General features: G+C 76.0%; 22 protein-coding genes (2 of these 22 cut by a window edge). 18 read left to right on the forward strand and 4 right to left on the reverse strand.

The genetic code is table 11. The features are described 5' to 3' along the window. The 12 genes from ACIQUT_RS23685 to ACIQUT_RS23740 form a co-directional block, all read left to right on the forward strand. On the forward strand, window positions 1–3,129 hold the end of the coding sequence (locus tag ACIQUT_RS23685) for a beta-ketoacyl synthase N-terminal-like domain-containing protein (protein ID WP_403565403.1). It extends 4,299 nt beyond the left edge of the window; only the last 3,129 of its 7,428 coding nucleotides appear in the window; its start codon lies beyond the left edge, outside the window; it ends in the stop codon at window positions 3,127–3,129. Between the two features lie 87 nt (window positions 3,130–3,216). Further along, window positions 3,217–3,456, forward strand: coding sequence for a phosphopantetheine-binding protein (locus tag ACIQUT_RS23690; RefSeq protein ID WP_360634182.1), 240 nt, complete (start codon window positions 3,217–3,219; stop codon window positions 3,454–3,456). Beyond that, window positions 3,453–4,823, forward strand: coding sequence for a beta-ketoacyl synthase N-terminal-like domain-containing protein (locus ACIQUT_RS23695; RefSeq protein ID WP_403565405.1), 1,371 nt, complete (start codon window positions 3,453–3,455; stop codon window positions 4,821–4,823). The genes ACIQUT_RS23690 and ACIQUT_RS23695 overlap by 4 nt, the downstream gene beginning before the upstream one ends. Window positions 4,824–4,840: 17 nt before the next feature. After that, the gene (locus tag ACIQUT_RS23700; protein ID WP_403565407.1) at window positions 4,841–6,094 is read left to right on the forward strand and encodes a hydroxymethylglutaryl-CoA synthase family protein; all 1,254 of its coding nucleotides are present in this window, start codon (window positions 4,841–4,843) and stop codon (window positions 6,092–6,094) included. Further along, on the forward strand, window positions 6,091–6,849 hold the full coding sequence (locus ACIQUT_RS23705) for an enoyl-CoA hydratase/isomerase family protein (RefSeq protein ID WP_403565409.1): 759 nt from the start codon (window positions 6,091–6,093) through the stop codon (window positions 6,847–6,849). Before ACIQUT_RS23700 ends, ACIQUT_RS23705 begins: the two co-directional genes overlap by 4 nt. Further along, window positions 6,846–7,637 carry a polyketide synthase gene (locus ACIQUT_RS23710; RefSeq protein WP_403565411.1) on the forward strand — a complete coding sequence of 264 codons (792 nt, stop codon included), beginning with the start codon at window positions 6,846–6,848 and terminating at the stop codon, window positions 7,635–7,637. Before ACIQUT_RS23705 ends, ACIQUT_RS23710 begins: the two co-directional genes overlap by 4 nt. A gap of 81 nt (window positions 7,638–7,718) precedes the next feature. Continuing rightward, the gene (locus ACIQUT_RS23715) at window positions 7,719–13,853 is read left to right on the forward strand and encodes an SDR family NAD(P)-dependent oxidoreductase (protein ID WP_403565413.1); all 6,135 of its coding nucleotides are present in this window, start codon (window positions 7,719–7,721) and stop codon (window positions 13,851–13,853) included. A 22-nt stretch (window positions 13,854–13,875) separates the two neighbouring features. Continuing rightward, window positions 13,876–21,843, forward strand: coding sequence for an amino acid adenylation domain-containing protein (locus ACIQUT_RS23720; RefSeq protein ID WP_403565415.1), 7,968 nt, complete (start codon window positions 13,876–13,878; stop codon window positions 21,841–21,843). Between the two features lie 31 nt (window positions 21,844–21,874). Next, window positions 21,875–22,762, forward strand: coding sequence for an ACP S-malonyltransferase (gene fabD, locus ACIQUT_RS23725; RefSeq protein ID WP_403565416.1), 888 nt, complete (start codon window positions 21,875–21,877; stop codon window positions 22,760–22,762). Between the two features lie 33 nt (window positions 22,763–22,795). Then, window positions 22,796–23,605, forward strand: coding sequence for a thioesterase II family protein (locus ACIQUT_RS23730; protein WP_403565417.1), 810 nt, complete (start codon window positions 22,796–22,798; stop codon window positions 23,603–23,605). Further along, a complete protein-coding gene (locus ACIQUT_RS23735; RefSeq protein WP_403565419.1) occupies window positions 23,602–24,516 on the forward strand; it encodes a 4'-phosphopantetheinyl transferase family protein in 915 nt (304 codons plus the stop codon). Before ACIQUT_RS23730 ends, ACIQUT_RS23735 begins: the two co-directional genes overlap by 4 nt. Next, on the forward strand, window positions 24,513–26,198 hold the full coding sequence (locus tag ACIQUT_RS23740; RefSeq protein ID WP_403565421.1) for an ABC-F family ATP-binding cassette domain-containing protein: 1,686 nt from the start codon (window positions 24,513–24,515) through the stop codon (window positions 26,196–26,198). The genes ACIQUT_RS23735 and ACIQUT_RS23740 overlap by 4 nt, the downstream gene beginning before the upstream one ends. A gap of 139 nt (window positions 26,199–26,337) precedes the next feature. Here ACIQUT_RS23740 and ACIQUT_RS23745 read toward each other — a convergent pair whose 3' ends face one another. From ACIQUT_RS23745 to ACIQUT_RS23760, 4 genes are all read right to left on the reverse strand, one after another. After that, window positions 26,338–27,324 (reverse strand): BTAD domain-containing putative transcriptional regulator, encoded by a 987-nt coding sequence (locus ACIQUT_RS23745; RefSeq protein WP_403565423.1) that lies wholly within the window; start codon window positions 27,322–27,324, stop codon window positions 26,338–26,340. Window positions 27,325–27,374: 50 nt separating this feature from the next. After that, the gene (gene solA / locus ACIQUT_RS23750; protein WP_403565425.1) at window positions 27,375–28,532 is read right to left on the reverse strand and encodes an N-methyl-L-tryptophan oxidase; all 1,158 of its coding nucleotides are present in this window, start codon (window positions 28,530–28,532) and stop codon (window positions 27,375–27,377) included. 101 nt (window positions 28,533–28,633) lie between these two features. Beyond that, window positions 28,634–29,743, reverse strand: coding sequence for an LLM class flavin-dependent oxidoreductase (locus tag ACIQUT_RS23755; RefSeq protein ID WP_403565427.1), 1,110 nt, complete (start codon window positions 29,741–29,743; stop codon window positions 28,634–28,636). Window positions 29,744–29,977: 234 nt separating this feature from the next. Further along, window positions 29,978–30,262 carry a phosphopantetheine-binding protein gene (locus tag ACIQUT_RS23760; protein ID WP_403565428.1) on the reverse strand — a complete coding sequence of 95 codons (285 nt, stop codon included), beginning with the start codon at window positions 30,260–30,262 and terminating at the stop codon, window positions 29,978–29,980. A gap of 211 nt (window positions 30,263–30,473) precedes the next feature. On the opposite strand from ACIQUT_RS23760, the gene ACIQUT_RS23765 reads away from it, so the two are divergent. From ACIQUT_RS23765 to ACIQUT_RS23790, 6 genes are all read left to right on the forward strand, one after another. Next, entirely contained in the window at window positions 30,474–31,307 is an 834-nt protein-coding gene (locus ACIQUT_RS23765; protein WP_403565429.1) for a response regulator transcription factor, read from the forward strand. Window positions 31,308–31,462: 155 nt separating this feature from the next. Continuing rightward, a complete protein-coding gene (locus ACIQUT_RS23770) occupies window positions 31,463–39,457 on the forward strand; it encodes an amino acid adenylation domain-containing protein (RefSeq protein ID WP_403565431.1) in 7,995 nt (2,664 codons plus the stop codon). Beyond that, entirely contained in the window at window positions 39,454–54,279 is a 14,826-nt protein-coding gene (locus tag ACIQUT_RS23775; protein ID WP_403565433.1) for an amino acid adenylation domain-containing protein, read from the forward strand. The genes ACIQUT_RS23770 and ACIQUT_RS23775 overlap by 4 nt, the downstream gene beginning before the upstream one ends. Window positions 54,280–54,311: 32 nt before the next feature. Then, window positions 54,312–55,709 carry an enoyl-CoA hydratase/isomerase family protein gene (locus tag ACIQUT_RS23780; protein WP_403565434.1) on the forward strand — a complete coding sequence of 466 codons (1,398 nt, stop codon included), beginning with the start codon at window positions 54,312–54,314 and terminating at the stop codon, window positions 55,707–55,709. Further along, a complete protein-coding gene (pdhA, locus tag ACIQUT_RS23785) occupies window positions 55,706–56,785 on the forward strand; it encodes a pyruvate dehydrogenase (acetyl-transferring) E1 component subunit alpha (RefSeq protein ID WP_403565436.1) in 1,080 nt (359 codons plus the stop codon). Before ACIQUT_RS23780 ends, pdhA begins: the two co-directional genes overlap by 4 nt. Then, a protein-coding gene (locus ACIQUT_RS23790; protein WP_403565438.1) for an alpha-ketoacid dehydrogenase subunit beta crosses the window boundary here: on the forward strand, window positions 56,785–57,671 show its 5' portion. It continues 100 nt past the right edge of the window; only the first 887 of its 987 coding nucleotides appear in the window; it begins with the start codon at window positions 56,785–56,787; its stop codon lies off the right edge, out of view. The genes pdhA and ACIQUT_RS23790 overlap by 1 nt, the downstream gene beginning before the upstream one ends.

Raw genomic sequence — 57,671 nt, forward strand, 5'->3', positions numbered from 1 at the left:
CTCGCGGGCGGACCGAAGGAGACCGCCCCGGCGGCGCCCGCCGCCCCGGCCGAGGCAGCCGCCCCGGCAGAGCCCGCCGTACCCGCCGCGCCGACCGTGTCCGCTGCCGTGCCGACCGTGTCCGCCGCGCCGTCGGGTCCGTCCGCCGACGACCTCGCCGACCCCCGGGCGGTCGCCGTCATCGGCGTCGCCGGACGCTTCCCCGAGGCCGACGGCCTCGACGGGCTGTGGCGGAACCTGACGGAGGGCCGGGACAGCATCACCGAGGTCCCGGCCGACCGCTGGGACGCCGAGGCCCTCTACGACGCCGACAAGACCCGCGTCGACCGCACCCACACCAAGTGGGGCGGGTTCATCGACGGGGTGGAGAACTTCGACGCCGCCCTCTTCAACATCTCGCCCCGGGAGGCGGGGATCGTCGACCCGCAGGCCAGGCTGTTCCTGGAGAGCTGCTGGGCGGCCCTCGACGACGCCGGCTACACCCCGGACCGCCTGGTGTCCGCCGCGGAGGACCCGGTGCACCGGCGCGACGTCGGCGTGTTCGTCGGGGCGATGTACGGCGAGTACCAGCTCCACGAGGCGGAGGAGCGGCTCAGGGGCAATCCCGTGCTGGCCAACAGCGCCTACTGGTCCATCGCCAACCGGGTGTCCTACTTCTTCGACTTCCAGGGCCCGAGCGTCGCCGTCGACACGGCCTGCTCCTCCGCGCTCACCGCCGTCCACCTGGCGGTCGAGTCGCTGCGGGCCGGCACGTCGCGGGTGGCGATCGCGGGCGGCGTCAACGTCCTCATCCACCCCAACAAGTACTTCATGCTCGGCCAGGGCAGGTTCGCCTCCAGCGACGGGCGCTGCCGCAGCTTCGGCGCCGGCGGCGACGGCTACGTCCCCGGCGAGGGCGTCGGAGCCGTGCTCCTCAAGCCGCTGCGGGACGCGCTGCGCGACGGCGACCACATCCACGCCGTGATCCGCGGCACCGCCGCCAACCACGGCGGCCGCACCAACGGCTACACCGTGCCCAACCCCCGCGCCCAGGCCGACCTGGTGACGAAGGCGCTGCGGGACGCCGGCCTGACCGCCCGCGACCTCGACTACGTCGAGGCGCACGGCACCGGCACCGCGCTCGGCGACCCGATCGAGATCCGCGGACTCGCCTCGGCGTTCGCCCGGGACGGCATCAAGGGCCCGGGCAGCCTCCCGATCGGCTCGGTCAAGTCCAACGTCGGCCACCTGGAGTCGGCCGCCGGGTCCGTGGCGCTCGCCAAGGTGCTGCTCCAGCTGCGCCACCGCACCCTGGTGCCGTCGCTGCACGCCACCCCGCCCAACCCGGAGATCGACTTCGACGGGGTCCCGTTCACCGTGCAGCAGCAGCTCGCGCCGTGGCGCACCCACGACGGCGCCGCGCGCCCGCTGCGGGCCGGGATCAGCTCGTTCGGCGCCGGCGGCGGCAACGCCCACCTGATCGTCGAGGAGGCGCCCGCGCCCGCCCCGCGTCCGGCGGCCGGCCGCCGCGAGCCGCAGGTACTGTTCCTGTCGGCCCGGACGGACACCGCGCTCGCCGCGTACGCCCGGGACCTGAGGGACCATCTGCTCCGGGCCCGCTCCGCCGGCGAGGAGCCCTCGGCGGCCGACGTCGCCTTCACCTTCGCGGTCGGGCGCGTCGACCTGGCCCGCCGCGCCGCCCTCCCGGCCGACTCGCTCGACCTGCTGCTCGCCGGTCTGGACGACCTGGCCGAAGGCCGGCCGCAGCCCGCCCCGCCGGCCGGCGAGGCGGTCGCCGCCTGGCTCTCCGGCCGGCGCATCGACCGCGAGGCCGCCTGCGGTTCCGCGTCCGCCGGCCGCCGCATCCCGCTGCCGCACTACCCGTTCGAACGCGTCCGCTGCTGGTACGACCTGCAGATCGCCCACCTGCACCGGCAGGGCCTCGGCAGTGCCGGACAGGAACCCGCGTTCGCCCGGAGCCACCTGCGCGACTTCGGCCGGGCGCCGTCCGACCGGCCGCAGGCCGTGCCGGCTGCCGCACCCGTGTCGGCTGCCGCACCCGTGTCGGCTGCCGCGCCCGTGTCGGCCACCGCGCCCGTGCCGGCCACCGCCGCGCCCACAGCCGTACCCGCCCGGGCAGACGTTCCCGCCGCCGTACCCGCGCCGGCTGCCGCGCCCGCAGCCGTACCCGCCCTGACCCTGCGCGGTGCGGCCGCGCCGGCCCGCCGGCCGGCCACCGCACCCGACCCGATGGAGAAGCCACAGATGACCAGCGACCGCAAGATCTCGCTCCGGCCGCTCGCTCCGGCCCCGGCCGTGACGAGGCCCGCCGCCCCGGCGGCCCCGGCCGCCCCGTCGGCTCCTGCCGCCGTGCCTGCCGCGGCCGCCGCCCCGGCCCCCGCCGCCGTTCCGGCCGGCCGTCAGGAGGAGGTCACCGAGGAGATCGCCCGACTGCTCGCCGGTGTGCTGTACCTCGAACCGGACCGGCTCGACGCGGAGGAGACCTTCCTGACCCTGGGCGTCGACTCGATCCTCGGCGTCGAGTTCGTCGCCGCGGTCAACGCCGCCTACCCGGTCGGCGTCAAGGCGACCGCCCTGTACGATCACCCGACGCCGGCCGCGTTCGCCCGGCACGTCGCCGAGTTGCTCGGCGCCTCCGCCCCGGCCGCGGCTCCGGCCCCGGCTCCGGCCTCCGCCCCGGCCGCGGCGCCTTCCGCCCCCGCCGCTGCTGCCGCCCCCGTTGTGGCCGTCGACCCCGCCCCCGTCACCCAGGCGCTGCGCGAGGAGCTGGCGCGGACGCTGTACTGCGAGCCCGGCGACATCGACGACGAGGCGAGCTTCAACACCCTCGGCCTGGACTCGATCCTCGGCGTGGAGTTCGTGGCGTTCGTCAACCGGACCTACGGGCTGGACGAGAAGGCCGGCATCCTCTACGACCACCCCAGCCTGGCCGCGCTGAGCCGCCACGTCGCCGGACGCGCCGCCCCGGCCCAGGCCCCGGCCGCCGCCGCGGAGCCCGCCGCCCTCCCGCTGCCGGTACCCGGCGCCGGGGAGCCCTCCCAGGCGGACCTGGACGCGCTGCTCAGCGCCGTCCGCGACAACCGGCTGTCCATCGAGCAGGCGGTCACCCTGCTCACCCCGCGGCGCTGACCCCGCCCTCCCGCACCCCCTCTCCCGCACCCCCTCCCGCACCACCCCTGCCGCCCGGCCCGTACGAGAACCGAGGAACCAGAACCCATGACCCCCGACGAGATCTTCGCCGTCGTCCGCCGCAACCTGATCGACGTGCTCCCGGAGCTGACCGAGTCGCAGATCACGCTGGACCACAGCATGCGAGAGCTGGGCGCCAACTCCATCGACCGGATGGACGTGGTCATCGCCACCCAGGACGACCTCGGCGTCCGGGTGCCGGCCGAGCAGCTGACCCGCGCCAACGACCTGCGGTCCCTGGTCGCGGTGCTGAGCGAGCACGTGTGAGCGGCGACGCGCCCGAGGCAGCCGCGGTGCAGCCGGTGGCGGTCACCGCGGCGGCCGTCCTCAGCCCGCTCGGCGACCGGCTGGACGGCTTCACCGCCGCCCTGCTGGCGGGGCGCAGCGCGGTGCGGATGCCGTCCGGCGACGCGAACGGCGACGCGAACGGCGACGCGAACGGCGACGCCGCCGGCGGGCCGCTGCCCGTCGCGGCCCTCGACGACTTCGTCCTCGGGAGCTGGGCCGAGCGCCACCTCGCCGATGACCCCGACACCGCCGCCCTGCTGCGGCGGGTCGCCGGCCGGGCCGCGCTGCCGGCGCGGACCGCGGCCTGCGTGGCGCTGCGGGCCGTGCTGGACGCCGGACTCGAACCCGGCGGCGCGTGGGGCGAGGAGACCGCACTGCTGGTCGCCGGCAGCAACCTCGCCCTCGCCCACCAGGCCGCCACCGTCCTCGGACACCACAGCTCGCCGGGACGGCTGCGGGCCTCGTACGCGCTGACCCACCTCGACGTGGACGCGGTCGGCGCCGTCAGCGAGGTCACCGGCGTCCGCGGCGAGGGCTGGACGGTGGGCGGCGCGTCCGCCAGCGGCACGATAGCGCTGCTCCAAGGCGCCCGGATGGTCGCCTCGGGATGGGCGCGCCGGGTCCTGGTGGTGGCGCCGGCCGCCGAGCTGTCCCCGGTCGAGGCGGAGGCGTTCCGCCGGACCGGGGCCATGGCCCACGCGGCGCTGCGCGGTACGCCGGAGCGGATGTGCCGGCCGTTCGACCGCGACCGGCAGGGGTTCGTCCGCGGTGAGGCCGCCGCGGCGGTCGTCCTGGAGTCCGCGGCCGGCGCCCGGTCCCGCGGCGCCGAGGTGCTCGCCGAGATCGCCGGCCACGGGCAGCGGCTGGACGCCCGCCGGGGCACCGAGCCGGACGCCCGGGGCCAGGTCGCGGCGATGCGGGCGGCGCTCCGCTCGGCCGGCCTGACCGCGGAGGACGTCGACTACGTCAACGCGCACGGCACCGGTTCGGTCCTCGGCGACGAGGTGGAGGCCGCGTCGCTGCGCGCGGTGTTCGGCGAGCGCCGGTCGCTGCGGATCAACTCCACCAAGCCCCTGACCGGGCACTGCCTGAGCGCCGCCGGGCTGGTCGAGGCCGTCGCGGTCATCGGCCAGCTGCGGGCCGGCCGCGCCCACCCCAACCCCAACCTCGACCACCCGCTGGACCCCGGACTGCCGCTGGTCGGCACCCGCGCCGAACGCCATTCGATGCGCACCGCCCTCAGTAACAGCTTCGCGTTCGGCGGCGTCAACGCCTCCGTCGTCCTGCGCCTGCCGGGCACCGCGCGCACGGCCGCGTCGGCCCACCCGAACCCTGACCACACCTGACCTAGGGAGACCACCCCATGAAGCCGGTCGGCATCGAAGCCATCAACGTCTACTGCGGAGAGACCTACGTCGACGTCCCGACCCTGTTCGCGGCCCGGCAGCTCGACGACAGCCGGATCGACAACCTGATGATGGCCCGCAAGAGCGTCGCCCTGCACTGCGAGGACGCCGTCTCCTTCGCGGTCAACGCCGCCAAGCCCATCGTGGACGCGCTGTCCGAGGAGGAGCGCAATCGCATCGAGCTCCTGATCGTCGGCACGGAGTCCGGCGTCGACTTCGGCAAGTCGCTCGCCACCTACGTCCACGACCACCTCGGACTGCCCCGCTCCTGCCGCCTGTTCGAGACCAAGCAGGCCTGCTACAGCGGCACGGCGGCGACGCAGATGGCCGCGGCCGTGGTCGCCGCCAGCCCGTTCGACGGCGCCAAGGCCCTGGTGATCAGCAGCGACGTCGCCCGCCCCGTGCCGCACACCTACGTCGAGCCGAGCCAGGGCGCCGGCGCGGTCGCCATGCTGATCAGCGACCAGCCGGTCGTCGCCACCTTCGACCGGGGCGCCAACGGCTTCCACAGCTACGAGGTGATGGACACCTGCCGCCCCGACCCGGAGGCGGAGGCCGGCGACGTCGACCTGTCGCTGCTCACCTACATCGACTGCCTCAAGGGCTCCTTCACCGACTACGCGCGCAAGGTCGAGGGCGCGGACCTGGTGGACAGCTTCGACCTGCTGGCGATGCACACGCCGTTCCCCGGCATGGTCAAGGGCGCGCACCGGGCCGTCCTGCGCAAGCTCAAGCGGATGTCCCCGCAGGCCATCGAGGACGACTTCACCGCCCGCCTGTCCGCGGCCGTCGAGTACCCGCGCCAGGTCGGCAACATCTACGCCGGCACCGTCTACCTGGCGCTGGCCAGCACCATCGACAACGCCGTCATCGACCGCGAGCGCCGCGTCGGGATCTACTCCTACGGCTCCGGGTGCAGCTCCGAGTTCTACAGCGCCGTCGTCACCCCCGACTCGCAGCGCGCGGTTCGCGCCATGGGCATCCGCCAGGCCCTGGACGACCGCTACGAGCTGTCCGTGCCGGAGTACGACGAACTGCTCACCGCCACCGCCGAGCTGAAGTTCGGCACCCGCGACTTCACCTTCGACCTGGACCGCTTCCCGCAGATCACCAAGGCCCGCTTCGACGGCGGCACGGCCCGCCCCCGCCTGGTCCTGGAGGCCGTGCGCAACTACCACCGCGAGTACGTCTGGCTGGGGGCCGGCCGATGAACCACCCGGACGCCGTGCGCGTCGTCCGCGGCCGCGGGATGCTGCGGGCCGTGCTCGACCGCCCCGAGCGGCGCAACCCGATCGACGCCGACCTGCTCACCTCGCTCGCCCGGGCCCTCGACCAGGCCGAGAGCGACCCGGACTGCCGGGTGTTCGTCCTGTCGTCCACGGGCGGGGACTTCTGCGCGGGCACCGACCTGTCCGGCGGCGACCCCGCCCCCGAGCCGCTGCCGGACGGCGCCGAACTGCCCTACTGGACCCTGCTGGAGCGGCTGACCCGCAGCCCGCTCGCCACCGTCGCGGTCGTCGACGGCCGGGCCACCGCGGGCGGGGCCGGCCTGGCCGCGGCGTGCGACCTCGTCCTGGCGGGGGAGGGGGCCCGCTTCCGGCTCACCGAGGTACTGGCCGGGCTCGTCCCGGCGATGGCGCTGCCGTTCGTCGCCCGCCGCATCGGCGAGCAGCGGGCGTTCGCCGCGACCCTGCGGGCCGAGGAGTTCGACGCCGGCGCCGCCCACCGGGCCGGCCTCGCCGACCTGGCCGGCCCGCGCGCCGAGGACCTGCTGCCCCCGGTGCTGGCCGGACTCGGCCGGACCGACCGGAGCACCACCGCGGCGCTCAAGGACTACCGGGCCCGGCTGTTCCCCAGGGACGCCCGCCTGGGCCACGACGCCTCGCGCCTGCTGATCGAGCGGTTCGCCGCCCCGGGAACCGGGCAGCTGCTGGCGCGGCTGCGCGAGGCCGGAGCGGCGGCGTGAGCGCGGTCACGGCGCACACCGGCGCCGCCGACGACGTGGTCAGCCTGTCCTGGCAGGGACCGGTGGCCGTGGTCCGGATGGCCGACCACGAGGGCCGCAACACCTTCGGCCCGGCCCTCAGCCGCGGCCTGGTCGACGCCGTCGACCGGGCGGTCGCCGAGGAACGCACCCGGGTCCTGGTCGTCGAGGGCATGCCCGAGCTGTTCTGCGCCGGCGGGAACCAGCGGGAGCTGGTCCACTTCGCCCGGGGCGACGGCAGTTTCGACACCGACGACTTCTTCCGGGTCTTCGCCCGCTGCCCGCTGCCGGTGGTGGCCGCGGTCCAGGGGCACGCGATCGGCGGCGGCCTGGTGCTGGCGCTCTACGCGGACCTCGCCGTGTTCAGCGAGCGGTCGGTGTACGCGGCCAACTTCATGCGCTACGGCTTCACCCCCGGCATGGGCGCGACCCACCTCCTGCCCGCCCGCTTCGGCCACCAGCTCGGCACCGAGATGCTCTACACCGCGCGCAACCACCGCGGCGCCGAGCTCCGCGAACGCGGGGCACCGGTCCGGGTCGTGGCGCACGACGAGGTGCCGTCCACCGCCCACGCGCTGGCCGCCGGCATCGCGAACGCGCCGCGCGCCTCGCTGGAACTGCTCAAGCAGGACCTGGCCGCACCGCTGCTCGCCGCCACCGACGCGGCGATCGCACGGGAGGCGGCCATGCACCGCACCTCCTTCCGGCTGCCCGAGGTGATGGACCGCATCGTCGGCGGCTACGGCGCCGCCGACCGCCCACACCCCTGACCCCTGCCCCTCCCCGCCGGCCCAGGGCCGGACCGCCGCCCGACCAGACCGACACCGCCGACGCGAGGACCGCGAGAACTGATGGACGCGAAAGAGATCCTGACCCGATTCAAGGACGGGGGCCTGGACCGGGCCGCCGCCCAGGCGCTGCTCGCCGGCCGGACCCCGGCGGCCGCACCGCGCCCGTCCGAGCCCGCCACCGCGCCCGCCACCGAGCCCGCCGCCGGGGCCGCGGCAGGCCGGCCCGAGCCCGTCGCGGTGATCGGCTACAGCGCGCGCTTCCCCGGCGCCGCCGACGCGGACACGTTCTGGCAGCGGATCCTCGACGGCGACGACCTGGTCACCGAAGTGCCGCCGGAGCGCTGGCGCACCGAGGAGTTCTACGACCCGGACCCGGCCGCCGAGGGCCGCTCGGTCTCCCGCTGGGGCGCCTACGTCGCGGACGCCGACCGCTTCGACGCGGACTTCTTCCGGATGACGCCCCGCGAGGCCGAGCTGACCGACCCCCAGGCGCGCCTCTTCCTCCAGGAGGCGTGGCGCGCGCTGGAGCACGCCGGCCGGGACGCCCGCTCGCTCGCCGGCACCCGCTGCGGCGTCTACGCGGGGGTCATGCTCAACGACTACCAGGACCTGGTCGAGCGGGAGAGCCCGTACAAGCGGCTCCCCCAGGTGATGCAGGGCAACTCCAACTCGATCCTCGCCGCCCGGATCGCCTACCACCTGGACCTCAAGGGCCCCGCCGTCACGGTGGACACCGCCTGCTCGTCCTCGCTGACCGCACTGCACCTGGCCTGCCAGTCGCTGTGGCTCGGCGAGACCGACCTGACGGTGGTCGGCGGCGTCACGCTGTACCTGACCGAGCTGCCGCACGTGTTCATGAGCGCGGCCGGGATGCTGTCCCCCAACGGGCGCTGCCGCCCGTTCGACGCCGCCGCCGACGGCATCGTGCCGGGGGAGGGCTGCGCCGTCGTGGTGCTCAAGCCGCTGTCGAAGGCGCTCGCCGACGGCGACCCCGTGCACGCGGTGATCCGCGCGTCGGGGCTCAACCAGGACGGGCGCACCAACGGCATCACCGCGCCCAGCGCCCGCTCGCAGGCCGCACTGGTCCGCGACACGCTGCAGCGCTTCGCGGTGGACCCCGCCGGCATCGACTACGTCGAGTGCCACGGCACCGGCACCCCGCTCGGCGACCCGATCGAGGTCACCGCCCTCAACGAGGCGTTCGCCGGCGCCGGGCTGGCGCCCGCCAGCGTGCCGATCGGATCGGTCAAGGGCAACATCGGCCACACCTCGGCCGCGGCCGGCCTGGCCGGGCTGCTGAAGGCGGTCGGCGTGGTGCGCACCGGGCAGGTCCCGCCGTCGCTGCACTACACCCGGGCCAACCCGCAGATCCCGTTCGACCAGGGGCCGTTCACGGTCGCGGCGGAGCGCCGCGAGCTGACCCGCCCCGACGGCGGCCGGCCCCGCCGGGCCACCGTCAGCTCCTTCGGCTTCAGCGGCACCAACGCGTACGTCGTCGTCGAGCAGGCCCCCGAACCGGCCGCCCGGCCCACCGCCGGCGACGGCGCCCCGCCCGTCCTGGTCCCGCTGTCCGGCCGGCGCGCCGACGCGCCCGCCGCCCACGCCGCCGACCTCGCCCGCTGGCTGCGCGGCCCGGGCTCCGACGCGGCCCCCGCCGACGTCGCCCACACCCTGGCCGTCGCCCGCACCCACCACCCGTACCGCTCCGCGCTGCTGGTCTCCGGCCGGGACGAACTGCTGGAGTCGCTGGACCTGCTCGCCGCCGGTTCGGCCGACCCGCGGCGCACCGACACCGCGCCCGACGCCGCCGCGCCCGACCCGGCCGTCCGCCGCGCCCAGGCCGCGCTGCTGGCCCGGCTGGTGGAGCAGGCGGGCGAGAACCCCGGCCCGGCCGAGCTGGCGGCCCTGGCCAAGCTGTACGCGCAGGGCCACACGGTGGACTGGGCCGCGGTCAGCCCGCCCGCCCGGCACCGGCGGCTCTCCCTGCCGGCCTACCCCTTCGCCCCGGACCGCCACTACGTCGAACGCCCCGCCCCCGCCCCCGCCACACCCCCGACGTCTGCCGCGTCTTCGGCCTCTGCCGCGACCTCGGCGCCTGCCGCGACTCCGGCACTCACCGAGGCCCCGCACGGGGCGCCGGCCGAGCCGGCCGACGGGACGCTCACCGACCCGGTCCTGCACCGGCAGGAGTGGATCCCCGCCCCGCTGCCGGCCGCCGCACCCGCCCCCACGGCCCCGGTGCTCGTGCACGACCCGGCCGGCGACCTGGCGGCCGCCCTCGCCGCCACCGGGCTCGACGTCCACCCGCTGGGCACGGACCGGACCGCCGCCGAGGCGCTGCGGGCCACCGGCGCGCAGGCCGTCACCGTCGTGCTGCGGCTCACCGCTCCCGCCGACGGCGCCCCCGCGACCGCCGCGGACCTGGCGGCGTTCGAAGCCGCCCGCTCGGCGCTGGCCGTCCTGCGCACCCAGCAGCTCACCCTGCTGGCCGTCACCGCGGACCCCACCCGCGCCGACGCGGCCGGAGCGCTCGTCCAGACCCTCCGCCAGGAGAACCCCCGGCTCTCCGGCCGCGCGGTGCTGACCGCCGGCGGCACGCCGGACGCGAGGCGGCTGCTCGCCGAGATCGCCGCGCCGGGCGCCGAGCACGGCCACCTGGCCGACCTCCGCTCCGCCGGGCGGCTGCGCCGCGTGCTGGTACCGGTCCCGCTGCCCGGCACCCGCCCCACCGTGCGCCAGGACGGCGTGTACCTGGTCAGCGGCGGCGCGGGCGGCATCGGCCTCGCACTGGCCCGGCACCTGACGGACCGTCCGGGCACCCGCGTGGTGCTCTGCGGGCGGACCGCGTGGGACGACCTCGCCGACGCGACCCGCAGCGCCGTGGCCGGCAGCGACCGCCTGCGCTACGCCCGGGCCGACGTCACCGACCCCGCGGCCGCCGCCGCGCTCGTGGCGGAGATCGTCCGGACCGAGGGCGCCCTGCACGGCGTCTTCCACGCCGCCGGCGTCGTGCGCGACGGCTACCTGGTGCGCAAGGACCCCCGGGACGTGGCCGACGTGCTGGCGCCCAAGATCCTCGGTGCGCGGGCGCTGGACGAGGCGACCGCGGCCCTCCCGCTGGACGCGTTCGCGCTCTTCTCCTCGGTGGCCGCGGTCACCGGCAACCTCGGCCAGAGCGACTACGCGTACGCCAACGGCTTCCTCGACGGCTTCGCCACCCGCCGCGCCGGGCAGGTGGCGCGCGGCGAGCGGCACGGCAGGACGCTGTCGGTGCAGTGGCCGCTCTGGGACGTCCCCGGCATGAGCATCCCCGAACCGGTCCTGGAGGTGGTGGCCCAGCACACCGGCATGGCGCCGCTGCCCGCCGCCGCCGGGCTCGCGGCCCTGGACCGCCTGCTGGCCGCGGACGGCCCCGAGGTCGTCTCGCTCTTCCACGGCGACGGGGTCACGTGGCGGGCCCACCTGGCCGCCCTCCACCTGGAGCACCGTCCCGAGGCCCGGCCGGTCGCGGCCGCCCAGGCGACGGCCGCCGCCCCCGCCGCCCCCGCTGCCGTCGTCGCGCCGGCCGAGTCCGCCGCGGCGGATGCCGGCCGGCGGGCCGAACTGGCCGACCGGGTCAGCCGGACGGTGGCCGACACCATCGGCCGCCCCGCGGGCAGCATCGGCGGCCACACCTCGCTGGAGTCGATGGGGCTGGACTCCGTCATGATCCGCACCCTCGCCTCCCGGCTCAGCGCCGAGGTGGCACCGGTCGGGCCGGAGATGCTCTTCGGCCTGCGCGACCTGGACGAACTGGTCGACCACCTGGCCGCCGCCCGGGCAGTCCCCGCGACGGCCCCGGCCGCACCGGCAGCCCCGGCCGCACCGGCAGCCCCGGCGGCCCCGGCCGCACCGGCAGCCCCGGCGGCCCCGGCCGTACCGGCAGCCCCGGCCGTACCGGCAGCCCCGGCCGCCCTCGCCCCCGCCCCCGCCACCGCGCCGGCGCCGTCCGCCGACGACCGCTTCGCGATCATCGGCATCAGCGGCCGCTACCCGCAGGCGCCCGACCTGGACGCCTTCTGGCAGAACCTGCTGAACGGCAAGGACACCGCCTCCGACCTGCCCACCGACCGCTGGCCGGACGCGGGCGGCGTCAAGGCCCGGGGCCACTTCCTCGACGGCGTCGACGCGTTCGACCCGACGTTCTTCGGACTGTCCGCCCACGACGGCACCCTGCTCGACCCGCAGGAGCGACTGTTCCTGGAGGTCGCCTGGGAGGCGCTGGAGGACGCCGGATACACCGGCGCGCGCCTGCACGACCTCGTCGCGCCGGACGGCGAGCGCCGCAGCGTCGGCGTGTTCGCCGGGATCACCTCCAGCGACTACAAGCTGCTGGGCGCCGAGCGCTGGGCCGCCGGACACCGGGAGATGCCCTCCGGGCACTACTGGAGCCTGCCCAACCGGCTGTCCTACCTGCTGGACCTGCGCGGTCCGAGCCAGCCGGTCGACACCGCCTGCTCGTCCTCCCTGGTCGCGCTGCACCTCGCGCTCGACGCGCTCCGCCGCGGCGAGTGCGCGGCCGCCCTGGTCGGCGGGGTCAACCTGTACGTCCACCCCTCCCGGTTCCGGATGCTGCGCCAGTCCGGCTTCCTGGCCGAGGACGGCCTGTGCCGCAGCTTCGGCGCCGGCGGGGCCGGCTTCGGCCCGGGCGAGGGCGGCGGAGCCGTCCTGGTGAAGCCGCTCGCCGCCGCCCTGGCCGACGGCGACACCGTGCACGCGGTGGTCCGCGGCAGCGCGGTCGCACACGGCGGGCGGACCAACGGCTTCACCGCGCCGAGCCCGTGGGCGCAGGCCCGGGTGCTCCGTGCCGCGCTGCGCGACTCCGGCACCGACCCGGCGACCGTCAACGTGATCGAGGCGCACGGCACCGGGACGGAACTCGGCGACCCGGTCGAGCTGGCCGGCCTCCAGGACGCGTACGGCTCCGGCGGCGTGCCCTGCTCGCTGGGGTCGGTCAAGTCCTCGGTGGGGCACGGCGAGTCGGCGGCGGGCATCGCCGCGCTGACCAAGGTGGTGCTCCAGCTGCGCCACGGCGAGCTGGCCCCCACTCTGCACGCCGACCCGGTCAACCCGGGCCTGCGCCTGGAGGACACCCGCTTCGTCCTCCAGCACACCCCGGGCCGCTGGGAGCGGCTGACCGGCGCGGACGGCAGCCCGCTGCCGCGGCGGGCGGGCATCAGCTCCTTCGGCGCCGGCGGGGTCAACGCCCACGTCATCGTCGAGGAGTACCTGCCCGAGCAGCACGGCAGCCGGGCGGCCGGAGCCGCCGCCGAGCCGGGCCGCCCGGAACTGGTCCTGCTCTCCGCCCCGACGCGGGAGCACCTGTCGGCCACCGCCGACCGCCTCGCGCGCCGGCTGGAGGGCCCGGAGGCGCCCGCCGACCTGCGGGCGGTGGCGTACAGCCTGCGCACCGGCCGGGCCGCCATGGACTGCCGCCTCGCCGTCGTGGCGGCCGACACCGCCGGCCTGGCGGCCGCGCTCGGCGCCTTCGCCCGCTCGGCCGGCACCGGCGAGGGCGCGGGGGAGACCGCCGTACGGTACGCCGACCTGCGGGACGGCCGCGGCGCCCACCGGGACCTGGACACGGTGCCGGAGACCACGGCCTTCCTCACCGACCTGTGGCGCAACCGGCGCCTGCACCAGCTCGGCGAGCTCTGGCTGTCGGGCCTCGACATCGAGCGTGCCGCGCCCCGCGAGCCGGGCACCGGTCCGGTGCCGCTCCCCACGTCGGCGTTCCTGCGGCGCCGGCTCTGGATCACCGACCCGGTCACGGCGGACACCGCGCCCGTACCGAACCCCCTGCCCACCCCGGTGTCCGCTCCGGCACCGGCCCCCGCTCCCGCCCTCGCTCCCGCGCCGTCCGTCGCCCCGGCCCCGGCAGCCGCCCCCGCGGCGGCGGCGCCGGCCGGCACCGGGGAACCGGTGACCGAGCAGCTGTCGCGCCTCGTCGCGGGCTTCGTCCCCGACGCGGCGGGGCCGATCGACCCCGACCGCACCCTGCTCGAACACGGCATCGACTCGATCAACCTGATGAACCTCCGCTTCGAGATCACCGAGCGCTTCGGGCGGACCCTGCCGCTCCAGCTGCTCAGCGAGTCGACCGTCCCCGCGCTCGCCGCCCACCTGTCCGCCGACCCCGCCCACGACCGGGCCTGAACGAGAGAGTTGGCGCCACGCCATGACCATCCAGAGCAACCCCGCCGACCGGTACCAGCCCTTCTCCCTCACCGAGGTCCAGGAGTCCTTCTACGTCGGCCGTACGGCGGGCGGAAACACCGGCGGCACCCAGATCCACCTGGAGTTCGAGGCGGACCGCCTCGACCCGGCGCGGCTGCGGGACAGCTGGAACCGCCTCGTCGCCGACACCGACATGCTCCGCGCCCACCTGCTGCCCGACGCCCGCCAGACCGTCCTGGAACAGGCGCCCGAGTACCGGTTCGAGGTCCGCGACCTCACGGCGGCCGGCCCCGACGAGCAGCGCGCCGCCCTGGAGGAGATGCGCCGGCAGTCCGCCGCCGCCATCGACCCGCACCGCTGGCCGCTGTTCGCCCTCGCCGCCGCCGAACTCCCCGGCGGGCGCACCAAGGTGATGCTCACCGTCGACGAGCTGATCGCCGACGGCCCGAGCGTCTCGCTGCTGCTCCAGGACTGGTACGCGCGCTACGCGTTCGGCGAGGAGCCCGGCGTCCCGGAGATCTCCTTCCGGGACTACGCGCTCGCCACCGGCGGCCGCCGCCCGTCCGAGGAGTCCCTCGCGTACTGGCGGGACAAGCTCGGGGCCGTGGACTTCGGCCGGCCGCTGCCGCTCGCCCGCCGGGACGCCGATCCGGCGGCCGCCGCCGACGGCGGGCACCGGCGCATCACGCTCCACCTGGACCGCGAGCAGTGGGAGCGCGCCAAGGAGGCCGCCCGCGCGGCCCGGGCCACCCCGTCGGCGATGCTGCTCGCGCTGAACGCCGCTGTCGTGCGCGCCGCCGGCAGCGGACCGCTGCCCCTGGTCCTCACCACCTACAACCGCCTCCCGATCCACGCCGACGTGGCCCGCCTGGTCGGCCCGTTCCTGTCCACCTCGGTCTTCGTCGCCCCCGAGGCGGCCGGAACCCTGGGCGAGCTGGTCTCCGAGGTCAGCGGCCAGCTCTGGCGCGACCTGGAGCACGGCGACGTCAGCGGGGTGCGCGCGCTGCGCGAGCGCGCCCGCACCGAGCCCGGCCGCCGGGCGGTCCCGGTGCCGGTCGTCTTCACCAGCCTGCTCGGCAGCATCGCCGACCAGCGCGCCGACGACCCCGGCAACTGGGCCGCGCTGGTCGACGTCGACGCATCCGCCACCCGCACCCCCGGCGTCCAGCTGGAGATGTGCGTACAGGAGCGCGCCGGGCAGCTCCACGTGTCCTGGGACTACCTGCCCGGGGCGCTGGACGGCGCCGAGGTGCGGGCCGCCTTCGAGGGGCTCGGCGCCCTGCTGCGCCGGGTCGCGGAGCTCGGCCCGGCCGCGTGGGACACCGACCTGCCGACCACGGACCTGCCGACCACTGCCGCGTCGGACGCCGGTACGGAGACCACCGGCGCGGAGACCGCCGGCCAGGCGTCCGGCACCGCCGGGCGACTGCCGCTGACCGAGGTGCAGTCGGCCTACCTGGTCGGACGGCTCGGCACCCTCGGCGGCGCCGCGGAGACCCGCGTCTACCAGGAGTTCCTCCTGGAGAACCACGACGTGGACGCCCTGGAGGCGGCCTGGAACCGGCTGGTCGCCCACCACCCGATGCTGCGCGCCGCCGTCCACCAGGACGGCACCCTGGAGGTCGCGCCGGCCGTCCCCCACTACCGCATCGCCCGGCACGACCTGACGGGCCTGCGGCCCGCCGAAGGGTCGGCCGACGACGGAGGGTCCCCGGTCGAGCGGGCGCTCGCCGACACCGCCGCCCGGCTGCGCGGCGGCACCTTCCCCCTGGGCAGCCGCCCGATGTACGCCCTGGAGGCCAGCACCCTGCCGGACGGCACCACCGTCCTGCACGTCGTCCTGGACGCGCTGCTCGCCGACGCCCGCTCCTTCGCACTGCTCTTCGGCCAGCTGTTCGCGCTGCACGACGGCGACCCGGCGGTGCTGGACGAGCCCGCCGACCCGGGCCCGTACCTGCTCGGCCTGGCCGCGCCCGGCCAGGACGGTCCGGCGGAGGCCGCCCGGCTCGCCTGGCGGGAGAAGTTCGCCGCCCTGCCCGGCGGCCCCGCGCTCCCCGACCCGGCCCCGCAGGCCGCCCGGCTGCACCGCCGCACGGACCTCGGGTCCTGGCGGCGCCTCACCGAGCGGGCCGCCGCCATCGGCGTCCCGGCCGACATGGTGCTGCTGACCGCGTACACCGACGAGCTGCGCCGCACCTTCGGCCCGGAGCCGTTCACCGTGACCGTGGTCTCCTGGGACCGGCCCGCCGGCCTGGCCCGCGCGGACCGCATGGTCGCCGACTTCACCCAGCTGGCCTGGGTGGTGGTCGACGACACGCTGCCGGCCGACTTCGCGCAGCGCGCCCGCGAGCTGTGGGGCCGCGTCCGCGCCGACCTGGAGCGCGGCGAGGTCCGGCCCGGCCTGGCCGAGCTGCGCGGCCGGGTCTTCCGCTCCGGCGGCAGGCTGCGGCTGCCGGTGGTCTTCACCCGGGTGCCCGAGATCGATCCCGCCCTGCACCCGCGCGGCGTACGGCTGCGCGAGAGCCAGTCGCAGACCGCCCAGGTCGCGCTGGACCACGTCCCGCTGCTCGTCGGCGACGACCTGGTCGGCCAGTGGGACGCCGCCGAGGGCTGCCTCTCCGCCGACCGGCTGGACACCATGTTCGAGGGCTACGCGCGCCGGATCCGCTCCTTCGTCGACTCCGTCGACTCCGCCGGGTCCGCCGGGTCCGCCGAGTTCGCCGGCGAGCCGTCGCCGACCATGACCGGCCTGCTGGCCGAGGCGCTGACCCGCCACCCCGACCGCCCGGCCGTCCACTGGGACGGGCGCGTCGTCGACTACCGCGAGCTCGACCACCGTACGGCCCGGCTGGCCCACCAGCTGATCGCCTCCGGGGTCCGCCCGGGCGACCACGTCGCCGTGCACATGAACCGCTCCGACGACCTGGTGGTCGCGCTGGTCGGCATCGTGCGCGCCGGAGCCGTGTACGTCCCCGTCGACCCGGCCAACCCGCCGGAGCGGGTGCGCTACCTGCTGGAGGACAGCGGCGCGCGTGTGGTGGTCGCCGACGCGGCGCTCGCCGCCGTACCGGCCGCCGCCGGCGCGGTCGTCCTCTGCCAGGACCGCGACGAGGACCGGGCCCTGCTGGCGTCCCGCCCGGTGACGCCCCCCCAGGTGGAGATAGACCCGGACGACCCCGTCTACACGATCTACACCTCGGGCACCACCGGCAAGCCGAAGGGCTGCCGCAACACCCACCGGGGCTTCGTCAACCGGGTCCGCTGGATGCAGGACCGCTTCCCGCTGGGCGCCGAGGACCGGGTCGCCCAGAAGACCCCGTACGGCTTCGACGTCTCGGCCTGGGAGTTCTTCTGGCCGCTGCTGGCCGGGGCGTCCATCGTGGTCGCCCGGCCCGGCGGCCACGTCGACCCCGGCTACCTCGCCCGGCTGCTGCGCGACGAGCGGGTGACGGTCGCCCACTTCGTGCCCTCCGTGCTCGGCCTGTTCCTGCGCGACCGGGCGGCATCCGGCTGCGCGTCGCTGCGGTACGTCTTCGCCAGCGGCGAGGCGCTCCCGGTCGCGACCATGAAGCAGTTCTTCCAGGTCCTGCCGGGCGGCGCCGAGCTGCACAACCTGTACGGCCCGACCGAGGCCGCCATCGACGTGACCCACTGGGCGTGCCGCCCCGACTGGGACGAACCCACCGTGCCGATCGGCCGGCCGATCGCCCGCACCCGCATCCACCTGGTGGACGAGCGGATGGCACGGGTGCCGGACGGCACGCCGGGCGAGATCGTCATCGGCGGCGCGGGCGTCGCGCTCGGCTACCACGGCCGGCCCGAGCTGACCGCCGAGCGCTTCGTGTCCTCCCCGTTCGCCGACGACCCGTCACCGCGCCTGTACCGCACCGGCGACCTGGGACAGCTCGGCCCGGACGGCGAGATCAGGTACCTCGGCCGGATCGACAGCCAGTTCAAGCTCCGCGGCCTGAGGATCGAACCGGAGGAGGTCGAGGCCGCGCTCACCGACCTGCCCGGGGTGTCCGAGGCCCGGGTGCTCCCGGTCACCGACCCGGCCACCGGCGAGCAGGTCCTGGCGGCGGTGTGCGTCGAGGCCGACGGCACCCTGGCCCCGTCCGTCGGGCAGCTGCGCCGCGACCTGGCCCGCTCCCTGCCGCCGTACCTGGTGCCGAGCAGCTTCCGGTTCGTGGACCGGCTGCCGCTGACGGCCAACGGCAAGCTCGACCGCCCGGCCGCCACAGCCCTCTTCACCAACACCACCCCGACCACTCCGGCCGCTCCGGCTTCCGCGCCGACCACTCCGGCCGCTCCGGCTTCCGCGCCGGCCGCGCCGACCGCTCCGGCTTCCGCCGCTGCTGCTCCGGCTCCTGCCGCTGCCGCTTCGGCCGCTCCGGTCTCGGTCGCTGCCGCCCCCCAGACCCCCGTTCCCACCGACCACCCGGCTCCCGCCATCGAGGAGGACCCCGTGTACGACCCCCGGCCCGGACGACCCGAGGAGGGGACCGCCGCGCTCGTCGAGGCGGCCGTCGCCGAATGCCTCCGGCTGGAGGCGGTCGACCCCGACGCCGACCTGTTCGACCTGGGCGCGACCTCGTTCACGATGATCCGGCTGGCCCAGGAGATCGAGCGGCTGACCGGTGTCTCCCTGTCCGTGGACGCCCTGATCAGCGGGCCGACCGTCACCGCGCTGCTGGCCGCCGTCCGCGCCGGCCAGGCCGCCGCCGGCCGGACCGAGCCGGAGACGGCCGGAACGGCCGCCCCGGCCGGTCCGGAGGCCGACGCGGCGGCTGTGGCTGAGCTGGCTGCCGGCCTGCTCGGCCTGGCGGAGGTCGACCCGGACACCGACCTGTTCGACCTGGGCGCGACCTCGTTCACGATGATCCGGCTGGCCCAGGAGCTCGCCGAGCGGTTCGGGGCGGACGTCCCGGTGGACGCCCTGATCCAGACCCCCACCGCCCGCGGCATCGCCGCAAGCCTGGCCCCCGCCCCCGCCCCCGCCCCGCAGGCCGCTCCCGCGCCGCAGGCAACCCGCACCGACATCCGGATCGCCCTCGACCCGCAGGCCAAGGCCGCGTTCAAGGAGGCCCGGGTCGCCGAGCGCCGGCTGCCCGGGTCGCTGGCCCGGCTGCCGTTCCCGGCGGCCGGACCGGAGGACCGGCGGGCGCAGTACGACGCCTCCGCGTTCCGCGAGTTCGCCGACGGGCCGCTGCCCGGCGACCGGCTCACCGAGCTGCTGAGCACCCTGGCCCGCGGCGAGCTCGACGGCCGGGCCAAGCACCGCTACCCGTCCGCGGGCGGCTTCTACCCGGTGCAGGTCTACCTGTACGTCCGGCCGGGCGCCGTGGAGGGCGTCGAAGGCGGCCTCTACTACCTGCACCCGGGCGAGCGCGCCCTGGTGGCGATCGACCCGCAGGCCCGCTTCGGCACCGACGTCCACGTCTTCCACAACCGCGCCCTGGTGGACGCCTCCGCGTTCGGCGTCTTCCTGGTGTCCACCCCGGCGGCCATCGCGCCGGCGTACGGCGAGCGCAACGCCGCCCGGTTCTCGATGATCGAGGCGGGGCACGTCGCCCAGCTCCTGCTGACCGCCGCCCCCGAGCGCGGCCTCGGCATGTGCGCCGTGGGGGAGATGGACTTCGGCGCGGTGCGCGGGCACTTCGGCCTCCAGGACGACCAGGAGCTGCTGGTCTCGCTGTGGGGCGGTGCCCTGTCCGGGCCGGCGCTGAGCCGCCGCGCCGAGCTGGTCGCCGCCGAGCGGCCGCAGGAGAGCGCGCCGGTGCCGGCCGGGCCGCGCCCGGTGGCCGTGGTCGGCTTCGCGGCCCGGCTGCCCGGGGCCGACGACCTGCGCGGGCTGGACGCGATGCTGGCGGCCGGCGACTCCGGTCTCGGCCCCGCCCCCGAGGAGCGCTGGGCCCCGCTGCGCAGCAACGCCCGGCGCGCCGGCGCCCGCGTCGGCGGCTACCTGGCCGACGTGACCGCCGTGGAGGCCGAGGAGTTCGGGCTCGCGGACGCCGAGGCGGCGGCCGTCGACCCGCAGGAGCGGCTGCTGCTGACGGTCACCCGGCACTGCCTGGAGGACGCCGCGCTCACCCCCGAGCGGCTGTCGGAGACCGGCCAGGTCGGCGTGTTCGTCGGGTCGATGTGGCAGGACCACGCGCTGTACGGGGTGGCGGCCCGGGCCGAGGGCCGGACCGGCACCCACGCCACCCGCGGCGGGCTCGCGCACCGCATCTCGCACGCGTTCGGCCTGACCGGCCCGAGCCTGGTGATCGACACCGGCTGCGTCTCCGGGCTGGCGGCCGTCGAGGCGGCCTTCCGGGCCGTCGCCGACGGCCGGTGCGAGGCCGCCGTCGCGGCCGGCAGCAACCTGGTCCTGCACCCGGACCACCTGGACGTGCTGTCCGAGCTGGGCCTGGTCGCCGAGCAGGAGGACTCCTGCGCCTTCACCGACCGGGCCAGCGGCTGGCTGGTCGGGGAGGGCGTCGGCGCGGTCCTGCTCAAGCCGCTCGACCGGGCCCTGGCGGACGGCGACCCCGTCCACGCCGTGCTGCGCGGCGGCGCGCTGCTGCACGCGGGGACGACCCGCCAGTTCGGGATCCCGGACCCGCGCCGCCAGGAGCAGGTGATGCGGGCCGCGCTCGCCGACGCCCGGCTGACGGCCGGGGACATCGGCTACGTCGAGGCGGCGGCGGCCGGCGCGGCACTGGCCGACGCGCTCGAGTTCACCGCGCTGGGACGGCTGTTCGGCGCCACCGGCGCCGGCAACGGCGGTGCGACCGGAACCGGGAACGGCGCCGACGCGGGCCTCGGGCCCGTGCCGGTCGGCTCCGTCAAGCCGAACACCGGCCACCTGGAGGCGGCCTCCGTCTTCGCCCAGCTCGGCAAGCTCATCGCCCAGTTCCGCCGGGACCGGCTCTACCCGACCCGGCTCACCTCGGCCGCCAACCCGGCACTCGCCGCGTACGGCGGATCCGCGGCCCTGGCCGGCCCGTCCGCCGACCGGTGGCGCACCGCGCCCGGCGGCATCCGCCGGGCCCTGGTCAACGGCTTCGCCGGCGGCGGATCGTACGGCAGCCTCGTGGTCGAGGAGCCGCCCGCCGCCGCGACCGCGACCGCGGCACCGGCCGGCGCCGACGCGGGCGCCGGCGAGGGGACCGAGGTCCTGGTGCTCTCCGCGGACAGCCCGGAGAACCTGGCCCGCTGGGCCCGCTCCCTCGCCGAGGAGCTGGACGCCGACCCCGGTCTCGGCCTCGCCGCCGTCGCCCGTACGCTGCGGGAAGGCCGCCGGGCGCGCCCCGTCCGCGGGGCGGTGGCCGCCGACCGCGGCCGGGCCGCCGACGCGCTGCGCACCCTCGCCGAGCGCGTGCTGCGCGACGGCAGCGGCGCCACCGTCGAGGCCGCCGCGACGACGCCGGACCAGCGCGCGCTGACGGCGGCCTGGTCGGCCGGCGGCGAGCTCCCGCCGCCCGCCGCGCCCGCCGCGCCCGCCGCGCCCGCCGCGCCCGCCGCGCCCGCCGCGCCCGCCGCGCCCGCCGCGCCCGCCGCGCCCGCCGCGCCCGCCGCGTCCGCCGCGCCGCGCCGCCGGGCGCTGCCGCCGGTGCCGCTGGCCGTCCGCCGGGTGCCGCTCCCGGTGCCCGCCGCCCCCGCCGCCGCGCCCGCCTCCCCGGCGCCCGCCGCCGCGGCCCCGCGGCCGGAGAACGGGCAGCAGCCGGACGGCCCGACCGGGACCGGACCGACGCCGTTCGAGCGGATGGCCGGCATCGTCGCCCAGGAGACCGGGGCGGCGCCGGACCGGCTCGCCCCCGCCGACGACCTGTTCGCGATGGGCGTCACCAGCCGCCAGCTGCTGCGGATCGCCGCCCGGGTGGCCGCCGACGGAGGCAGCGAGCTCCCCCTGGAGTCGCTCTTCACCGCCCCGGACCTCGCGGCCCTGGCCGAGCTCGCCTTCCCCGTCGCCGTACCCGCCTGAACGACCTCCCCCGAGAAGGAAGCCAACGACGATGACCCGGATCTTCATGTTCCCCGGCCAGGGAGCGCAGCGCGTCGGCATGGGCCGTACGCTCTTCGACCGCTTCCCCGACCTCGAACGCGAGGCCAGCGACACGCTCGGCTACAGCCTGCGCCGGCTGTGCCTGGAGGACCCCGAGGGCAGGCTCGGCAACACCCGCTACACCCAGCCCGCGATGTTCGCGGTGAACGCCCTCGCCCACCGCGCGGCCGTCGAGGACGGCGCCCGCCCCGACATCGCGATCGGCCACAGCCTGGGCGAGTACAACGCCCTGGAGGCCGCCGGGGTCTTCGGCTTCGCCGACGGCCTGCGGCTGGTCGCCGCCCGCGCCGCGGCCATGGCCGAGGTGGGCGGCGGAGGGATGAGCGCGGTCGTCGGGCTCACCGAGACGAAGCTGCGCTTCCTGCTGCTGCGCGCCGGATTCGGAACGCTGGACCTCGCCAACCTCAACACCGCGGTCCAGACCGTGCTGGCCGGGCCGGTGGAGGACCTGGAGGAGGCCGGCCAGGTACTGGAGGACGCCGGCGCGCGCATGGTCCGCCGACTGGACGTCAGCGGCCCCTTCCACTCCCGGTACATGGCCCCTGCCGCCGCCGCGCTCGCCCCGGTGGTACGGGCCGCCCGGCTCCGGCCGCCGGCCTTCCCCGTGATCGCCAACCGCACCGCGGAGCCGTATCGCGCCGAACTGGCCGCGGACCTGCTGCTCCAGCAGATCGACCACCCCGTGCGCTGGCACGAGACCGTCCGCGCCCTGCTCGACGAGCCCGACGCGCAGTTCACCGAGATCGGCGAGAGCACCGTGCTGACCAGCATGGTCCGGCAGATCAAGCGGGACGCCGAGCCCGCCCGCGCGGCCCGCCCGCGCCAGGCCGTCGCCTGAGGCGACGCCCACGCACCACACGAAGGAGACGCGATGACGAGCAACACCCCGAGGTTCCGCCCGCAGGCCGGAGCGGGCTACTGCCCCCGCCCGGTCCCGGGAGCGGCCCTGCGCCTGTTTCTGTTCCACCACGCCGGCGGCTCCCATCTGCTGTACCGCGACTGGATCGCGCACTTCCCCGCCGACTGGGAGATCCACCTGCTGGACGCCCCCGGCCGGGGCCGGCTGACCGACCTGCCGGCCTGCGCCGACGCCGAACGGCTGGTGGACTTCTTCCACGACGAGATCGTGCTCGCGATGGACCGCCCCTTCGCCTTCTTCGGCCACAGCATGGGCGGCCTGGCCGCCTACGAGCTCACCAACCGGCTGGCCGCCGAAGGGCTGCCGCTGCCCGTCTGGCTCGGCCTGTCGGCCCGCGGCGCGCCGCGGCAGCCGGGCCCGGCCGACAACCGCCACCGCATGCCCGACGCGGAACTCCGCCACCACCTGGCCCGGATGGGCGGCACCCCGCCCGAGGTCCTGGAGGACCCGGACATCTGGCAGCTGTTCGGACCGATGATCCGCAACGACCTGCGGCTGGTGGAGACCTGGAGCCCGCGGCCGCACACGCCGCCGCTGTCCGTCCCGCTGTCGGTCTTCGGCGGCGCCGACGACGTGGTGGTCTCGCCCGAGCGGCTGGCCGCCTGGCAGCAGCACGCCGAACGATTCCTCGGCCTCCACCTCTTCGACGGCGACCACTTCTACTTCCGCGGCCGCCCCGCCGAGATGGTCCGGCTGATCACCGAACAGGTCCGGACCGCGACCGCGACCGCGGGCCGCCCGGTGGCGGGAGCGGTGCGATGAGCGCGCAGGCAGCCGCGGGCGCACGGCCGCCCGCCGACGGCGAGGTCCGGCTCTGGGTCTGCGCCAACGACGACCTCGGGCCGGGCACCGCCACCGCCCTGGCCGGCCACTGGCTGGACGAGCACGAACGGGCGACCGCGGAACGGTTCATCTTCGAGCGGGACCGCCGCCAGTACCTCGTGGCACACGTCCTCGTGCGGCGCCTGCTCTCGCTGGAGACCGGCATCCCCGAGGCGCTGGTCGAGCTGCGCAGGTCCGACCGGGGCCGGCCGTCCGTACGGCCGCCCGACGGCGGCTGGCCCGCCGGCGAGGGCCCGCTGGACTTCAACCTCTCGCACGCCCACGGATACAATGCGATCGCCGTCGGCCGGGGCCGCCGGGTCGGGGTCGACGTCGAACGGCTCGACCGGGTGAACAGCCGCGCACTGGCCGGAATCGCCGAGAGCTTCACGCCCGGTGAGCGCAGCCGACTGGCCCGGATACCCGCGGGCGCGGCGTACGACCGCACGGTGCTGCGCCTGTGGACGCTCAAGGAGGCCTATGCCAAGGCGCGCGGACTCGGCCTCGGCCTGCCCTTCGACTCGTTCGGCTTCGTGCTGTCCGAGAACGGCGGCGTGGCCGCGTTCGAACCGCCGCCCGACGACCCGTCGGGAACCTGGTGGCTGCTCGAACTCGAACCCGAGCCCGGGGTGCTGGTCTCCCTCGCGGTCGAGGAGGGGGCCACCCCGATGACCGCGCTCCGGCTGCACGCCGGCTTCCCGTGGCGGCCCTCCGCCCTGCGCGCGAGCCTCCACCCCGGGAACCCCGTCCCGCTGCTCGCCCCCGGGACCCTGTCCGCCGCCCCGCTCCCCATCGCCGGGGCCGCGCCCCACCGAACGCACCACACCGAACTCCAGAGGAGCGTCGCATGATCGGAACCGCACGGGCGGCGGGCACGACCGCCCATCTCGCGGCCGACTCCGTGACCCGGATCCGCGGCGACCGCACCGTCCTCAACGGGATCTCGCTGACCGTCTCGGCCGGCGAACGCCTCGGCCTCATCGGGGACAACGGCGTCGGCAAGTCCACCCTGCTCCGGGTGCTGGCCGGCCTCGACGCCCCGGACGGCGGCCGGGTCCGGGCCGGCCTCGGCGGCGGCACCCCCGGCTACCTGTCCCAGGAACCCGACCTGCCCGCCGACTGGGACCTCGCCCGCTGCCTGGCCGAGGCCCGCCGCGAGATCGACCGGATCGCCGCGCGGATGCACGAGGTCGAACAGCTGATGGCCGCGGCCGAGGATGACGGGCTGGCCGCGCTCCTCGACGAGTACGCCGCGCTCCAGGAGGACTTCGAGGCCCGCGACGGCTGGCGCTTCGAGGCCAGGGCGTTCGAGGTCTTCCAGGCGCTCGGCCTGCACCGGCTGCCGTCCGACCGCCTGGCCGGGCAGCTCTCCGGCGGTGAGCGGGCCCGGCTCGGGCTCGCCCTGCTCGTCCTCCAGGGGCCGCCCGCCCTGCTGCTGGACGAGCCCACCAACCACCTCGACGACGAGGCCGTCGAGTGGCTCGCCGGCTGGCTCCGCGAGTTCAGGGGACCCTGCCTGATCGCCTCCCACGACCGCGACCTGCTGGACGGCGCCGTCACCGGACTGCTGGACCTGGACGGACCGCGCGGGTCGGTCGTCCGCTACGGCGGAACCTACCGCGACTACGCCGCCGCGCAGGCGGCCGCCCGGCGGCGCTGGGAGGCGGACTACGAGAACTGGACGGAGTCGCTCGCCGCGGCCCGGCTCCGGCTCAACCGCTCCGACCGGGCCGCCGGGCACTACCGGCCGCCGCGCGACAACGCCAAGATGAACTACGACCTGCGCGGCGCCGGAGCCCAGGCGGCGGTGGCACGCACCGCCCGCGCCGCCAAGGAGGAGATCAGGCGGCTCGAACTCCAGGCGGTGCCGCGACCGCCCGCCCCGCTGAGCTTCACCGCGGTCGGCCTCGCCGACCGGGCGGGCCGGGGAGCCGCGGAGGCCGGGCAGGAGGCCGGCCCGCTGATCGAGCTCAGGGACGTCCGCACGGCCCAGGGCATCCGGCTGCCGGAACTCGCCCTGACCGGCACCGACCGGCTGGTGGTCGCGGGCCCCAACGGGGCGGGCAAGTCGACGCTGCTGCGGGTCCTCGCGGGGGAGCTGGAGCCCGCCTCCGGCACCGTCGCCACCCGTCAGGGTGTACGGATCGGCCACCTGCCCCAGGAGAGCGCATACCCGGCCGGCCGGGTCCCGCTGCTGCGCACGTACGCGCAGGTGGTCGCCGCGACCGAGGACGAGGCGGCGGAACAGCTGCTGGAGCTGGGCCTGTTCCGCCCGGCCGATCTCCAGGTGCCCGTCGGCGCGCTGAGCGCCGGTCAGCGCCGGCGGCTCGACCTGGCCAGGCTGGTGGCGATGCGTCCGCACGTCCTGCTGCTGGACGAGCCCACCAACCATCTGAGCCTGCCGCTGATCGAGGACCTGCAGACGGCGCTGGACGAGTTCCCCGGGCCGGTGGTCACCGTCACCCACGACCGCCGGATGCGCAGGTCGGCGGGCCGGACGCTCCTCCTGGAGCGGGGACTGAGCGGGGACTGAGCGGGGACTGAGCGGGGACCGGGCGGGGACCGGGCGGGGACTGAGCGGGGACTGAGCGGGGACCGGGCGGGACCGGGCGGGAGCCGGTGCCGGCCGGGTGCGTGCGCGGGCACGGCGCCGCGCCGGGCGCCGACCGGGGTCAGCGGGCGGCCGCGGTGCGGGCGGTGAGCTGGTCGAACCGGCGGGCGAGGTCCTCCTGCTCGCGGGTCAGGTTCTCCAACCGCCTGCGCAGCCGCGCCAGTTCGTCGCCGAGGTCGAGGACGACGGCCCCGCCCTGGGGGGCCGGCGCCGAGGCCCGCGGCCCGGCGGTGCCGGGCCGCGGCGGGAGGGAGCGGACCACCTGCGCCGCCGGGCGCACCGCGGCAGGGGCCGGCTCGCGGCCGGGGCTGAGGATCGACCGGACCCGTCGGCGCAGCGCCGCACCGGGTTCCACCCCCAGCTCCTCGGCCAGCCGCGTCCGGGCCCGCTCGTACGTGCCGAGCGCCTCCGCCTGCCGGCCGCAGCGGTGGAGGGCGACCATCAGCAGCTCGTAGAACCGCTCCCGGACCTGGTTGTCACCGATGAGCTCCTCGAGCTCGCCGGTGATCTCGTGGTGCAGGCCGGCCCGCAGGCTGGCCTCGTAGAGCGTCTCCAGGGCGACCAGCCGGTTCTCCTCCAGCTGGGCGGCCTCCGCCAGGCAGATGTCCCCGCCGAGGCTGCCCTGCAGCGCGGGGCCCCGCCACAGGGCGAGCGCCTGGCGCAGCAGGTGGACGGCCTGCTCGGGGTCGGTGGCGATCACGGCCCGGCCCTGGGCGCACAGCCGGTGGAACCTGCCGGCGTCGGTCGCGTCCGGCCCGGTGTGCAGCTGGTAGCCCAGCGCGTGGGTGTCGATCCGCTCCTGACCGGTCGATCCGGCGTCCTCCAGCAGCTTCCTGAGCCGGGCGATGTGGGCCTGGAGGGCGTTGGCCGGGTTCGCCGGCGGGTGCTCGCCCCACAGCTCGTCGATCAGGCGGTGGTACGACAGCAGATGGCCGGCCTTCACGACCAGGGCGCCCAGCAGGACGCGCTGCTTGGAGCCCGTGGGTACGATCCGCAGGCCGCTCCGCTCGTCGTGGATCTCTACAGGGCCGAGAATGCGGAACTGCATCTTTCCTCACCTATGCGTCCGGATGGGGTCGTGGGACGGGTGCCGGGGCGTCAGCGCAGGGAGTTCGGGTCGGCGAAACCGAGCGGGACGGCCGGGGTCCTGCCGCGGACCATGTCGGCGACGGCCTCGCCGATCCCGGTCGCGTGCTTGAAGCCGTGGCTGTTGCACCCGCCCGCGACGATGATCCGCGGGTCGTGCCGCAGCGGGCCGAGGACGAACTGGCCGTCCGGGGTGCGCGCGTACAGGTTGGCCGTGGCCCGCGAGGGGGTGTCGCCGAGGCCGGGCACGGCCGCCGGGAGGATGCGGGAGAGCACCGACCAGTCGGCAGGGGAGACCGAGCGGTCCATGTTCTCGGGGTCGACGACGCGGAAGTGGCGTCCCCCGTCCTCCAGGCCGAGCTTGACCTCGGTGCCGCCGGGCAGGGTGCCGTGGCCCCAGATCACGTTCCCGTCGGCCAGCTCGCGCATGAACACCGGCAGCCGCTCCAGGGTGAACCGCGGATCGGGCTCGGCCGGGGTGAACCAGGTCGTCGGCATCCGCAGCACGTCGAGGGGGAGCCCCGGCACCAGCTGGGACAGCCACGGTCCCGCGGCCACCACCACCCGGGCCACGCGGAGCGTCCGCAGCGCGGTGCGCACCACGATGCCGTCGCCGCCGGGTTCGATCGCGGTGACCCGGGTGTCGGTGACCACCCGGGCCCCGGCCGCCCGGGCCGCGTCGACCGCCGCGGCGATGGTGTGCTCGGGGTAGGTCAGCCCGCCGGCCGGCTCCAGCACGCCCACGTGGTCGTCCGGCAGCCCGGCATGCGCGGGGACCCGCTCGCGCATGGCGGCCGGGTCGAGCAGCTCGACGTCCAGCCGGTGCTCGCGGGCCGCCCGCAGCGCACCGCCGACGATCCGCCCGCCGGGCGGGCCGATCAGCATGGCCCCGGTCCGCTCCATCAGCACCCGGCCGGTCTGCTCCTCCAGCTCGGCCCACAGCTCCCGCGAGCGCTGCGCGAGCGGGACCAGGCCCGGGTGCTCCAGGCAGGCGGTGCGGAACATCCGGCTCTCGCCGTACGAGGAACCGTGCACGTTGCCGATGCCGTAGCGGTCGATGCCGATGACGTCGACCCCGTGCCGGGCCAGCTGCCACAGGGCGCAGGCGCCCCAGGCGCCCAGCCCCACGACGGCGGCCTCGGCGTCCAGGCCGGTGGCTGTACGGGCCATGTCCCCTTCTCCTCTTCTCCTCGTGTCCGTCTCGTGTCGCGATGTGCTCCGGTGCGGCCCCGCCGGCGCGTGCTGCCGCCGGCGGGGCCGGTGGGTCCGGCTCAGCCAGCCGCCGGCACCGCGGCGGCCTCCGCCCCGGCGGCCGCACCGGCCCCGCCGGTGAAGGAGGGGGCGACCTGCAGGGCGAACAGCTCCATGGCCCGCGCCGCCCGCTCGAACGGCAGGTGGCCGGGGCTGAACTGGAGGCTCAGGCACAGGTCCGACCCGTACTCGGCGGCGATCTCCCGGACCTGCTCGGTGACGTCCTGCGGGGTGCCGGCGAGGACCTTGCCGTCGGCCAGCGCCCGGTCGAAGTCGTAGCCGCGGGCCTTCTCCACGAACCGCTCGTAGCCGGGGTACTGGCTGCTGCGGGTGTGGGCCCAGGACGAGACCGCCTCGGCCATCCGGGACACGTAGTTCTGCTCCTGCTCGCGGGCGTCCGCCAGCGCCAGGCCGCGGTCCTCGGACACGTAGCAGGTGTACTTCACCTGGATCCGCCCGCCGCCCGGGTGCCCGGCGGCGGCGCGCGCCTGCCGGTAGCCCTCGATCATCTCCTTCAGGCCCTGACGGGTGGTCACCGACGGCACGACCTGGAGGTGGTGGCCGGCCCGGCCGGCCGCCGCGCAGGAGTCCGGGCTGCTGGCGGAGGCGACGAACACCGGCGGGTGGGGCTGCTGGTAGGGGCGGGGGAAGCCGGTGAAGGGGCCGAACCGGTGGACGGCGCCCTCGAAGACCGTGTTCTCCTCGGTCCACAGCGCGATGCAGGCCGCGATGCCGTCGTCGAACCGGGCGCGGCTCTCCTCGATCGGCACGCCGAAGGCCTCGAACTCGTCGGGCAGGAACGCCCGTCCGAAGCCGACGTCGAGGCGGCCGTGCGAGAGGTTGTCGAGCATCGCCAGGGTGGCGGCGAGCTTGACGGGGTGGGTGAAGGCGGCGATCACGGCGCCGGTCGCGAGCCGGATGCGGCTGGTCCGCGCGGCGGCGGCGGCCAGGAACGCCACCGGATCGGGACTGTAGCCGCCGTACGGGGAGCCGTAGTGCTCGACGATCTGTACGTGCTCGTAGCCGAGCGACTCGGCCAGTTCGACCAGCCGAAGACTCTCGGCGTAATACTCGGCAGCACTCTTCCGTTCCGGGTCCACGACCGGGAAGAAATTGACTCCGAATTCCATGACGACTCCGTCCGAAGGTTCGGTGCGGGGGCACTGGGGAAATAGGGCGAGATAATCGGTGAATGCGCCCGGAGAGCAGAACGATAACCGGGCGGGCGGCCGCGGCCGGATTTTCGCGACCGCCCTCCCAGCGGGGTTCCAACGGCTCTCAAGCGAGCGTGGGGCGCGGTCCTCCGCGCCGGGGGCGGCGGGGGTGGCAGGGGTGGCAGGGGTGGCAGGGGTGGTGGGGGCCGCTCAGCGGGCTGCCGCGCGGTCGGCCGCGGACAGCGCCCGCCACCAGGCGTCCACCGTCGGCGTGGCGATGAGCTCGGGGAACGTGACCTCGACGCCGCGCTGCTGGCAGAGGCTCACGACCTGCATAACCGCGATCGAGTGCAGGCCGTAATCGACGAGGTCCTCGTCGTCGCCCGGCATCTCGTGGGCTGCCAGCCCCATGCTGTCGGCGATCAGGGAGCGCAGTACTTCCTTGGTCATGGGCACTTCTTCGGACATGGGCGGGGTCTCGGATGCGGTGTTCATGGCCAGGAAACGTAGCATCGGAAATGCTCCGGCGAAATCCCCTCCGCGGCTCCTGAATTTCCCGCTGGGACGGTATTGGCGAAGCGCTTGAAACGCGCTTGAGAAACCGGCGCCGGCGGCCCGTCCGCGGCTACCTTCTGCTCTCGGGAGGACGCCCCGCACCGTGCGGCGGCCCCCCGGGACACGGACACCGCAGACGTTGGGAGTGAGGATGGAACGGCGAGCACAGGGCTGGCCCGCATCCAGTGGGACCGCCGCGCTGCGGGTCCTGCCCGGCGGAGCCGAGCCGGCCCGGCCCCGCGGCCGGCACACCCTCCTGCCCCCGCTCGCGGACCGGGCCGCGCCGCCCGCCGCGTACCGGTGGGCGCCGTCCCACCACGACGTCGTCCGCCCCGAGGAGCCCGCGCCCGACGGCGCGGACACCGTCCGGGTCTTCCTGCTGGCGCCCGACGCCCTCGCCCGGGCCGGCCTGCGCGCCCTGCTGGAGAGCCAGCCGGGGGTCGTGGTCGCGGCCGAGGGCGAACCCGGCCCCCGGGCCCTGGCGGACCTGAGGATCAGCTGCCCCGACGTCATGGTGCTCCACGGGGTGCCGGACCCGCAGCTGATCGGGCTGCCCGGAAGCCAGGACCTCGGCGGGACACCGCTGCTGGCCGTCGGCGGCCCGGAGCCGGCCGAGCCCGGCCCCCACCTGAACGGCTCCCTCCCCGCCACGGTGGCGCCCGCGGACCTCGCCGCCGCGGTGCGGATGGCTGCCGCCGGCTACCACCTCAGCCGCCGGCCGTCCCGGCGGACACCCGACGACGACGGAGGCTTCCGCCGCGCCGAGGTCTCCGACGTCGACCCCGCCGAACTGACGGCGCGGGAGACCGAGGTACTGGACCTGATCGCCCGCGGCCTGTCCAACGCGGAGATCGCCGACGAGCTGATGCTCTCGGAGCACACCGTCAAGTCCCACGTGCAGAACCTGCTGGGCAAGCTCCGGCTGCGCAGCCGCGTCCAGGCCGTGGTCTACGCGTACGAGACCGGGCTGCGGCGGACCCGCTGACCGCCCGCCGGCCACACCCGGGCACGTCAGGCGCGTCAGCCGTCCGTCAAGCGCCCGGGCCAGCATGCATTTCGATCTCGTCGACCCCAGGTGGTCGGCTGCGCCTGCCCCCGGCCCGTCGGGCCGCGGCGGCCGGCTCGACAGGAGGGGAAGAGATGAGTGGTGCCAAGGTCGCGTCCATGGCCCTCACCGACGCACAGCTCGGTGTCTGGTTCGCCCAGGCCAGGGACCCGCACAGCACGGCGTTCAACACCGGCGAGTACGTCGATCTGACGGGCCCGCTGGACGCCGGGCGGTTCACCGCGGCCGTGCGCGCCGCGGTCGAGGCCACCGAGGCCCTGCGGCTGCGCTTCCACACCCGCGCCGACGGCGAGGTCCGCCAGCGGGTCGTCCCCGCGGACGAGCTGGCCTGGGAGCTGCGCCACGTCGACGTCAGCGCCGAACCCGACCCGGAGGCCGCCGCCGACGGCCTGATCCGCCGGCAGCTGGCCGCCCCGACGGCGGTCGACGGCGAAGGACCGCTCTTCGACCAGGTCCTGTTCACCCTCGGCCCCGGCCGCCACCGCTGGTTCCAGCAGGTCCACCACCTGCTGCTCGACGGCTACGGGCTGCGCCTGGTGGCCCGGCGCGTCGCCGACGCGTACAACGGCGCGGGCACGCCGGCCGAGGCGGACGACCTTGCCGCCCTGGTCGAGGCCGAGAGCGCCTACCGCGCGTCGCGCGGCCACGCCCGCGACCGCGCGTACTGGCTCACCTCCTGGGCGGACCGCCCGGAGGCACCCACCCTGAGCACCGGCACCGGCACCGGCACCGGACTCGGCACCGGCCCCGGCGTCCGCGACGACGCCCCGGCGGCCGCCGAAGGCGGTGCCGCGCCGCTGCGCCGCACGGTGTTCCTGCCGGCGGCCGTCCGGGAGGGCCTGGACGCGCTCGCCCGCACCGCGCAGACCGGCTGGCAGGTGGCCGCGCTGGCCGCCGTCGCCCTCTACGCCCGGCGCCTGACCGGCGCCGGGGAGGCCGTGCTGGGGCTCCCGGTCACCAACCGGCGCTCCGGCACGGCCCGCCGCACCCCCGCCATGCTCGCCAACGTGCCGCCGCTGCGGGTGCCCGCCCGGCCCGGCACCGACCTCACCGGCCTGGTCGCCGAGGTCCGCGACCGGGTCGCCGAGGTGCTGCGCCACCAGGGCTACCCGTACGCCGAACTCCGCCGCGAACTGGGGCTGCTGGCGCAGGACCGCCCCCTGCACTCGATCGTCGCCAACATCATGCCGTTCGACCACGGCCTGGACTTCGAAGGCACCGAGGCGCAGGTCCACCCGGTGTCGACCGGCCCCGTCGAGGACCTCAAGTTCTCGGTGTACGAGCGCCCCGGCGGCGCCGGACTGCGGATCGACGTCGAAGCCGACGCCCTGCGCCACCGCGAGGAGGAGGTCGCCGCCCACCTGGCCCGCCTCACCGCCCTGCTGGAGTCCTTCGCCACCGCCGACCCGGCGCTGCCCAGCGGCCGACTGGACGTCCTCGCCCCGGGCGAGCACCCGCAGGCCGCCCCGCAGGCCGCCCCGCAGGCCGCCGCGCAGGCCGCCCCCGCGCAGGCCGCCTCCGAGCTGTCCGCCTCCGAGCTGTCCGCCGCCGAGCCGGCCGTCCCGGACCGTCCCGCCGTGCTGCCCGCCCTGTTCGAGGCGCAGGCCGCCCGCACCCCGGAGGCCGTCGCCGTCGTCGACGGCGACCGGCAGCTCACCTACCGCGAACTCGACGCCAGGGCCAACCGCCTCGCCCACCTGCTCACGGCCCGAGGCGCCGGCCCCGAGCGGACCGTCGCCCTCGCCCTGCCGCGCTCCGCCGACCTGGTCGTCGCCCTGCTCGCGGTGGTCAAGACCGGCGCCGCCTACCTGCCGCTGGACCCGGACTACCCGGCCGAGCGGCTGGCGTACATGCTGGCCGACGCCGGCCCGTCCGTGATCGTCGCGACGGCCGCCGCCCCGGTCACCGCCCCCGACGGCACGGCCCTGGTCCTCCTCGACGACGAGCCGCAGGCCGGCCTGCCGGACACCGCCCCGCGCACGGAGCACGACCCCCGCCACCCCGCGTACGTCATCTACACCTCCGGCTCCACCGGCCGGCCCAAGGGCGTGGTCGTCACCCACCACAACGTGGTGCGGCTGTTCACCGCCGCGCAGCGGCACTTCGGCTTCGGCCCGGCGGACGTGTGGACGCTGTTCCACTCCTACGCCTTCGACTTCTCCGTGTGGGAGATCTGGGGCCCGCTGCTGCACGGCGGCCGCCTGGTCGTCGTCCCGTACTCCGTCAGCCGTTCCCCCGGGGCCTTCCTCGACCTGCTGGCCGAGCAGCGGGTCACCGTGCTCAACCAGACGCCGTCCGCCTTCCACCAGCTGATCGAGGCCGACCGGGAGCGGCCGCGGCCCACCGCCCTGCCCGCCCTGCGGCACGTCGTCTTCGGCGGCGAGGCCCTGGACGCGTCCCGGCTCGGCGGCTGGTACGAGCGCCACGGCCACACCGCGGTGCTGTCCAACATGTACGGGATCACCGAGACCACCGTGCACGTCACCCACACCGCCCTCGACGGACCGGACGGCGCCCCCGGCGCCGTCGGCGCACCCCTCGCGGACCTCCGCGCCCACGTGCTGGACGGCGCGCTGCGCCCCGTACCGCCGGGCGTCACCGGCGAGCTGTACGTCGCGGGTCCCGGCCTCGCCCGCGGCTACCTCGGCCGCCCCGCCCTCACCGCCGAGCGGTTCGTCGCCGACCCCTTCGCGCCCGCCGACGACACCGGCGCACGCATGTACCGCACCGGCGACCTGGTCCGCCGCCGCGCCGACGGCACCCTGGAGTACGTCGGCCGCGGCGACCACCAGGTGAAGATCCGCGGGTTCCGCATCGAACTCGGCGAGATCGAGGCGGCGCTCGCCGCACTGCCCTCGGTGGCCCACGCCGCGGTGACCGTCCGCGAGGACACCCCGGGCGACCGGCGGCTCGCGGCGTACGCCGTCCCGGCCGACGGCGTACCGGCCGACCCGGCCGCCTGGCGCCGCGAGCTCGCCGCCGTACTGCCCGCCCACCAGCTGCCGGCCTCGTTCACCCCGCTCGACGCGATTCCGCTCACCGTCAACGGCAAGCTCGACCGCGCCGCCCTGCCCGCCCCGGCCGCCGCCGCGGCGGAAGGCGTGCAGGGAGCTGCCGCCGGGCCGCTGGAGGAACTGCTGTGCGGCCTGTTCGCACGCGTCCTGGGCGTGCCCGAGGTCGGACCGGGCAACGACTTCTTCGCCCTCGGCGGGCACTCGCTGATCGCCAACCGGCTGCTCTCCGCCGCCCGCAGCGAACTCGGCGTCGAGCTGACCATCCAGGACCTCTTCGACCGGCCCACCCCCGCCGGACTCGCCCGGCTCGCCCGGGGCGCCGCCACCGCCCGCCCGCGGCTGCGGCCCGTCGGCGACCCGGACGGACCGGCCGTCCTCTCGCCCGCCCAGCAGCGCATGTGGGTGATCCGCGAGGTCGAGGGCCGCGCCCCGACGTACAACATGCCGCTGGCGCTGCGGCTCACCGGCACCCTGGACCGCGCCGCGCTGCACGCCGCCCTCGGCGACCTGATCGGCCGCCACGACACCCTGCGCACCGTCTGCCCGGCCGGACCGGACGGCCCGCTGCCCCGGGTGCTGCCGCTCGACGAGGTCCCGCCGTGGCTGTCCGAGACCGAGGTGGCCGAGCCGGAGCTGGCGCAGGCCCTCACCGCGGCCGCCCGCGAACCGTTCGACCTCGACACGCAGATCCCGCTGCGCGCCCACCTGTTCACCCTGGCCCCCCACGAGCACGTCCTGCTGCTGGTGCTGCACCACATCGCCGGGGACGGCTGGTCGCTGCGCCCGCTCTTCGGCGACCTCGCCGCCGCCTACGACGCCCGCTCCACGGGCACCGCACCCCGCCGGGAGCCGCTGCCCGTCACCTACCGGGACTTCGCGCTCTGGCAGCGCGAACTGCTCGGCGACGAGAGCGACCCGGCCTCCCTCGGCGCCCGCCAGCTCGACCACTGGAACAGCGCGCTCGCCGGGCTGCCCGACCAGCTCCAGCTCCCCTACGACCGCCCCCGCCCGCCGGTCGCCCGGCACCGCGGCGGCTCGGTGCCGCTGATCGTCGACCCGGGCCTGCACGCGCAGCTCGACCGGCTCGCCCGCACCGGCGGCGCCACCGTCCACATGGTCCTCCAGGCCGCCCTGGCCGCACTGCTCACCCGGCTCGGCGCCGGCACCGACGTCCCGATCGGCTGCCCGACCGCCGGCCGGGACGAGGAGGCCCTCGACGGGCTCGTCGGCTTCTTCGTCAACCCCGTCGTGGTCCGCGCCGACACCTCCGGAGACCCCGCCTTCGCCGAACTCCTCACCCGCGTACGCACCACCGCGCTGGCCGCCTACACCCACCAGGACGTGCCCTTCGACCGCGTGGTGGAACGCCTCCAGCCCGCCCGCTCCGCCGCCCGGCACCCGCTGTTCCAGGTGGTGCTCTCGTACCAGGAGTCCGAGGCCCGGCCGCGGCTGGCCGGACTCGCCGTGCACCGCGAACCGGTCGACTTCGGCGTGGCCAAGTTCGACCTCACCTTCAACCTGGTCGAGCACCGCGACGACGCGGGCGCCCCCGACGGCATCCACGGCGACCTCGAATTCGACCTCGACCTGTTCGACCCCGCGACCGCGCAGGCCGTCGCCCGCCGGCTGCTGGCCCTGCTGCAGGCCGCGGCCGCCGGCCCCGAACTGCCGATCAGCCGGTTCGACCTGGTCGACGACGCCGAGCGGGACCAGCTGCGCCGCTGGAACGACACCGCCGCCCCCGTCCCGGACACCGGCCTCGCCGAGCTGTTCACCGCCCAGGCGCGCCGCACCCCCGACGCGACGGCCGTCGTGGCCGGCGGCACCGAGCTGACCTACGCCCAGCTGGACGCCCGGGCCGGCGCCCTCGCCGCCCGGCTGACCGCCCTCGGCATCGGCCCGGAGAGCCCCGTCGCCGTACTCCAGGAACGCTCCGCGGACCTGGTCGTGTCCCTGCTGGCCGTACTGCGGGCCGGCGGCTTCTACGTCCCGCTCAACCACCGCAACCCGGCCTCCCGGATGAGCCAGATCATGACCATGGCCGGGGCCCGCGTCCTGCTGACCGACCGGGCCGCGCACACGGGGCACCGCTGCCACGAGTGGGCCGGACAGGCCGAGGTGGTCGTCGTGGACGACCCCGCGACCGCGACCGCGGCGGCGCCCGCACCCGCGCCGGCGCCCGCCCCTGCGGCGGCCGTCCCGAGCCACCCCGACCGGCTGGCGTACGTGATGTACACCTCCGGCTCCACCGGCACGCCCAAGGGCGTCGCCATCACCCACCGCGACGTCGCCGTGCTCGCCGCCGACCGCTGCTGGCGCACCGGCAACCAGCAGCGGGTGCTGCTGCACTCCCCGTACTCGTTCGACACCTCCCAGTACGAGCTGTGGGTGCCGCTGCTGTCCGGCGGGACCGTCGTGGTCGCCCCGCCCGGGGACCTCGACAGCGCCGCCCTCCGCGAGGCCGTCACCCGCGGCCGGGTCACCGGCATGTGGCTCACCTCCGGGCTGTTCAACCTGCTCGCCGAGGAGAGCTCCGAATGCTTCCGCGGCGTGCGCGAGGTGTGGACCGGCGGCGACGTGGTGTCGCCCGCGGCCGTCACCCGGGTCCTGGCCGCCTCCCCGGACACGCTGGTCGTCGACGGCTACGGCCCGACCGAGACCACGACCTTCGCCACCCACCACTTCATGCGCGCCCCGTGGACCGAGGAGACCACCGTCCCGATCGGCAGCCCGCTCGACAACACCACCTGCCACGTCCTCGACGAGCGGCTGCGCCCGGTGCCGCCGGGAGTCACCGGCGAGCTCTACATCGGCGGCGCCCGCCTCGCCCGCGGCTACCTCGGCCGCCCCGACGCCACCGCCGAACGGTTCGTCGCCGACCCGTCCGGCACGCCCGGCGCCCGCATGTACCGCACCGGCGACCTGGTGCGCCGCCGCGCCGACGGCATCCTCGAATTCCTCGGCCGCGCCGACCACCAGGTCAAGGTCCGCGGCTTCCGCATCGAACTCGGCGAGATCGAGTCCGTCCTCGGCCGCCACCCCGCCGTCGCGCAGAGCGCCGTACTGGTGCGCGAGGACCGCCCCGGCGACAAGCGGGTCACCGCCTACGTGGTGCCGGCCGCCGCAGCCGCGGCCGACGCCGGCGAACTGCGCCGGCACGTCGCCGCGTCCCTGCCCGACTACATGGTCCCGGCCGCAGTCGTCCTGCTCGACCGGCTGCCGCTGACCCCCAACGGCAAACTCGACCGCCGACAGCTGCCCGTCCCCGAGTTCGCCCCCGCAGGCGACCACCGGGCCCCGGCCAACCCCCGCGAGGAACTGCTCGCCGGCCTGTTCGCCGACGTGCTCGGCCTGGAGCAGGTCGGCACCCACGACAGCTTCTTCGACCTCGGTGGCGACAGCATCATGGCGATCCAGCTGGTCGGCCGGGCCCGCCGGTCCGGCCTGCTGCTCTCGCCCGCCCAGGTCTTCGAACACAAGACCGTCGCCGCCCTGGCCGCCGTCGCGACCGCGACGGCCGACGCCGAGCCGGCCCCCGGCACCGCACCGGCGGACGACCAGGCCTGGGGCGACGTACCGCTCACCCCGGTCATGCACTGGCTGCGCGAACGCGGCGGCCCCGTCGAGGCGTTCAGCCAGTCCCTGCTCGTCCGGGTGCCGGCCGGGCTCGGCGAGCAGCACCTCGCCACCGCCCTGCGCACCCTCGCCGACCAGCACGACATGCTGCGCGCCGTCCTGTCCGCCGACCCGGACAGCGGCTGGCGGATGCGCATCGACCCGCCCGGCGGCGGCACCGCCGGCGCCTGGGCCCGCAGGGTCGACACCGCCGGCCACACCGACGAGGCCCTGCGCGCCCTGATCACCGCCGAGGCGGCCGCCGCCCGCAGCCGGCTCGACCCCTGGTCGGGCGTGATGGGACAGGCCGTCTGGTTCGACGCCGGCCCGGACCGGCCCGGACGCCTGCTGCTCACCCTCCACCACCTGGTGGTCGACGGCGTGTCCTGGCGCATCCTGCTGCCCGACCTGCAGGCCGCCTGGCAGGCCGCGACCGGGGACACCGCCCCGCGCCCGGCCCCCGCCGGGACCTCCTTCCGCAGCTGGGCCCGGCACCTGGCCGCCGAGGCCGCCCGCCCCGCCCGCACCGCCGAACTCGACCTGTGGACCAGCCGTCTGGCGGCGCCCGCCCTGCCGGTCACCGACCGGCCGCTCGACCCCGCCCGCGACACCGCCGCCACCGCACGCAGCCTCACCCTGACCCTCCCGGCGGCCGCCACCGAACCCCTGCTCACCACCGTGCCCGCCACGTTCCACGCCAAGGTCGACGACGTCCTGCTCACCGCCTTCGCGCTGGCCGTCGCCGACTGGCGGGCCCGCCGCGGCCTCGGCGACGCCCCGGCCGTCCTGCTCGACCTGGAGGGCCACGGCCGCGAACCGGGTGACAGCGGCGCCGACCTGTCCCGCACCGTCGGCTGGTTCACCAGCCTCTACCCCGTACGCCTCGACGTCGGCCCGCTCGACCGCCGCGACGCGCTGTCCGGCGGCCCCGCGGCCGGACAGGCCGTCAAGCGCGTCAAGGAACAGCTGCGGGCACTCCCCGACGGCGGCCTCGGCCACGGCCTCCTGCGCCACCTGAACGCCGGCACCGCGCCGCTCCTGGCCGCACTGCCGACGCCCGACCTCGGCTTCAACTACCTGGGCCGCTTCCAGGAGCCGGGCGGGCCGGCCGCCGAATGGACCGTCACCCCCGACGCCGAATCCCTCGGCGAGGGCACCGACCCCGGGCTGCCGATGGCCCACGGCGTCGAGGTGAACGCCCTCACCCTGGACGGCCCCGGCGGCCCCCGCCTGACCGCCACCTGGAGCTGGCCGAGCCACCTCCTGGACGAGGACTCCGTACGCGACCTCGGACAGGGCTGGTTCCGCGCCCTGGAAGCCCTGACCGCCCACGCCGAGCGCCCCGACGCCGGCGGGCACACCCCGTCCGACCTCTCCCTGGTCTCCCTGAACCAGGCCCAGATCGACCGACTCGAAGCCATGTGGAAGGTTGCCCGATGATGCACAACGGCCTCGCCGACGTCCTGCCGCTGTCGCCGCTTCAGGAGGGGCTCCTGTTCCAGGTCCAGTACGACCGGGACGGGGTGGACGTCTACAACGTCCAGATGGTCCTCGAACTGCGCGGCCCGCTCGACACGGACGGCCTGCGGGCCGCCGTCCAGGGCCTGCTGCGCCGCCACCCCAACCTGCGGGCCGGCTTCTGGCAGCAGGACATGGACCAGCCCGTCCAGTTCGTGCCGCACCACGTCGAACCGGAATGGCAGGAGCTCGACCTCACCGCCCTCGACCCGGCCGCCCGCGAGGACGCGCTCGCCCGGTTCGTCGCCGAGGACCGCGCCCGCCGCTTCGACCCCGCCAGGCCGCCGCTGCTGCGCCTGGGCCTGGCCGCGCTCGGCCCCGACCACCACACCCTCGTGCTGACCACCCACCACCTCCTGATGGACGGCTGGTCGATGCCGCTGATGGTGCGCGAGCTGTTCCAGCTGTACGAACGCGGCGGCGACGACCGCGGCATGCCCGCCGCACCGCCGTACCGCACCTACCTGGCCTGGCTGGCCGGACGCGACCAGGACGCCGCCCGCGAGGCGTGGCGCGGCTACCTGGCGGGCCTGGAAGCCCCGACCCTGGTCGGCAGGTCCGGCCGGTCCGGCCGGGACGGCAGGGACGGCAGGTCCGGCCGGGACACAGCCGCCTCGGGAGAGCTGCCCGGCCAGCTCTGGTACGAGCTGGACGCCCCCGCGTCGGCCGCGCTGGCCGCCGCCGCCCGCTCCCGCGGCCTGACCCTGAACACCGTCGTGCAGGGCGCCTGGGCGGTGCTGGTCGGCCACCTGCTGGGCCGCGACGACGTGGTCCTCGGCGCGACCATGGCCAACCGCCCGCCGGAGATCCCCGGCATCGAGTCCACCATCGGCATGTTCATCAACACCCTGCCGGTCCGCGTGGCACTGCGCCCCGCCGAGCCGTTCGCCGGCCTGCTCGCCCGGGTCCAGCGCGAGCAGGCCGCACTCATCGACCACCGGCACATGTCGCTCGCCGAGATCCAGCGGACCGCCGGCCACGGCGAACTCTTCGACTCCGCAGTCGTGTTCGAGAACTACCCGCTCGACCCGGCCGTCCTGCGCGCCGAGAGCCGCGGCCTGCGGCTGGCCGACTTCCAGGTCGGCGACGCCACCCACTTCGCCCTGACCCTGCTCGCCATCCCGGGCGAGCGGATCCGCTTCCGCCTCGACCACCGCGCCGACGTGCTGGACGCCGCCGGCGCCCGCACCCTGCTGGAGCGGCTGGAGCAGCTCCTCGCCGGCTTCGCCGCCGACCCCGACCGCCCGGTGGGCAGGCTCGAACTGCTCTCCGCCGCCGAGCACCACCAGGTCGTCGAGGGCTGGAACGCGACCGGCCGCGCCGTGTCCGACCGCACCCTGCCCGAGCTGTTCGAGGAGCAGGCCGCCCGGACCCCGCAGGCCACCGCCCTCGCCTTCGAGGACCGCACCCTCGACTACGCCGACCTGAACAGCCGCGCCAACCGGCTCGCCCGCCGGCTGGCCGCCCGCGGCGCCGGACCGGAGCGGACCGTCGCGCTGCGCCTGCCCCGCTCCGTCGACCTGTACGTCGCCGTGCTGGCCGTGCTCAAGACCGGCGCCGCCTACCTGCCCATCGACCCCGAGTACCCGGCCGACCGGATCGCCGCCATGCTGGAGGACGCCCGTCCGGCCCTGGTCCTCACCGAGGACGACCTCGCCGAAGACCTCGCCCAGGACCTCTCCGGCCTCCCCGACGGCAACCTCACCGATGCCGAGCGGACGGCGCCGCTGACGCCGGCCCACCCCGCGTACGTCATCTACACCTCCGGCTCCACCGGCCGCCCCAAGGCCGTCGTCATGCCCGGCGCCGCCGTCGTCAACCTGCTCGCCTGGCACCGCCGGGAGATCCCCGCCGACGCCGGCACCACCGTCGCGCAGTTCTCCTCGCTCAGCTTCGACGTGGCCGCCCAGGAGATCCTCTCCGCCCTGCTGTACGGCGCCACCCTCGCCGTCCCCACCGACGCGGTACGCCGCGACGCCGCCGCGTTCGCCGCGTGGCTGGAGGAGTACCGGGTCAACGAGCTGTACGCGCCCAACCTGGTCATCGAGGCGCTCGCCGAGGCCGCCGCCGAGCACGGCCGCACCCTGCCCGACCTGCGGCACCTCGCCCAGGCCGGAGAGGCGCTCACCGCCGGCCCGCGCGTCCGCGACTTCTGCGCGGCCCTGCCCGGGCGGCGCCTGCACAACCACTACGGCCCGGCCGAGACCCACGTGATGACCGGTGTCGAACTCCCGGCCGATCCGGGTGGGTGGCCGGAGCCGGTGCCGATCGGCGGTCCGGTGGACAACGCCCGGCTGTACGTGCTGGACGGGTTCCTGCGTCCGGTGCCGCCGGGTGTGGTGGGCGAGCTGTACCTCGCCGGTGCGGGTGTCGCCCGCGGTTATCTGAACCGTCCGGGTCTGACCGCGGAGCGGTTCGTCGCCGACCCGTTCGGTGAGCCCGGGACCCGTATGTACCGCACGGGTGACCTGGCGCGGTGGAGTGCGTCGGGTGTGCTGGAGTTCGCCGGTCGTGCGGACCACCAGGTGAAGATCCGTGGGTTCCGGATCGAGCCGGGTGAGGTGGAGAGCGTGCTGGCGGGGCAGCCGGGGGTGGCCCGGGCTGCGGTGCTGGCGCGGGAGGACCGTCCGGGGGAGCGGCGGCTGGTGGCCTACCTGGTCGCGGCGCCGGGTGCGGTGCCGGATCCGGGTGTGCTGCGTGACGCGCTGGGGCGGGTGTTGCCGGCGTTCATGGTGCCGTCGTCGTTCGTGGTGCTGGACGCGTTGCCGTTGACGCCGAACGGGAAGCTGGACCGGGCGGCGCTGCCGGCGCCGGGCCGGTCTGCGGACGGGCAGGGTGTGCCGCGTACGCCGCAGCAGGAGATCCTGGCGTCGCTGTTCGCGGAGGTGCTGGGGCTGTCCAAGGTCGGCATCCACGAGGACTTCTTCGACCTGGGCGGGCACTCGCTGCTCGCGACGCGGCTGACCAGCCGGATCCGTACCGTCCTCGGAGCCGAGATCGCCGTCCGCGACCTGTTCGAGGCACCCACCGTCGCCGCCCTCGCCGAAACCCTGGACGAGGCCCGCGAGGTCCGCACCGCCCTGCGCGCCGCCGACCGCCCCGCACACGTCCCGCTGTCCTTCGCCCAGCGGCGCCTGTGGTTCCTCAACCGCCTGGAAGGACCCAACTCCACCTACAACATCCCGCTCGCCCTGCGCCTGCGCGGCGAACTGGACCAGCAGGCACTGCAGCAGGCCCTCACCGACCTGACGCACCGCCACGAGAGCCTGCGCACCGTCTACCCCAGCGCCGACGGCAGGCCCCACCAGCACGTCCTCGCACCGCACCAGGCCGAGCCCGGGCTCGCCGTCGTCCCCGCCGACGAGGCCGGACTCGCCGAGATGCTGGCCGAGGCCGCCCGCCACGAGTTCGACGTCACCGCCGAACCGCCCCTGCGCGCCACCCTGTTCACCCTCGCACCGGACGAGCACGTCCTGCTCCTGCTGCTGCACCACATCGCCGGCGACGGCTGGTCGCTCGCCCCCCTCACCCGCGACCTGACCCGCGCCTACGCCGCCCGCCGGGACGGCGCCGCCCCCGACTGGGAGCCCCTCCCGGTCCAGTACGCCGACTACACCCTCTGGCAGCAGGAGATGCTCGGCTCGCCGGACGACCCCGACAGCCTCGGCGCCCGCCAGCTCGACCACTGGGCCCGGGCCCTCGCCGGCGCCCCCGAGCAGCTGGAACTGCCCACCGACCACAGCCGCCCGGCCACCGCAGGCCACCACGGCCGCACCGTCCCCTTCCACCTCGGGCCCGACCTGCACGAGCGGCTCACCGCCCTGGCCCGGTCCTGCGACGCCAGCCTGTTCATGGTCCTGCACGCCGCGTTCGCCGCCCTGCTCACCAAGCACGGCGCCGGCACCGACATCCCGATCGGCAGCCCCATCGCCGGCCGCACCGACGAAGCCCTCGACGACCTCGTCGGGTTCTTCGTCAACACCCTGGTCCTGCGTACCGACACCTCCGGCGACCCGACCTTCCGCGAACTCGTGGCCCGCACCCGCGCCACCGACCTGGCCGCCTACGCCCACCAGGACCTGCCCTTCGAGAAACTCGTCGAGACCCTCAACCCGCAGCGCTCACTCGCCCGCAACCCGCTGTTCCAGGTGCTGCTGGCCTTCCAGAGCATGCCCACCGCACAGCCCGTCCTGCCCGGCCTCGACGTCGTCCACGAACCGGTCCGCGTCGGCTTCGCCAAGTTCGACCTGGCCCTGGCCGTGGCCGAGGAACGGCACGCCGACGGCCGCCGGTCGCTGCGCGGCGACTGGGAGTTCAGCACCGACCTGTTCGAGCAGGCCACCGTGGAGGCCCTCGGGGCCAGGCTCGCCGCCCTCCTGGAGTCGGTCGCCGCCGACCCCGACCAGCCGATCGGCCGCGTGGCCATCCTCGACCCCGCCGAACGCCACCGGATCCTCCACACCTGGAACGACACCGCCCGCCCCGGCGCCGACGCCACCTGGCCGGAGCTGTTCCAGGCCCGCGCCGCCGAGCACCCCGACGCCGTCGCCCTGGTCTGGGACGGCACGCAGACCCGCTACGCCGACCTGAACACCCGGGCCAACCGGCTCGCCCGGCTGCTCGCCGCACGGGGCATCGGCCCGGAGCAGGTGGTGGCCCTGGCCCTGCCCCGCTCCGCCGACCTGATCGTCTCGATCCTCGCCGTGCTGAAGACCGGCGCCGCCTACCTGCCGGTCGACCCCGCCTACCCGGCCGAGCGGATCGCCTACCTGCTCAAGGACGGCGCCCCCGCGCTCGTCCTCACCGACACCTCCGTCGCGGCCGGCCTGCCCGGCGGCGTACCGCAGCTGCCGGTCGACCAGGTCAGCCTCGACGGCGTCCCCGGCCACGACCTCACCGACGCCGAGCGCACCGCGCCCCTGCACCCGCTGCACCCCGCCTACGTCATCTACACCTCCGGCTCCACCGGCCTGCCCAAGGGCGTGCCCGTCCCGCACCGCAGCGTGGCGTCCGTCCTCGTCCCGCTGATCGAGGAGTTCGGCCTCGGCCCCGGCAGCAGGGTCCTGCAGTTCGCGTCGATCAGCTTCGATGCCGCCCTGTGGGAGATCACCCTCGCCCTGCTGTCCGGCTCCGCCCTCGTGGTCGCACCGGCCGAGCAGCTCCAGCCCGGCCCCGCCCTGGCCGAGCTCGTCGCCCGGACCGGCACCACCTTCCTCACCCTCCCGCCGACCGCCCTCGCGGTCCTCGCCGACGGCGCCCTGCCGCCCGGCGCGGACCTCGTCGTCGCCGGCGAGGCCACCTCCCCCGACCAGGTCGGACGCTGGTCCGCCGGCCGCCGGATGACCAACGCCTACGGGCCCACCGAGGCCGCGGTCTGCACCACCATCAGCGCCCCCCTCGCCGGCACCGTCGTACCGCCGATCGGCCGGCCCGTCCCCAACGCCCGCGTCTACGTCCTCGACGCACTGCTCCAGCCCGTACCGCCCGGCGTGGTCGGCGAGCTGTACCTGGCCGGCGGCGGCCTCGCCCGCGGCTACCGCAACCGGCCCGGCCTGACCGCGGAGCGGTTCGTCGCCGACCCGTTCGGCGCGCCCGGCACCCGCATGTACCGCACCGGCGACCTGGCGCGCCGGCGCGCCGACGGCGACTTGGAGTTCGCCGGCCGCACCGACCACCAGGTGAAGATCCGCGGCTTCCGCATCGAACCCGGCGAGGTCGAGGCCGCGCTCGCCGCCCACCCGGCGGTCGAACGCGCCGCCGTCATCGCCGCCCGGCACGAGGACGACCGCCGCCTCGTCGCCTACCTGGTCCCCGCCGAGGCCGACACCCCCGCCGACGGCCGCGACCCGGGCCGCGAGCAGAGCCAGCTCGACAGCTGGCAGGAGACCTACGACGAGCACTACGGCGAGCTGACCGGCACCTTCGGCGACGACTTCGCCGGCTGGAACAGCAGCTACACCAACACCGCCATCCCCACCGAGGAGATGGCCGACTGGCGGGGCGCCAGCGTGGACCGCATCCGCGCCCTGCGCCCGCGCCGCATCCTGGAGATCGGCTGCGGCTCGGGCCTGATCCTCGCCCCGCTGGCCGGCGAGTGCGAGGCGTACTGGGGCACCGACATCTCCCCGGCCGTGGTGGCCCGCCTGCGCGGCCAGGCCGACCGCATGCCCGAGCTCGCCGGGAAGGTCGAACTGCGGGCCCAGCCCGCACACGTCCTCGACGGCCTGCCCCGCGGGTTCTTCGACACCGTCGTGCTCAACTCCGTCGTGCAGTACTTCCCCAACGCCGACTACCTGGCGGACGTCCTCACCGGCGTCCTGGACCTCCTCGCCCCCGGCGGCTCCGTCTACGTCGGCGACGTCCGCAACCACCGGCTGCTGGACACCTTCCGCACCGCCGTCGAACTGCGCCGGGCCGGCGCCTTCGCCGACGACGGCGCCGTCCGCCGGGCCGTCGCCCAGAGCACCGCCGGCGAGCCGGAGCTGCTGCTCGACCCCGACTTCTTCACCGTGTTCGCCGCGGCCGCGCCCGCGGTCACCGGCGTCGGGCTGGAGGTCCGCCGCGGCCGCCACCACAACGAGATGAGCCGCCACCGCTACGACGTCGTGCTCCGCACCGGCACCCCCGCCGCCGCCCCCGCCGGCGCAGAGGAGACGCTCGACTGGGACGCCGACCGCACCGGCCCGGACGCCCTCGCCGCGCTGCTGGAGCAGCGCCGGCCCGCGCGCCTGCGCGTCGCCGCCGTCCCCAACCTCCGCCTCGCCCAGGAGAACCGCGCCCGCCTGGCCCTCCAGGACGACGGTGCCGCCGCCGCCCTCGCCCGGCTGGACGAGCCGGCCCCCGCCGGCCTCCCGGACCCCGAGGACTTCCACGCCCTCGGCGAACGGCTCGGCTACCGCACCGCCGTCACCTGGTCCGCAGGCCGCGACGGCGACCTCGACGTGGTGTTCACCCTGCCGGAGCCGCCGGAACTGCCGCAGCCGACGGAACTGGCGGAACTGCCGGAGACGGGCGAGGACGCCGCACCGTACCGCCCGACCGCCCCGGCCGGCACCCCGCTCGCCACCCTCGCCAACGACCCCGGCCGCGCCCACGGCGGCGACGAACTGGCCGCCGAGGTCCGGGCCCACGCCGAGCGGATGCTCCCCGCCCACATGGTCCCCGCCGCGTTCGTCGTCCTCGACGACCTGCCGCTCACCCCCAACGGCAAACTCGACCGCGCCGCGCTGCCCGCCCCCGACTGGGACGCCGACGCCGCCGGCCAGGCCCCGCGCAACCAGCGCGAGGAGATCCTCAGCACCCTGTTCGCCGAGGTCCTCGGCCTGCCCAAGGTCGGCATCGACCGGGACTTCTTCGCACTCGGCGGCCACTCGCTGCTCGCCACCCGGCTGCTCAGCCGGATCCGCGCCGTCCTCGGCACCGAACTGGCCGTACGCGACCTGTTCGAGGCGCCGACCGTCGCCGCCCTCGCCACCCTGCTCGGCAACGCCCAGGGCGTCCGCCCGCCGCTGCTCCCCCTGGAGCGGACCGGCCCGCTGCCGCTGTCCTTCGCCCAGTACCGGCTGTGGTTCCTGCACCGCCTGGAAGGACCGGGCGCGACCTACAACATCCCGATGAGCCTGCGGCTGACCGGCGAGCTCGACGCCGCCGCGCTCACCGAGGCGCTCGCCGACGTGACCGCCCGCCACGAGACCCTGCGCACCCTCTACCCGGAGACCGACGGCGTACCGCACCAGATGGTCCTCCCGCCCGGCGGGGCCCGCCCCGCCCTGCGCACGGTGGACACCACCGCCGCCGACGCGGACGCGCTGATGGCCGCCGAGGCCGGCCTCGGCTTCGACCTCGCCACCGAACTCCCGCTGCGCGCCACCCTGTACCGGCTGGCACCGGACGAGCACGTCCTGCTGCTGGTGCTGCACCACATCGCCGGCGACGGCTGGTCGTGGCGGCCCCTCGCCCGCGACCTGTCCACGGCCTACGCGGCCCGCGTCGAGGGCCGCGCCCCGGACCACGCGCCGCTGCCCGTCCAGTACGCGGACTACACCCTGTGGCAACGCGACCTGCTCGGCGACGAGAACGACCCCGACAGCCGGTACGCCCGCCAGCTCGACCACTGGACCGGCACACTGGCCGACCTGCCGGAGATGCTCGAACTCCCGCTGGACCACCCCCGCCCGGCCGTGATCAGCTACCGCGGCGACCAGGTCCCGTTCACCGTGCCCACCGCACTGCACCGGCGGCTGCTCGCCCTCGCCGCCGACACCCGCGCCAGCCTGTTCATGGTGCTCCAGGCCGCCTTCGCCGAGCTGCTCACCAAGCACGGCGCGGGCACCGACATCCCGATCGGCAGCCCCATCGCCGGCCGCACCGACGAAGCCCTCGACGACCTGGTCGGGTTCTTCGTCAACACCCTCGTCCTGCGCACCGACACCTCCGGCGACCCGACCTTCCGCGAACTCGTGGAACGGGTCCGGGAGGGCGACCTGGCCGCCTACGCCCACCAGGACCTGCCCTTCGAGAAGCTCGTCGAACGGCTCCGCCCGGAGCGCTCCCTCGCCCGCCACCCGCTGTTCCAGGTCATGCTGGCCTTCCTCAGCGACGGCGAGGCCCGGCTCGACCTGCCCGGACTGCGCGCGACGCCGGCACCGGTCGGCGTCGGCATCGCCAAGTTCGACCTGCACCTGAGCATGGTCGAGCACCGCGGCGCCGACGGCGGCCCCGCCGGGATCGACGCGGCCCTCGAATTCAGCACCGACCTCTTCGAGCGGTCCACCGCCGAGGCCGTCACCCGGCGCCTGCTGCACCTGCTGGAGCAGGTCACCGCCGACCCGGACCGCCCGCTGAGCGGCATCGACATCCTCGACCCGGCCGAGCGGCACCGCCTGCTGACGGACTGGAACACGACGAACGGAGCGCACAGCGATGAGTGCATACCGGCGCTGCTTGAGCGTCAGGTGGCGCATACGCCGGATGATGTGGCACTGGTGCACGAGGGTGATCGGCTGACCTACGCCGACCTGAACGCCCGCGCCAACCGCCTGGCCCGCCGCCTGGTCGCCCGCGGCGCCGGACCGGAGCAGATCGTCGCCCTGGCCCTGCCCCGCTCCGTCGACCTGGTCGTCGCACTGCTCGCCGTCCTCAAGACCGGCGCCGCCTACCTGCCCGTGGACACCGAGTACCCCGCCGCGCGGATCACCCAGATGCTGGGCGACGCGGAACCGGTGTGCATCGTCACCGTGCCCGGAGCCTGCGACGGACTGCCCGACGGACTCGACCGCCTAGACCCGTCCGACGGCACCGGACCGTCCGCCGGCCTCCCGGCCGGCAACCTCACCGATGCGGAGCGGACGGCGCCGCTGACCCCGGCGCACCCCGCGTACGTCATCTACACCTCCGGCTCCACCGGCCGCCCCAAGGCCGTCGTCATGCCCCACGCGGGCCTGGCCAACCTGCTGACCTGGCACACCGCCCGCTTCCCGGGCGGACCGGGCGTGCGCACCGCCCAGTACACCGCCATCGGCTTCGACTTCTCCGTCCAGGAGATCCTCTCGCCGCTGGTCATGGGCAAGACCCTGGTCGTCCCGACGGACGCCGTCCGCCGCGACGCCGACGCGCTCGCCGCCTGGCTGGAGGAGCACCGGGTCAACGAGCTGTTCGCACCCAACCTGGTCATCGAGGCCCTCGCCGACGCCGCCGCCCGCCGCGGCAGCACCCTGCCCGACCTCACCGACATCCTCCAGGGCGGCGAGGCCCTCACCGCCGGCGAACAGGTCCGCGAGCTGTACCGGACGCTCCCCGGCCGACGCATGCACAACGTCTACGGACCCGCCGAGACCCACGCCGTCACCACCCACACCCTCCCGGCCGATCCGGGTGGGTGGCCGGAGCCGGTGCCGATCGGCGGTCCGGTGGACAACGCCCGGCTGTACGTGCTGGACGGGTTCCTGCGTCCGGTGCCGCCGGGTGTGGTGGGCGAGCTGTACCTCGCCGGTGCGGGTGTCGCCCGCGGTTATCTGAACCGTCCGGGTCTGACCGCGGAGCGGTTCGTCGCCGACCCGTTCGGTGAGCCCGGGACCCGTATGTACCGCACGGGTGACCTGGCGCGGTGGAGTGCGTCGGGTGTGCTGGAGTTCGCCGGTCGTGCGGACCACCAGGTGAAGATCCGTGGTTTCCGGATCGAGCCGGGTGAGGTGGAGAGCGTGCTGGCGGGGCAGCCGGGGGTGGCCCGGGCTGCGGTGCTGGCGCGGGAGGACCGTCCGGGGGAGCGGCGGCTGGTGGCCTACCTGGTCGCGGTGCCGGGTGCGGTGCCGGATCCGGGTGTGCTGCGTGACGCGCTGGGGCGGGTGTTGCCGGCGTTCATGGTGCCGTCGTCGTTCGTGGTGCTGGACGCGTTGCCGTTGACGCCGAACGGGAAGCTGGACCGGGCGGCGCTGCCGGCGCCGGGCCGGTCTGCGGACGGGCAGGGTGTGCCGCGTACGCCGCAGCAGGAGATCCTGGCGTCGCTGTTCGCGGAGGTGCTGGGGCTGTCCAAGGTCGGCATCCACGAGGACTTCTTCGACCTGGGCGGGCACTCGCTGCTCGCGACGCGGCTGACCAGCCGGATCCGTACCGTCCTCGGAGCCGAGATCGCCGTCCGCGACCTGTTCGAGGCACCCACCGTCGCCGCCCTCGCCGACATCCTCCAGCGGGACGACCGCGGCCGGCGCCCCGCCCCCCGCGCCGCCGACCGCCCCGCACACGTCCCGCTGTCCTTCGGACAGAACCGGCTCTGGTTCCTCAACCGGCTCGGCGGCCCCGACCCCAGCTACAACCTCCCGGTCGCGGTCCGCCTCACCGGCCCGCTCGACGAGGCCGCCCTCGGCGCCGCCCTCGCCGACGTCACCGCCCGCCACGAGAGCCTGCGCACCGTCTTCCCCGACCACGACGGCACGCCCCACCAGCAGGTCCTCACCGGGGACGACGCCCGCCCCGCCCTCGCGGTACGGGCCACCACCCCGCAGGACCTCCCCGGCGACCTCGCCGCCGCGGCACGGTACGGCTTCGACCTCACCCGTGAACTGCCGCTGCGCGCCACCCTGTTCACCCTCGCACCGGACGAGCACGTCCTGCTCCTGCTGCTGCACCACATCGCCGGCGACGGCTGGTCACTCGCCCCGCTGGGCCGCGACCTGACCCGCGCCTACCAGGCCCGGCTCGACGGCGCCGCACCCGACTGGGAGCCGCTCGCCCTCCAGTACGCGGACTACGCACTGTGGCAGCGCGAACTGCTCGGCGACGAGGACGCCCCGGACAGCCTGCTGCACCGCCAGCGCGCCCACTGGCAGCAGGCCCTGGCCGGGCTGCCGGAACAGCTCGACCTGCCCGCCGACCGGCCCCGCCCGGCCGTCGCCGGCAACCGGGGCGAGGCCATCCTGCGGACCCTCCCCGCCGAACTCCACCGGGACCTGCTGGCCCTGGCCCGGGAGAACGGCGCGAGCCTGTTCATGGTGCTCCAGGCCGGCCTCGCCGCCCTGCTCACCCGCGTCGGCGCCGGCACCGACATCCCGATCGGCACCCCGGTCGCCGGCCGCACCGACGACGCGCTCGACGACCTCGTCGGACTGTTCATCAACACCCTGGTCCTGCGCACCGACACCTCCGGCGACCCGACCTTCCGCGCCCTGCTCGGCCGCGCCCGCGAGACGGCCCTGGCCGCCTACGCACACCAGGACCTGCCCTTCGAACGGCTCGTGGAGGCCGTCCGCCCGGAGCGGTCGCTCGCCCACCACCCCCTGTTCCAGGTCCTCCTCGCGCTCCAGAACACCCCGGAGGGCGGCCTGTCCCTCCCCGGCGTGACCGTCCGCCCCGAGATGGTCGACCTCGGCGCCGCCAAGTTCGACCTCACCTTCAACCTGGTCGAACGGCACGCCGAGGACGGCACCCCCGGCGGCATCGACGCCATGCTGGAGTACCGCACCGACCTGTTCGACCCGGCCACCGCCGAGGCACTCGCCGACCGCCTGGTACGGCTGCTGGCGCACGCCGCCGCCGAACCGGACCGGCCGATCGGCCTCCTGCCGATCCTCGACGACGCCGAACACGAGCGCGCCGTGACCGGCTGGAACGCCACCGCCCACCGGCCGGCCCGCTCCGCGGCCACCCTGACCGGCCTCTTCGCCGAGCAGGCCGCCCGCACCCCGGACGCCGTCGCCGTGGCCGCCGGCCCCGAGCGGCTGACGTACCGCGAACTCGACACCCGGGCCAACCGGCTCGCGCACCGGCTGATCGCCGAGGGCGTCCGCCCGGAAACCCCGGTGGCCGTCCTCCAGGAACGCTCCGCCGACCTGGTGGTCTCCACCCTCGCGGTGCTCAAGGCCGGCGGCGTCTACGTCCCCCTGCACACCGGACACCCCGCCGAGCGGATGCGCCAGGTGATCGCCCAGACCGGCGCCCCCCTGCTGCTCACCGACCGCGCCTCGCTGGACCGCCTGCCCGACCCGGGCACCCGCGGCCTCGTCGTCGACGCGGAGCCCGCGGATGCCGCGGAGACCACGCAGACCGCGGACACCGCCGGTGCCTGGCCCGGCCACGACCCCGGTGTCGCGGCCGCGCCCGACCGGCTCGCCTACGTGATGTTCACCTCCGGCTCCACCGGCGTCCCCAAGGGCATCGGCATCACCCACGGCGACGCCGTCGACCTCGCGCTGGACCGCTGCTGGGAGCCCGGCCCGGACGCGCGGGTCCTGATGCACTCCCCGTACGCGTTCGACATCTCCACCTACGAACTGTGGAGCCCGCTGCTGTCCGGCGGCCGGATCGTCGTCGCCCCGCCCGGCAACCTGGACGCGGCCGTGCTGCGCCGGGTCGTCGCCGACGAGGGCGTCACCTCCCTGCTCCTGACGGCCGGCCTCTTCGGGGTCGTCGCCGACGAGGCGCCGGACGCCTTCGCCGGCGTCCCCCAGGTGTGGACCGGCGGCGACGTCGTACCGCCGACCGCCGTGCGCCGCGTCCTGCAGCACTGCCCGGGCACCGTGGTCAAGGTGCTCTACGGCCCGACCGAGACCACCCTCGGCTGCACCTGGCACGCGTTCACCGACGCCGGCCGGGTCCCGGACCTCGTGCCGATCGGCCGCCCCCTGGACAACACCCGCGCCTACGTCCTGGACGCCCGCCTCCAGCCCGTGCCCCCCGGCGTCCCCGGCGAGCTGTACATCGCCGGCGCCGGCCTCGCCCGCGGCTACTGGGCAGAGCCCGGACGCACCGCGGAGCGGTTCGTCGCCGACCCGTTCGCCGACCGCTTCGACGACACGGGCTCCCGGATGTACCGCACCGGCGACCTGGCGCGCCACACCGCCGACGGCGTGATCGAGTTCCTCGGCCGCTCCGACGACCAGGTGAAGATCCGCGGCTTCCGGATCGAGCCCGGCGAGGTGGAGAGCGCCCTCGCGCTGGACCCGGAGGTCGCCCGGGCCGCCGTCGTCACCCGCGCCGACCGCTCCGGCAGCACCGCCCTGGTGGCGTACGTCCTGCCGGCCGACCCCGCCCACGCACCCGACCCGGCCCGGCTCCGCGCGGACCTGGAGGCCGTGCTCCCCGACTACATGGTCCCGTCCGCGTTCGTCGTGCTGGACACCCTCCCGCTGACCCCCAACGGAAAGCTCGACCGGGACGCCCTGCCCGCACCGCAGTGGGCCGGCCCCGGCACCGGGCGGCTGCCCCGCGACCCCCGCGAGGAACTGCTCTGCGGCCTCTTCGCGGAGGTACTCGGCCTCGAACGGGTCGGCATCGACGACGGCTTCTTCGAACTGGGCGGCCACTCCATGCTGGCGACCCGGCTGATGGGCCGCATCAACACCGTCCTCGGCACCGAGCTGACCGTACGCACCCTCTTCGAGGCCCCGACCGTGGCGGCGCTCGCCGCCCGCACCGACGGCCCGCAGACCACGGCCGACCCCCTGGGCGTCATCCTCCCCCTGCGGGCCGAGGGCACCCGGCCGCCGCTGTTCTGCCTGCACCCCGCCGGCGGATTCGGCTGGACCTACTCCGGCCTGCTGCGCCACCTCGACCGCGACCAGCCCGTGTACGCCGTCCAGGCCAGGGGACTTGCCCAGGACGAACCGCTCCCGCCGACCTTCGACGAGATGGCGCAGGACTACGCGGAACAGATCCGCAAGACCGCCCCGAACGGCCCCTACCAGCTGCTCGGCTGGTCCTTCGGCGGACTCCTCGCACACGCCGTCGCCTCGCGGCTGGAGGCCGAGGGCGCCGAGGTGACCCTGCTCGCCGTCCTCGACGGCTACCCCGGCTCCTACGGCTCCGGCGAGCACCAGGTCGGCGAACAGGACGTCATGGCCATCCTGCTGAACGCCGCCCAGGTCGACCGGACCGCCCTCGGCGACGGCCCCCTCAGCCGCCCGGAGGTCATGGCACTGCTGCGCGAGTCCGGCAGCGCCCTCGCCGGCCTGGACGAGGACGCCATCACCCGCATGGTCGCCGTCTTCCTCAACAACACCCGCCTCCTGGAGGGCTTCGTGCCCGGCCGCTTCGGCGGCGACCTGGAATTCTTCGCGGCCACCCGCGACCGCACCGACCCGACGCTGACGGCCGCCCTCTGGCAGCCGCACATCGGCGGCCTCATCGAGGAGCACCGCCTGGACACCGACCACGCCGGACTCGCCCGGCCCGACGCCCTCGCCGTGATCGGCCGCACCCTCGCCGCCCGGACGCCCAGGCCGACGGCCGCGACGGCCGCGACGGCCCGATGAGCCCCGCCCCACCGACCCGAACGGAGACCCCCTTGCCTTCCACCCTCATCGCCGGCGCCGCGCCCGGCACGACCGCCGACCCGCACACCCCGTACGCCGCCGACACCGCCCTGACCGGCGACTTCGCCGCCGACCGCGACACGGCCACCGGCCTGCTGCGCACGCTCACGGCCCGCATCACCGAACTGCCGCCCCGGCCCGAGCGGACCGAGCAGCAGCAGCGCACCGCCGACACCCTCCACCGGCGCGCCCGCACCCTGCGCCGGGACTTCCTCGCCCGCCACGCCGAACACGTCTACACCGAGCTGACGGACGGCCACACCCGCCACCACCGCCTGGACCGGCTCGCCGAGCTGGCCGCCGACCGCTACCCCGGGCTGGTGCCCGGCCGCGACCTGCTGGCCGCCGACGCCCGGCTCGCCCAGCGCGACAAGGAAGGCTGGGAGATCGATCTCGGCATCTTCTTCCACGCCGTCCTCGACTCCCCCCGGGCCGGCTCCCACCTGCTGTGCACCATGCTGCGGCCCACCCCCGACGCCCTCGCCGCGCTCCCCGAGTACCGCCGCACCGGCCGGGCCGACCTGAAGCTCGCCACCGTCACCCGCCGCGACGGCATCGCCCACCTGGAGCTGTGCAACGACGCGTACCTCAACGCCGAGGACGACGCCGCCGTCGCCGCCCTGGAGACCGGCACCGACCTGGTGCTGCTCGACGAGGCGAGCCGGGTCGGCGTCCTGCGCGGCGCCCCGATGTCGCACCCCGCCTACCGCGGCCGACGGGTGTTCAGCGCCGGCATCAACCTCACCCACCTCTACCACGGCGAGATCTCCCTCCTCGGCTTCTTCCTGCGCCGCGAGATCGGCTACATCGCCAAGTTCGCCCGCGGCCTGTGCCTGGACGGCGAGGCGGGCGGCGAGCGCTGGTGGCCGCAGGCCGACAAGCCGTGGGTGGGCGCCGTCGACTCCTTCGCGATCGGCGGCGGCATGCAGATCCTGCCCACCCTCGACCGGGTGGTCGCCGCCGACGACTCGTGGTTCAGCCTGCCCGCCATGGAGGAGGGACTCGTCCCCGGCGTCGCCAACCTGCGGCTCACCGCACTGACCGGAAGCCGGCCCGCCCGCCGGATCGTCCTGTGGGGCCACCGGCTGCGCGCCGGCGACCCGGACGCGGCCCTGCTCGTCGACGAGACCGCCCCGGCCGACGCCATGGACGCCGCCGTCGAGCGGGCCGCCCAGCACCTCGACAACCCCGCCGTCGCCGCCAACCGCCGCATGATGGCCCTCGGCGAGGAGCCGCTGGACCTCTTCCGCCGCTACATGGCCGCCTACGCCCTCGAACAGTCCTACCGGCTGTACAGCCCGGACCTCATCGCCAACCTGGAGCGGACCTGGATCAGCCGCCGCGCCCGCAGCGGGGGTGGCCAGGGGTGACCGTACTCGAAGCCGCCCCCGCCGACCCGGCCGCCGCCGACCCGGCCCCGGACCCGGCCGATGCGGCCGCCGCCGGGGTGCCGCCCGCCCGGCAGCTGCTCATGTACCGGGCCATGGTGGTCGGCCGCGCCTTCAACCGGCAGGCCACCGCCTTCAGCCGGCAGGGGCGGCTCGCCGTCTACCCCTCCTCCCGCGGCCAGGAGGCCTGCCAGGTGGGCTCGGCGCTCGCCGTCCGCCCCACCGACTGGCTGTTCCCCACCTACCGGGAGAGCGTCGCACTGCTCACCCGCGGGATCGACCCGGTGCAGGTGCTCACCCTCTTCCGGGGCGACCAGCACTGCGGATACGACCCGGCGGCCGAGCACACCGCCCCCCAGTGCACCCCGCTGGCGACCCAGTGCCTGCACGCCGCCGGGCTGGCCGACGCCGCCCGGATGGCCGGCGACCCGGTCGTGGCGCTCGCCTACATCGGCGACGGCGCCACGAGCGAGGGCGACTTCCACGAGGCGCTCAACTACGCCGCCGTCCGCCGCGCCCCGGTCGTCTTCCTCGTCCAGAACAACCAGTACGCGATCAGCGTCCCGCTCGCCAAGCAGACCGCGGCCCGCACCCTGGCCGACAAGGCCGCCGGCTACGGCATGCCCGGCGTGCGGATCGACGGCAACGACGTCCTCCAGGTGTACCGGGCCGTCCACGACGCCGCCGAACGGGCCCGGGCCGGCCACGGCCCGACCCTGGTCGAGGCGGTCACCTACCGGATCGACGCGCACACCAACGCCGACGACGACACCCGCTACCGCCCCGCCGGGGAGGCCGACGCCTGGGCCGCGCAGGACCCGGTCGACCGCCTCGAACGGGACCTGCTGGCCGCCGGGGTGCTCGACCGCGCCGCCGCCGACGGGATCGCCGCCGCCGCCGACGCCTTCGCCGCCGAACTGAGCGCCCGCTTCTCCGAGCCGCCGACGGGGGACCCGATGCAGATGTTCCGGCACGTCTACCACCACCTCCCGCCCCACCTGCGCGAACAGTCGGACCGGCTGGCAGCCGAACTGGCCGCGGCCGAACAGGGGGACTGATGTCCGAGACCACCATGGCCAAGGCGCTCAACACCGCCCTGCGCGACGCCATGCGCGCCGACCCGAAGACCATCCTGTTCGGCGAGGACGTGGGCGCCCTCGGCGGCGTCTTCCGGATCACCGACGGGCTGGCCGCCGAGTTCGGCGACGAGCGCTGCTTCGACACCCCGCTCGCCGAGTCGGCCATCCTGGGCACCGCCGTCGGCATGGCGATGTACGGCTACCGCCCGATCGTCGAAATGCAGTTCGACGCCTTCGCCTACCCCGCCTTCGAACAGCTCGTCAGCCACGTCGCCAAACTGCGCAACCGCACCCGCGGCGCCATCGGCCTCCCGCTGACCATCCGCATCCCGTACGGCGGCGGCATCGGCGCCGTCGAGCACCACAGCGACTCCTCCGAGATCTACTACATGGCCACCCCCGGGCTGACGGTCGTCACCCCGGCGACCGCGGCCGACGCGTACTCGCTGCTGCGCCGCTCCGTGGCCTCCCCCGACCCCGTGGTCTTCCTCGAACCCAAGCGGCTGTACTGGCACAAGGAGGCCATCGGGCTGCCGGTGGACACCGGCCCGCTCGGCTCGGCGGTCATCAGACGGCACGGCACCCACGCCACCCTCATCGCGTACGGCCCCGCCGTCACCACCGCGCTGGAGGCCGCCGAAGCCGCCGCCGAACACGGCTGGGACCTCGAAGTCGTCGACCTGCGGACCCTGATGCCGCTCGACGACGCGACGGTCTGCGCCAGCGTGCGCCGCACCGGCCGCGCCGTCGTCGTCCACGAGGCACACGGCTTCGCCGGCCCGGGCGCCGAGATCGCCGCCCGGATCACCGAACGCTGCTTCTACCACCTGGAGGCACCCGTGCGCCGCGTCACCGGATTCGACGT

Origin of the sequence: Streptomyces sp. NPDC090445 (assembly GCF_044769385.1) — a bacterium.
Lineage (GTDB): Bacteria > Actinomycetota > Actinomycetes > Streptomycetales > Streptomycetaceae > Streptomyces.

Excerpts from the sequence above, each read along its gene's own strand:
- ACIQUT_RS23745 (WP_403565423.1), bottom strand. The coding sequence starts at position 27,324 with ATGCAGTTCCGCATTCTCGGCCCTGTAGAGATCCACGACGAGCGGAGC.
- ACIQUT_RS23690 (WP_360634182.1), top strand. The coding sequence starts at position 3,217 with ATGACCCCCGACGAGATCTTCGCCGTCGTCCGCCGCAACCTGATCGAC.
- ACIQUT_RS23730 (WP_403565417.1), top strand. The coding sequence starts at position 22,796 with ATGACGAGCAACACCCCGAGGTTCCGCCCGCAGGCCGGAGCGGGCTAC.
- ACIQUT_RS23775 (WP_403565433.1), top strand. The coding sequence starts at position 39,454 with ATGATGCACAACGGCCTCGCCGACGTCCTGCCGCTGTCGCCGCTTCAG.
- ACIQUT_RS23735 (WP_403565419.1), top strand. The coding sequence starts at position 23,602 with ATGAGCGCGCAGGCAGCCGCGGGCGCACGGCCGCCCGCCGACGGCGAG.
- ACIQUT_RS23765 (WP_403565429.1), top strand. The coding sequence starts at position 30,474 with ATGGAACGGCGAGCACAGGGCTGGCCCGCATCCAGTGGGACCGCCGCG.
- solA (WP_403565425.1), bottom strand. The coding sequence starts at position 28,532 with ATGGCCCGTACAGCCACCGGCCTGGACGCCGAGGCCGCCGTCGTGGGG.
- ACIQUT_RS23705 (WP_403565409.1), top strand. The coding sequence starts at position 6,091 with ATGAACCACCCGGACGCCGTGCGCGTCGTCCGCGGCCGCGGGATGCTG.
- ACIQUT_RS23715 (WP_403565413.1), top strand. The coding sequence starts at position 7,719 with ATGGACGCGAAAGAGATCCTGACCCGATTCAAGGACGGGGGCCTGGAC.
- ACIQUT_RS23755 (WP_403565427.1), bottom strand. The coding sequence starts at position 29,743 with ATGGAATTCGGAGTCAATTTCTTCCCGGTCGTGGACCCGGAACGGAAG.
- ACIQUT_RS23700 (WP_403565407.1), top strand. The coding sequence starts at position 4,841 with ATGAAGCCGGTCGGCATCGAAGCCATCAACGTCTACTGCGGAGAGACC.
- fabD (WP_403565416.1), top strand. The coding sequence starts at position 21,875 with ATGACCCGGATCTTCATGTTCCCCGGCCAGGGAGCGCAGCGCGTCGGC.
- ACIQUT_RS23770 (WP_403565431.1), top strand. The coding sequence starts at position 31,463 with ATGAGTGGTGCCAAGGTCGCGTCCATGGCCCTCACCGACGCACAGCTC.
- ACIQUT_RS23740 (WP_403565421.1), top strand. The coding sequence starts at position 24,513 with ATGATCGGAACCGCACGGGCGGCGGGCACGACCGCCCATCTCGCGGCC.
- ACIQUT_RS23720 (WP_403565415.1), top strand. The coding sequence starts at position 13,876 with ATGACCATCCAGAGCAACCCCGCCGACCGGTACCAGCCCTTCTCCCTC.
- ACIQUT_RS23760 (WP_403565428.1), bottom strand. The coding sequence starts at position 30,262 with ATGAACACCGCATCCGAGACCCCGCCCATGTCCGAAGAAGTGCCCATG.